Genomic DNA, 55,861 nt, shown 5'->3' on the forward strand with positions numbered 1-55,861 from the left:
GATGACGCCCTTGATGTCCTCGTATGAGACGCCCGCTCCGGAGCCCTCCACCTGCTGCTCAAAGGTCTGACGGAACACCGGGTCGTCCAGCTGCGTGAGTCCGGTGAGCATGGAGATGACGAAGATCGCGGCGGAGGCGATCAGCAGCCAGAAAGAGATGTTGACCAGTTGCGGCACTCCGTTGCTGCCCGTGGGCTGCGGCTGCTCCGACGGGTACTGGGCGTAGGGGGACTGGCCGTATGGCTGCTGCCCGTACGGCTGCTGGCCAAAGCCCGGAGCCTGCGGCGGGTTCTGGCCATACTGCGGAGTGTTTTCCCCATACTGTGGTGCGCCGGACTGGCCGTACTGCGGCGGGTTCTGCCCGTATTGCGGCGGGTTTTGCCCGTACTGCGGAGCGTTCTGGCCGTACTGCGGCGGATTCTGCCCGTAACGCGGCTGCTGGTTTCCCTGCTCCGGATCGTTGGGCACGGGAGGCGGGACGGGAGGGTTACTCATGGGCTGTCCTTTGGCGTGTCGGGTTCTGGTAGGCTGCCGGGTTTCGGTCCTCTGCCCTACCCCCAGCATGGCTTAAGTCCACCGTACCCCCGCACGGGCAGCAGATGAGTCATTCCAGGGCGGTATTCACCCCGTTAGCGGCTGCGTTCCCGGCCTTCGTTTCCCACCGCGGCAAACCAGGCCTGCGGGTTGGGCAGCCAGAGCAGGACCGTTGCCGTCAGGCTGATCAGGAAGCCGGCCCAGTTGCCGCCCTGGCCAACGCCCATCGCCACATTGGTAAGGGCCAAAAGCAGGGTGACGCCCGTCAACACCGTGAGGGCCAGCCGGGCCCACTGCTTTCCCTCTTTCATCTTGAGCGCAAAGACGATCTGCGCGGCCCCGACGGCGGCCGCCAGCAGCATGAGCAGGAGAACCCCAACCGCCGCACCGGGTGCTGCGGCAAAAAGCACCAGCGAGGCAAGCATGCCCAGCATTCCGCCAAGAAGGCCCAGCAGTCCGCCGACGAACCAGATCCAGAACGAGACTTTGAGCTCGGTGGGGAGCCCGGCCACCGAGAACATGCCGGCGAAACCGTTGCGGGGCCTGGTGCTGTCAAAGTTGCTCATGGCCATCACTGTAGCCCTGGGCCTGCAAGGGCGGGCTTAAAAGGTAGCGCCCCGGTGCCGGCTGAAGCCGGTGCCGGGGCGCCGTCAGTAAGGTGCGCAGGAACTACGCTGCGGGAGCGATGAAGGCGAGTTCGAGATTGATGGCAACCTTGTCGCTCACCAGGACACCGCCGGTTTCGAGGACGGCGTTCCAGGTCAGGCCGAAGTCCTTGCGGCTGATGGTGGTCTCAGCGGAGACACCGGCGCGGGTGTTGCCGAACGGGTCCACGGCCACACCGTTGAACTCGGTCTCCAGGGTGACGGGGCGGGTGACACCCTTGATGGTGAGGTCGCCGGTCAGTTCGTAGCTGTTGCCCTTGGCGACGAGTCCGTTGGAGACGAAGGACATCTCGGGGAACGTCTCGACATCGAAGAAGTCTTCACCGCGGACGTGGCCGTCGCGGTTGGCGTCACCGGAGTCGAAGCTTGCCGTCTGGATGGTGGCGTTGATCCGGGTGTCTGCCACGTCCTGGCCGAGTTCCAGGGTTGCTGCTGCTTCCTTGAACTGGCCGCGGACCTTGCTGATTCCGGCGTGGCGGACGGTGAAGCCGATTTCGCTGTGGGAATTGTCCAGGGTCCAGGTGCCGGTGGTGACGTCTGCGGGAAGTGCCATGATGTTGCTCCTTGAGGTGTTCGCTTGTTCCATGGTGTTGAAACTTCATCTATTGAAGTATCAACTAACTGCTGCATCCAGTATAAACATGCATTTGCATCTTTTGTTCCCCGCTTCGGAACATTTCTTCAAGAACTTTGGTTCTACTCTTTGTAGAAAGCATGCGCAGAAGATTTCGGATCGCACGCCATCTTTGAGAAACTGGTAAACATGCCCCAAGCCACTGTCCACCTGCTCCGCCACGGCGAGGTCCATAATCCCGACGGCGTTTTGTACGGAAGGCTGCCCGAATTCCACCTCTCGGAACTGGGGCAGGAGATGGCACGCACCCTCGCTGAGCACTTCCGGCAGCGCGCCGACAACGGTGCCCGCATCACTTACCTTGCCGCCTCGCCGCTGGACCGTGCGCAGGAAACTGCCCGGCCGACGTCGGACGCCCTGCACCTGCAAATCCATACGGAGGAGCGGATCATCGAGGCAGAGAATTACTTCGAGGGCATGAAGGTCTCCAAGGCCGAACTGCGCAGGCCCAAGCACTGGCCGCGGCTGGTCAACCCCCTCCGGCCATCATGGGGCGAGCCCTACAAGCAGCAGGCGGCAAGAGTCATGGAAGCGGCGCAGGAAGCGCGCCTGCGTGCTATCGAACTGGCTGCCGGCGACTTCGGGGCAGAAGGCCCGGAAGCAATTATGGTCAGCCACCAGCTTCCCATCTGGGCTACCCGGCTCAGCGCGGAAGGCAAGCCGCTGTGGCACGATCCGCGCAAGCGCGAGTGCACGCTCACCTCCATCACGTCACTGGTGTTCGATGACGACGGCACCCTTGTGCGCGTCAAATACAGCGAACCCGCGGCGTCCCTTCTTCCTGGTGCGGCGAGCACCCCTGGAGCCTAGAAGTGACTGACAGTTCCACCACCAGGGGCAGGCCCGGCCTGCCCGTCACCTCCCGCCGCAGCGTACTCGCTGCCGGTGGCCTCGCCCTGACCGCGCTCACCCTGGGCCTTTCGGCCTGTGCCCAGGAGGACGCCCTCGCAGAGCAGGCAAGGGCCGGGGACAACAAGAACTACGTGGCCGGCGACGGCTCCGTCACGGAGTTCGCTGGCAGCGACCGGAAGTCCGCCGTCCAGATCAACGGCACGCTGTTCAACGGCACGGCGGTTGCGCCTGCCGACTTCCAGGGCAAGGTCACCGTCCTGAATTTCTGGTTCGCCGCCTGCGCACCGTGCAGGGTGGAGGCGCCCATCCTTGAGGAACTTCACCAGGAATTCAAACCCCAGGGCGTGCAGTTCTTTGGGGTCAATCTCCGGGACGAAAAGGCCACCGCGGAAGCTTTCGACAAGTCCTTCAACCTGACCTACCCCAGCTTTGACGACAAGGACGGCGGCGTCCTGCTGGCCGTCAGCGGACTGGTTCCCCCCGGAGCCGTCCCCACCACCCTGGTGCTGGATAAGCAGGGGCGTGTTGCTTCCCGCGTCCTGGGCGAAATCCAAAAGGGCACCCTGAAAGCCCTCATGGCTGCCGCCGTGGCAGAGTAGCGGCGGACCCGTGAACAGCCCCTTCGCCGAAGCCATCCTCAACGGCTCGCTCCTCCTTGCCATTCCGGTGGCGCTGCTGGCCGGGTTGGTCTCCTTCCTGTCCCCCTGCGTCCTGCCCTTGGTTCCGGGCTACCTCGGCTATGTCACCGGCCTGAGCGGTGTGGACCTGGAGAAGCAAAAGCGCGGCCGGATGCTGGCTGGGATCGGGCTGTTCGTGCTGGGCTTCTCCGTGATCTTCGTCCTGCTCGGCGGGGCGTTCGGGCAGTTGGGCACCCTGATTACCGGCTCGCAGAATGCCTGGATCACACAGGTGCTGGGCATCCTGGTGATCGTTATGGGTGTGGTGTTCATGGGCGGCTTCAGCTGGCTGCAGCGCGACGCTAAAATCCACGCCAAGCCGCCGGCCGGACTGTGGGGAGCGCCCCTTCTGGGCCTGACGTTCGGACTCGGTTGGGCACCGTGCATCGGACCCACCTATTCAGCGGTCCAGCTCCTGAGCCTCTCCGGCGGGTCCTCCGCTGCCAAGGGCGCGTTCCTTGCTTTCGTCTACAGCCTCGGGCTGGGAATTCCCTTCCTGCTCATTGCCCTGGCGCTCCGCCGGGGGATGGGTGTCATGGCGTTCTTCCGCAGGCACCGCCTCGCCATCCAGCGCATTGGCGGCGGCATCCTGGTGGTCCTTGGGCTCCTGATGGCCAGCGGCGTCTGGGGGACCTGGGTGACCGGCCTGCAGTACTGGTTCCAAACCGATGTGAAGTTGCCAATCTGATGAGCGAGCGCGTGAACATAGAGAAGAAGACTTCGGATCCGGTGGGTGGCGCCAAGCTGTCAGAGGCCAAGGCTGGGGCAGCACTGCCGGTATTGGGGCCGATGGGCATGCTCCGGTGGGCCTGGACCCAGCTCACCAGCATGCGCACAGCACTGTTCCTCCTGCTGCTCCTCGCCGTCGCCGCAGTCCCGGGCTCGCTTTTCCCGCAGCGGCCGGCCAATCCGTCCGTCGTCACCCAGTACATCAAGGACAACCCGGACTACGGCAAGCTGCTGGACACCCTCCAGCTGTACGACGTCTACTCCTCGGCCTGGTTCTCAGCCATCTACCTGCTGCTGTTCATCTCCCTCATCGGTTGCGTGGTGCCCCGGGCCATCGCCCACTACAAGGCAATGCGCTCCCAGCCGCCGCGGACCCCCAAACGGCTGTCCCGCCTCCCGGAGTACGGCACCCTGGTCATTCCGTCCGACGCCGGGATCCCGGCGTCGGACGCCATCAACAGCGCCGCCGGGGTGCTGAAGAACCGCGGCTACCGCGTGGAGGTCCGGGACAGCGGCGGCGAGCGTCCTTCGCTGGGCGCCGAGCGCGGTTTCGCGAAGGAAGTGGGGAACCTGGTGTTCCACACGTCCCTGATCGGGGTCCTGGTTTCCGTGGCCGTCGGCGGCCTGTTCGGCTACAGCGGCCAGCGGATCCTGGTGGAGGGCGACACGTTTGTGAACACCCTGGTGGGCTATGACCAGTTCACGCCGGGCACCAATTTCCAGTCGGGCCAGCTCGAGCCCTACTCAGTGCAGCTGGATAACTTCGACATCACGTTCGACCGCGAGTCCGAGGGCAAGGTGGGCCAGCCCATCGACTTCTCCGCCGCGGTAACCACGAAGGAGAACCCCGACGCGCCTGCCCGGAAAGAGATCCTGAAGGTTAACGATCCCGTCACCCTGGGCGGCACCAGCATCTACCTGACCGGCAATGGGTACGCTCCCGTAGTGACCATCCGGGACGGTGAAGGCAACGTGGCCATGCAGGGTCCGGTGGTGGCTAAGTTGCAGGGGGACAACTACTACTCCTCAGTGGTGATCAAGGTGCCGGACGCCAAGCCGGAGCAGCTGGGCTTTGCCGGGTTCTTCCTGCCTACGGCCTTCATTTCGGATCAGGGGGTGTCCTTCAGCGGCGACCCCGAACTCTTCAACCCGCAGCTGACGCTGAACTCCTACTACGGCGACCTTGGCCTGGACGACGGCTCCCCGCAGAACGTCTTCGAGCTGGATGTGCAGGACCTGACCCCCCTTAACGCAAGGAACCTCGACGCCGGCGGCATCACCCTTGCCCCGGGGAGCAGCTACACGCTGCCCGACGGCAAAGGCAGCATCAGCTTTGACGGCGTGAAACGCTACATCGGCGTGGACATCCACCACAACCCCGGCCAGCTCTACGCCCTGATTTTCGCGCTCCTCGCCGTCGCAGGCCTGATTCTTTCGCTCTACGTCAACCGCCGCCGCGTCTGGGTCCGCACAGGCACCAACGCAGACGGCTCCACCATGGTGGAGTACGGGCTCCTGGCCCGCGGTGAGGACCACCGGCTTGCCGCCGAGGCCGAAGCAGTGCGGAAACTGCTGTCAGGTGAATGGCATATCGACCCCGCCGCGGCCCGACCGGGACCCGCACAACAAACTCCCAGCAGCGCGCGCGATAATAGCGACGGCCCTGCCACGACTGCAGGCCGAGCCACCACCACAGCAGGCCCCGCCGGGCCCGAAAAGGACCAGTAATGCCGTACGGAATCAACGAGACCATGGGCCAGTACAGCGAGCTCTTTATGCTGCTGGCTGCCGGCACCTACACGGTGGCCTTCATCGCTTTCGCCTGGGACCTGGCCAAGAGCAGCAAGGCACTGCGCGCTGTTGACCTGAAGGCGGCACAGGCAGAAGAGCCGGCAAGGGTGCCGGCCGGCGCCCTTGCCGGGGACCGCACGGAGTCCCAGCTCGCCGGGCCTGCGGGCAGGGCTGAACGCCCGACGTCGTCCGCAGCCCGCTCAGGCGGCAGCGGGGCCGGAGGAGTGGTTACCGCCGACGCGGATATGCGGTACGCCGGCGAGCGTCGTGCTCCCGCGCGGGTGGCCGTGGCCCTCACCGTCCTGGGCGCGCTGATCCACGGCGCCGGCGTGCTGACCCGCGCGCTGGGAGCGGGCCGGGTGCCCTGGGGCAACATGTATGAATTCCTCACCACCGGCGCCTTCGTGGCCGTGGCCGTGTTCCTGCTGGTGCTGATTCGCCGCGACCTGCGCTTCCTCGGCACGTTCGTGGTGGGGCTGGTCATCATCATGCTGGTGGCCGCCTCCGTTGCGTACTGGACGCCTGTAGGCCACCTGGTTCCCGCCCTGCAGAGCTACTGGCTCATCATCCACGTGTCCATCGCGGTGCTCTCCTCCGCCTTGTTCACCCTGACGTTTGCGATGTCCGCGCTGCAGCTCGTGCAGGCACGCCGGCTGAGGACCGTTGCCGCCGGCGGTGCGGACAAACTGGGCTTCATGCGCCTGGTGCCGTCCGCCCTGAGCCTGGAAAACCTCTCGTACCGGATCAACGCCATCGCGTTCATCGGCTGGACCTTCACCCTGATGTTCGGGGCCATCTGGGCCGAAAAAGCCTGGGGCCGGTTCTGGGGCTGGGACACCAAGGAAGTGTGGACGTTTGTCATCTGGGTTGTCTATGCAGGTTACCTGCACGCCCGGGCAACGCGGGGCTGGACAGGCACCAGGGCAGCCTGGCTGTCAATCGTTGGCTACCTCTGCGTCATCTTCAATTTCACCATTGTCAACCAGTTCTTCAACGGGCTGCATTCGTACTCCGGGCTCTGAACAGGGCTTTAACACCAGCGGCAAGGACACTTTCCGTAAATAACAATTCGGTGTAGCAATAGGACTGTTCGGGGTCCTGCCGTGATGCTACCTTGGTGAAGTCCGCCCGTGATGAAGCTTGCAGGCGAAACACCAGTTTCACCGAGGTACCCATGAGCTACGTGCTCGCCATTGATGTCGGCACCAGTTTCACTGCTGCCGCGATTGCCCGGTTTGACCAGGGATCTTCCCCTGCCCCTGAGGGCCTGCCGTTGGGCCTCCGCGGGGCAGCGGTGCCCTCAGTTATCTACTACCCCGAGGACGGGCCCATCCTGGTGGGGGAGGCGGCAGAACGCCGCGGCCTCGATTCACCCGCGCGGGTGGTCCGCGAATTCAAGCGCAGGGTGGGCGACTCCGTACCAATCTCCGTAGGGGAGCTGTCACTTCCCCCTGAGGATGTTTTCGCCACCATGGCCCGCTGGGTGGCAGACCTGGCCGAGGAGCGCGAGGGCGCGCCGCCGTCGGCGGTGGTGCTCACACATCCTGCCGCCTGGGGCAGCCACCGCACCTCGGTCATCCTCGCTGCCATGGCCGCCAGGGGCCTGAAGAACGTCACCCTCGTTACCGAACCGGAAGCCGCGGCACTTTATTACGCCTCCCAGGTCCGGGTGGAGGACGGCAGTACCATCGCGGTGTACGACCTCGGCGGAGGTACCTTTGACACCGCCGTACTGAGGAAGGCCGGCAGCAGCCGATTTGAGCTGGTGGGGCGCCCCGAGGGCATTGAGAACCTGGGCGGCGCCGACTTCGACGCCGAAGTGTTCCGCTACGTCGCCGCGCACACCGGAGATGCCCTATCAAAGCTCAGCCCTGAGGACGCGGGCGTCCGCGGGGCGCTGGCCAGGCTGCGGCGGGAGTGCGTTGAAGCCAAGGAGGCGCTTTCGGCGGACAGCGAGGCAAACATCTCCGTCCTTCTTCCCGGCGTCCAGCAGCAGGTCCGCCTGGTACGGTCCGAGTTCGAAGCCCTGATCGAGGAACCCATCCGCGACACCGTGGACGCGCTGGAACAATCACTGGCCCAGATGGAACTGAAGCCTGCGGACCTGACCGCCGTGCTGCTCATCGGTGGATCATCGCGGATTCCCCTCGTGGCGCAGCTGATATCGGAACAGCTGGACCGGCCCATCGCCGTCGACGCCGATCCGAAGTCGTCCATCTGCCTTGGCGCCGCAGTTTCAGCAGTTCTGGCTCGTGCGGAAGTTCCCGAAGCCAAGGAACCGACGCCGGAAGCGGCGCCCGGCAAGGACCCTGCGGAAGCCGGCCTTACCGCCGTCGGGATTCTTGCCGTGGCCGATCACAAGCCGGGACGCCGGGCCAGTTGGTCGCGCAAAGGCGCGACGGCCGCCGGTGCGGTTGCCGGACCGGCCCATGGGCATGCCCACGGCGGTGCGCATGCTCCAAAGCCAACCGTCCGGCTGACAGCCATAGCAGCCGCGGCTGCCCTGGTGTCTGTCCTCACGGCCACCGCCGCCCAGAGCCCGGGAGGCTTGAGCAGCCTCACATCAATCCTCGGCCAGCAAGCGGAAGCCGCGCCGGGGACCGATTCCGCCCCTGGTGGTATGGGTGGGGGAAGCGGGCCGGGTCAGGGAGCCGCAGCAGCCGGCGGGGCACCGGTGGCAGGCATTGAAGCAGGCGTGGACAGGAAAGCCGCGTCCGCAGGCGGGGCAGGCCTCGACGTGGAGGCCTCGCCCACCAGCCGCCCGTCGTCCAGCGCCGGCGCAGGCTCCGGCCAAGCCGGTGGGGGGTCCACAGGCGGTGCAACTGCCGGTTCGGGCACGGGTACCCCTGCTGCAGGTGGCGGTACAACCGGATCAGCCGGCGGCGGAGCAGCTGCCGGGACTCAGGATCCCGCCGGGACGCCCGTAACGAACCCTGGAACCGGGGAGCCGGCACCTGCAGGTCCTGGCACTCCTGACCCCGGCACGCCGGTGACTACTCCGGATCCGGTGACGACCCCGAATCCGCCGGTGGTGACCGACCCTCCGGTGGTGACAGAACCGCCGGTGGTCACTGAACCGCCGGTGGTGACCGACCCTCCGGTGGTGACAGAACCTCCGGCAACGACTCCGATTCCTCCTGCGGACCCGACACCGGTGGACCCGCCTCCTGCGGACCCTGTAACTCCGGCGGAAACGGTTCCCGCTTCTGCGCCGATCACCAACTCCGAGCCGGCGGTTTAGGATGGCTGGTCATCAAACGCGCGAGGAAGTGCATGGTCTGTTCCACCCGGAGCTGAACCATCAAAGCCCCCAGGCTGCCGAGCAGATGGCCCGGCAGCTCAAGGGCGAGAACGCAGCAGTGCGCGAGCTTCTGCTGGCCCTGTCGGTTGGGTTTGTGCTGCCCGGACCCTTGCCTGCAGATTTGCAGCGGAAAATCGACGGCGGCGAGGTGGAAAGCGTCGATGCCCTGGCCGCACGGGCAGAGTCTGCCGGGCTGCTTTCTCCGGACGGAAGCGTCGTGGGACCGGCACAGCACGCCCTGCTGAACGTAGCGCCCACTACCAGGGTGCACGCACTGCAGCGTGAACTTGTATCCCTGTATGTGGCAGACCGCCAGCCACTGGGGGACCTGGCCCGCGAGCTGGCCCGCGGTGGGTTGGCGGACCCCCACGTTGCCGCTGAGCTGGAGCACGGGGGTGACAAGGCTCTGGAGCATGATCCTGCTCTGGCCGCACAGCTTTACGGAGAGGCACTCCTGGCCGGAGCTGACGAGATAGCAACCGCTGCCCGCCGTGCCCAGGCGGCCGCGGCCGACGGCGACCTCGACACTGCCACCCGCATCATTGACAGCCTCCTGGTCTGTCCGGAACCGCCGGACGTTCGCCGCGGAGTGGACGTCGCGTCAGCAGTCTGGGCGCAGCGGGGAATGCTGGCACGCAGTGCCGACGCCTACAGCTGGTTGGGAGCCTCCAGGTTGGGACCCTCGGCGCCGCTGGCCGCCGTCGCCATGATTGGCTGCGGCAACCGGCCCGGAGCGGAGTCGCTGTTCCAAAGCGATGCGCCGGCATCCCCGACACTGCTGGCCGCCGCGCTGACCCAGACGGGAAAGGGCATCCTCGAGTCGCTGGGGCAGGATCCGCAGCAGGCGCTCCCGCTGCTGATCCATGCCTCTGACATGCTCAATGCCACCGGCACAGCCCTTCCTCTTCCGGATACTCCTGCCGCCCTCGCAGCGCTGATGGCCCTGCACAGCGGCGAGCCGCACCTGGCAGAAACCGTATGCCGCTCGGCAGCCGCTGCAGGGCAGGGCGGTAACGCCGCAAAGCCGCGGCTCTTCCTGCTTCAGGCGTGGTCGGCCATGCAGCAGGACAAACTCGAGGACGCCAGGTTGGCCATCAATGAGGCGTCAAAAGCCAACCACTGGCCTTTGGTGCCGAGGGATGAGTTCCTGCGGGCAGCGCTGGAAGTGGGCCTTGCCCGGCGCAACGGCGAGATAGCTGAACTGGTTGTGGCCTGGGAACGGGCACGTGAGGCTATGCTGCACACGTCCGTAGACCTGTACAGCCTGCTGCCGTGGGGTGAGCTGATGATCACTGCTGCGCGGCTGCGCGAGACCCGCCGTGTGGCGCACTACCTCGACGAGGCCAAGCGGCTGCTGGGGCGCCTTGGTGATCCACCGCTGTGGGCGGTGCCCTTCCACTGGGCCGGCGTGCAGGCTGCACTGCTGGGTGAAAGCCCGGCGGAGCTGGCCCCGCATGCGTCGGCACTCGCGCGGGCCGCCCAGCACAGCCACCTGGCTGTTGTGCTTGCTGCCGCCGGCAAGGCGTGGGTTTCGGTGCTGGCGCGCAGGTTCCAGCCCGCCGACGTCGAAATGGCTGCGCGGGGCCTCGGCAGGGTGGGAATGCCTTGGGAAGGTGCAAGGCTGGCCGGACACGCTGCTGCCCGTGCGGAGGAGCGCAAGGACATGGTGCGCCTGTTGTCCTGCGCCAGGGACCTTCACCCGCAGGGAAGTTCGGCGGGAAACGGAACCTCCGGCGTGCAGGACTCCCAGACTGCTTCCGGCAACGAACCGGCCACCGGCATGCAGCCGGACGGTTCCGGGCTGAGCGAGCGTGAAAAGGAAGTGGCTCGGCTGGTGCTTGAGGGCAAAACGTATCGGGAGATCGGGGAGACGATTTACATCTCTCCCCGGACTGCCGAACACCACATTGCCCGGATGCGCCGGCGGCTCGGTGCAGAGAACCGGTCGGATCTCCTGGCCAGGCTGCGCCTGGCCCTGGGTGCCGAGAATCCCCAACAGGACTAAACCCCTAATACCCCTAATCGGACGGCCGGCGGTTCCCCGGCAGGGGATCCGCCGGCAGGGGGAAACGGCCCGATGCCCGGTCCCGGAGGGGAACCGTACGTTTGATTCATGCCCGGCAACGAAGTCGGGCCAAGGGCAACTCAAAGAAATTAGGGGACATTCCAATGACACTCGCAAACGATCTCGTCCAGTTCCTGATGCACCTCTTCGGCGACCGTCAGGCCGCACAGGACTTCCTGGATGATCCGGAAAAGGTTCTGGAAGACCACGGCCTGGGCAAGGTTTGCTCAGCCGACGTGGACGCCGCAATGCCGGTTGTTCTGGATTACGCTCCGGTCACCGTGAACGCTTCCTCGTTCGACCGTGAGTACAACACCGGTGGCAACACGGCCTGGACCGGACCCAACGCCGGCGGCGGAAGCACAGGTGGCGGCAACCACGGCGGCGGACACCACGGCGGGGGAAACACCGGCGGCGGAAACACCGGTGGCGACGATCACGCTCACGCCGTCCAGCAGCTCCATCACGTAGTGAACAACTACTCCTACACCACTACGGTTGATGACCGCGACACCATCACCGACCAGTCCGTCAACCAGAACATCTGGGCCGACGGTGACGTCAACCAGTGGTTCGACAACGATTCCGTCGTTGCCTCCGGTGACCGCGCAATCGCTGCCGGCGACGACGCCGACGTAGAAGACTCCAACAACATCGAGGACTCCTACAACACGGACAACTCGACCAAGACTGATAACTCGACGGACAACTCCGTCAACGCCGGCGGCGACGTCAACATCGGCAACACGGAGATTGACGACTCCTTCAACACCGATGTGGATGTTGATGCCGACATCGATGACTCGTTCAACGACAACTCGGACAACTCCACCGAGACCGATGTCGAGATTGAGGACTCCTTCAACGACAACTCGGTTGAGCTGACGGACAACTCGGACAACTCCATCAACACCGACGTCGAGATCGAGGACTCGTTCAACGAGACCGAGACCAACGTGGAGCTGAACGACTCGTTCAACGACAACTCCGTCGACACCGACGTGGACGTTGACATCCAGGATTCGTTCCAGGACAACTCCACTGTGACCAACACCAACATCGAGGACAACGTGGTGGTTGCCGACAACACCGTCGACTACACCAACGTCGAGGACAACGTTGTTGTGGCTGACAACGAACTCACCTTCACAGAGGACAACTCCACCAACACCGAGGTGGACGTGAACGTTGAGGACAACGAGATCGCAGTCGCCGGCGACGACGCCTTCGCAGGCTAGCAATTCCGAGGTACAGTAAGCGCCCGGCAGGAGGCATCCACCTCCTGCCGGGCTCTCCTCGGTTTACCTCTCGTTTCCGATCATGACCTGACGTAAAGGACACGCTGTGGCAGAAGCAGGACAGGCAAGACCGTCGGCACCGATGACGGCGGCTCAACTCGTACGGCTGGTGCAGCAAGGCCTTGAGCTCGTGGGTACGGGGGACCGAACCGATCTCCGCAAACGCCTTGACCAGGCAATGGGAAGGCTGAAGGACCCCAGTGTCCGGGTCATCGTCGTCGGTGAATTCAAACAAGGCAAGAGCAAGCTCATCAACGCGCTGGTGAATGCCCCGGTCTGTCCTGTCGATGACGACATTGCCACCTCCGTCCCCACGGTTGTCCGATACGGAGACCCTGCCTCGGCCGCCATCCTGGTCCCCAAAGGTGACGCGGACGCCGGCGACGAGGCCGGCGTCGAACGCCAACCTGTTCCCATTGCGGATCTCGCCAACTATGTTTCCGAGCGGGGCAACCCCGGAAACAGCAAGAAACTCGTTGCAGGTGAGGTCTACCTGCCCCGGAAGCTGCTAACGGGCGGCCTCACAATCATTGACTCCCCGGGCGTGGGGGGACTTAATTCGTCCCACACGCTGACAACCCTTACTGCCCTTCCCACTGCAGACGCCATGCTGCTGGTTTCCGATGCCTCGCAGGAGTACACGGAACCGGAACTGCGCTTCCTTCGCCAGGCCATGCGGATCACCCCCAGCGTTGTGGGTGTCCTGTCCAAGACTGACCTCTACCCGGACTGGCGGCGCGTCGAAGAGATTGACCGGGGGCACTTGGCACAGGTTGCCCAGGACATCCCCCTGTATTCGGTTTCCTCCGACCTCCGGCTCGAGGCGGCACGCCTCCAGGACGGTGAACTGAACGCGGAGTCCGGCTTCCCTGGGCTGATAACCCACATCCGCAACGAGATTGTGGGCAAGGCGGAGCGCCTTCAGCGGCGCTCAGTCAGCCAGGACCTGCTCTCTGTGTGCGAGAACCTCCGCCTGTCGCTGCAGTCCGAGCTGGAAGCATTGGAAAACCCGGAGCGGACACCGCAAATGATCGCCGGCCTCGAGGCGGCCCGGGCCGAAGCCGACGACCTCCGCAAGCGCTCCGCACGGTGGCAGATCACGCTCAACGACGGCATCAGCGACCTCATTGCCGACATGGAGTACGACCTTCGGGACCGCCTGCGCCGCATCCAGCGCGAAGCTGAAACCGCCATCGACCAGGGCGACCCCGGCCCCGCGTGGCCCCAGTTCTCGAAGTGGCTGGAGGAGTGCGCCGCGGCCGCCATCTCGGACACGTTTGTGTGGACCAACGAGCGCGCCCAATGGCTGGCCACCCAGGTTGCCGAACACTTCGCCGCAGAGGAAGTGACCCTGCCCGTCCTTCATGTCTCCGACACCGGAGACGCCCTGGACCCCGTGGACGACATGCCCGTCCTCGATGACGGCCGCATCAACTCCGCGCAGAAGGTGCTGATCGGCATGCGCGGCTCCTACGGCGGCGTGCTCATGTTTGGCCTTCTGACGGGCATCTTCGGAATGGCCCTGATCAACCCGCTCTCCGTGGGCGCCGGCCTGTTGCTGGGCCGCAAGGCCTACCGGGAGGACAAGGAAGCACGGCTTAAGCGCCGGCAGGGCGAGGCAAAGGCGCTGGTCCGGCGGCAACTGGATGACGTCACGTTCCAGGTGGGCAAGCAGTTGAAGGACCGGCTGCGGCTGGTCCAGCGCTCCACGCGGGACCACTTCACCGAGATCGCGGACGAGCACCACCGCTCATTGCAGGATTCCGTGGCTGCGGCCCAAAAGGCTGCCACGACGTACGCTTTGAAGAAGGACGTACGCATCCGCGAGATCAAGGCAGAACTTAAGAATGTGGATGCCCTGTCGCGGGCGGCCGAAGCAGTGGCTGCCGAGGTCGCCTCGAGCGCAGCGAAAGCCCTCCGGCCTGCCGGCCCGGCCACTGGAAGCCCGGACACTGCCAGCCCGGACACTGCCGGCCCGGACACTGCCGGCGCTGACAGTGCCGGTCCCGGCGGTGCAGGATCAACAACCGGTGCAGCCCGCATCCCGGCGCCCTCGGCCGTGGCGGCGGTGGGATGACCGAGTCAACCATCACGGGGGCGGCGGACCTGGTCCAGGAGGCGCTGGAGGTTTACCGTGAGGATCCTGCAGCTGCGGCCGCCCTGGAGGGTTATGCCCGGCGGCTGGCCGAACCCCTTCGGATCGCCGTTGCCGGGATGGTAAAAGCCGGAAAGTCCACCCTGTTGAACGCCATCCTCGGTGAAGAGATAGCTCCCACGGACACGGGGGAGTGCACGCGCATCGTTACGTGGTACCGCTACGGCCACACCCCCAGGATCACGCTGTACCCATTGGAAGGCGAACCGCGCAGCCTCCCGGTGAAGCGCGTGGACGGCCGCCTGGTGTTTGTGCTGGGCAACGTCCTGGCCGAGGAGGTGGACAGGCTGGATGTCGAGTGGCCCTCCCCGGGCCTGCGGGACATGACCTTGATAGATACCCCTGGCATAGCTTCGCTCTCCGGGGACGTGTCTGCCCGGTCCACTAATTTCCTGACTCCGGAAGACACCCCGTCAGAGGCGGACGCCATCATCTACCTGATGCGCCACATGCACGCCTCCGACCTCCGCTTCCTCGAATCCTTCAAGGACACCGAGGCAGGGCGGTCCGGGACAGTCAACGCCCTGGCGGTTCTCTCCCGGGCCGATGAAGTGGGAGCAGGGCGTATTGACTCCCTTCTCTCCGCCGGGGAGATCGCCGACAGGTACCGCCAGGACCACAGCCTGCGGAAGCTGGCGCTGGGGGTGGTCCCCGTGGCCGGGCTCCTGGCGCAAAGCGCACGGAGCCTGCGGCAGTCCGACTTCGAGGCTCTGCAGCTGCTGGCCGGGATGGAACGGGTGGACCGGGAAAAGCTGCTGCTCTCGGCGGACCGGTTTGTGCGGTCCGCCGCCTGCCCGGAAGGGCTGACGACGGCGGCCCGCGCCTCGCTGCTGGAAAGGTTTGGCCTGTTCGGCATCCGCTTGGCCGTGGTCCTCATCCGCAATGGATTTGCCGAGCCCACGCCCCTGGCGCACGAGCTGGCCCGGCGCAGCGGACTGAATCCACTGCTTGAGATGCTGAACCGGCAGTTCCAGGCCCGCGCCGAGGCACTGAAGGCCAGGACCGCTTTGGTGGGGGTGGAAACCCTGCTGCGCACATCCCCGCGTGAGGGGACAGGGCATCTGGCCGCTGCCCTCGAACGGCTGCAGGTGAACGCCCATGAGTTCCGGGAACTGCGGCTGCTGGCAACCCTTCGGACCACTGGTGTAGCGCTCGACTCGGAGCTGGCGAACGAAGCCGAGGGCCTCATTGGAGGCTGGGGCGCAGCACCCCACATCCGCCTTGGCCTCGACCCGGATGCGGGTCCGGAACAACTGGCGGCGGAGGCGCGGCACTACTTGGGGCGGTGGCGGGCTCTGGCCGAAAACCCGTTGACTGACCGTTCAGCCCTTGACACGTGCCGGGTGGTTATCCGCAGCTGCGAGGGCATTGTTGCCCAGTCTGCCTTGCCGTTGGCCCGCCAGCCCGCATAACGGGACGGCGGGCCGCGCCGGGCTTAGTCCCGGCCCGATTTCAACCAGGCGTTGGCGGAAGGCATGAAGAACAGCACCAGCCCAACGAGCGCCAGCAGGAGCTGGAGTCCCCACAGCAGAACCACATAACTGCCGGCGTCGCCTTCAGGAACAAGGAAGGCGGAGGCCAGTACCAGGACGATGACGTGCCCGGCGAGGAGCGGCAGCAGAGCCCAGCGGGCCCAGCCTTGCCGTCCCATGACGACGCCGAGCATGGCGGCTTCCAGCAGGATCACCAGGAGGACAGCTGCCAGGCTGCCCCAAAAGACGATGCCGGTGGCCGTAGTGACCGCTTCGGCGTCGCCGCCGGGGGCCATCTGCTCCACCACCGTCCGCAGGCGTTCAAGATGCGAATCGCGGGTGAGGAAGGATCCCACCAGGACGGCCAGCCCGGCTGCGAAGCTGAGGAGCCAGAGGGTGCGTGCATTCTTGATGCTGCGGGGAGCTGCCGGGACAACGGCGATGGGCGCCGGTGCGGAATAGGACAGCCCTGGCCTTGGCGGCGGCGCCGGCGGGCCTGCGGGTGAAGGCGGGGCTGCGGCCCCTTGGGTTGCGGTCCGCAGCCGGTCTTCTCCCTCAGGTTCCTGGGCCATACGCTCCTACTTCAGTCCGTCGGTATCGTGTTCGTCGGTCTCGTGCTTGTCCTTGCCGCTGCCTTTGCCGTCGTGGTCCTTCGCCTTGGCGTCCAGTTCGTCCTTGAGCTTCTTGAGCCGCTCCGCCTCTGCCTGCTGGCGGCGCCGGGCCTCAAGGTTGCGGAGGAAGTCCGGGTCGTCGTCCGGGGCGGTGGGATGGGGCCCGCTCTGCTGCTGGCCGGAAGTTCCCCGCGGGCGGCCAATCAGAAGCCAAAGAATGGCGCCAAGTACCGGCAGGACAATCATGACCACAATCCAGGCCGGCTTGGAGATCCCCCGGGTGAGGCGTCCATCAGTGCGGATCACATCCACAAGGCCATACACAAAGATGACGAGGACTGCGACGGCCAAAGCCACACGGAGGAGCATGCAAATAAGTCTATCGTCAGCAGGCGCGGGGGCCCCGGGCGGGAGGCGGCTAAACTGGAATAGTGGCCTTTTTGAAATATTCCCTGATCCGCCTTGCTCTGTTCGTGCCCCTGTTCGTGGTTTTTATGCTGTTGCAGCTGGGCGCGCTGATGTCCGTCATTTGCGCAGCACTGATCGCATTCGCCGTCAGCTACCTGTTTTTCCAGAAGCAGCGTGACGAGGCAGCCGCAGCCATCCACCATCGTTTCTCCGGCAAGGCCAAGCCGATCCGTTCAGCCAGCGAGGTCCAGGACGCCCACGCGGAGGACGCGCTCCTGGACGCCAATCCGGACATCGCCATCAGCAACGATGCCAAGGACCCGAAACGCTCCTAGCGCGACGGACCCCAAACGCCTGCAGCGGCAGGCCGGCAACCTAAAAGCCGTGGCTCAGTACCAGGCCCAGTGAGAACAGCAGGCTGTATCCGAGGTTGATCAGGCCGGTCTGTTTCAGGACCGGGATGAGGCTCTTGCGCTTGCGGCCGTTGATCATCAGCCACGCGGGCATCAGGCACGCCGGAATCAGCAGCAGGACGATCAGCATCCACGGCCGCCCCGGGGCCAGGATCACCACAAGCATGATGGCCACGGCAAGCATCAGCACATAGCTCTCCCGGGCGTGCTTGTCACCCAGCCGAACGGCGAGGGTCTTCTTGCCGGCCTGGGTGTCCGTGGGGATGTCCCTGACGTTGTTGGCCATCAGCAGCGCGGTGGCGATAAGCCCTGTGCCGATAGCACCGATGATGGCCGGCAGGTTGATCTGCCCGGCCTGCGTGTACGTGGTGCCCAGCGTCGCCACCAGGCCGAAGAACACAAACACAAAAACGTCGCCCAGGCCCATGTAGCCGTACGGGTTCTTTCCGCCGGTGTAGCCCCAGGCGGCCATCACGCAGCCAAGCCCGACCAGGATCAGCCACCAGCTCTGGGTGATTACCACCAGGATCAGCCCGAAGACCATGGCGGCAGCAAACGCGCCGAACGCCGCCCGCTTCACGTGTTCCGGGCTTGCGGCTCCTGAACCCACCAGCCGGAGCGGGCCAACGCGGTCGTCGTCCGTGCCTCGGATGCCGTCAGAGTAATCGTTGGCGAAGTTGACACCCACCTGGAGCAGCAGGGCCACCAAAGCCGCGAGGATGGCGTTGAAAAGCAGGAACGAATCCATTTCATACGCAGCGGCGGAACCGATCAGTACCGGCGCGATCGCGGCCGGCAGTGTTCGGAGTCGGGCGCCTTGGATCCAGTGTGCGGCTGTAGCCACGGTCAGTACCTCGCGTTACTTTGGGAAGGTGGCAGGAGAGGGGTCCTGCCACGTGGTGCAGGTCTACTTTACTTTCCCTGGTGCAGGGCGTTGAGTTCAGCGGCCATGGCCAGCCGGTCCGGTTTGCCGTTGGGCAGCATCAGCAGCGAGGGCGCGGCCAGGACGGTTTTGGGCGCCAGAATGCCGAGTGTCCGGTGCCATTCCTGTTCAAGGACGACGGCGTGTTCCCGGCCCGCCGCGGGTTCAGCGCGCTCCCCAGTGCCTGCCCGCGGGTTGGCCAGTGCAACGTAGGCCGCCACGGCCTGGCCCCATTCCGCGGACGGGACGCCGGCCACAAAGACCGCGGCGACGGCGTCGGACTTTTCCAGCTCCTCCTGCACATGCGCCGCGGAAACCTTGACCCCGCCGGTGATAATGACGTCGTCGGCGCGGCCCAGGACGGTGAGCCGGCCGTCGTCGTCAATGCTGCCAAGATCGCTGGTTCGGTACCAGCGCACGCCGTCCTCCTCGAAGAAGGTGCTGCCCGCCTCGTCCGGCGCTTCCAGGTAGCCGGCCGCGATGGTGTCGCCGCCGAGCAGGATGCGGCCGTCCTGCTCAACGCGCACCGACACCCCTTCAAGCGGGAAGCCGTCGTAAATGCAGCCGCCGCAGGACTCGGCCGAACCGTAGGTGGTGATCACCCTGACGCCGGCGTCCCTGGCCGCGGACAGCAGCGCGGCCGGGGCAGGCGCGCCGCCCAACAGGACGGCGTTGAAGCGGCGGAGCACTGCGAGGGTCTCCGCGGATGGCGCGTCGAGGAGGCGCTGAAGCTGCGTGGGAACCAGGGAGGTGAAGCGGATCTTGTCCGTCAGTTCCTGCGCAGCGGCGGTGAACGCCTCGGGCGTGAAGCCGCCTGACATGTCCATTACCCAGGGGCGGGTGCCTGCGAACAGCGAACGCACCAGCACCTGGATGCCCGCAACGTACTGGACGGGCAGCGCCAGGAGCCACTGGCCCTCACCCTTGAGCGCCAGGGCAGTTGCCATCGAGGCCGCGGCCAGGGATTCCACCGTCAACACAGTGGCTTTGGGCGTTCCCGTGGAACCGGAGGTGCGCACCACGGCAACGGCGTCATCACAGCCTGGAGTTTCGACATGGCCCACAACCAGGGCGCCGTTCTCACCAACGGACAGTTCGACGGCGGGGCCCTCGCCGTGGAGGGCGGCGGCAAGTGCCTTCAGGGCAGGGTCGATATCAAGGACGGCGCTGTTGGGTGCGCCTGTTCGAAGCGGTTCGTTGTTTTGGGCTTCCGTGTTTTGTTGCCTGGTGGTCATCGCCGGTCCTGCCTTAGAAGTAGTGCGGGAAGCTGGACCAGTCGGGATCGCGTTTCTCCAGGAACGCTTCCTTGCCCTCCACCGCTTCGTCCGTCATATAAGCCAACCGGGTGGCTTCGCCTGCGAATACCTGCTGGCCCGCCAGGCCGTCGTCGGCAAGATTGAAGGCGAATTTGAGCATCCGGATTGCCTGCGGAGACTGCCGGGCGATATCGGCGGCATATTCCAGGGCCACGTCTTCAAGGCGTTCGTGGTCCACGGCCTCATTGACGGCGCCCATCCGGACCATGTCCTCCGCCGAGTATTCGCGGGCCAGGAAGAAGATCTCCCTGGCGGCCTTTTGCCCGATCTGGCGGGCCAGCAGGGCGGAGCCGTAGCCTGCATCGAAGCTGCCGACGGTGGCGTCCGTCTGTTTGAACTTGCCGTGCTGGCGGGAGGCGATGGTGAGATCGGAGACGACGTGCAGGGAGTGCCCGCCCCCGGCCGCCCAGCCGTTGACGACGGCGATGACCACCTTGGGCATGGTGCGCATCAGCCGCTGGACCTCCAGGATGTGAAGCCTGCCGGCCCGCGCGGGGTCGATGCTTTCCCGGGCCTCGCCGTTGGCTTCATCCTGCACTACGTACCGGTAGCCGTCCCGGCCCCGGATCCGCTGGTCCCCGCCCGAACAAAAGGAGTGGCCGCCGTCCTTGGGGGAGGGGCCGTTCCCGGTGAGCAGCACCGTGGCGACGTCAGGGGACATCCGTGCGTGGTCCATGGCCCGATAGAGCTCATCCACTGTTCCCGGCCGGAAAGCATTGCGGACCTCGGGGCGGTTGAAAGCAATCCGCACCGTGGGCAGGTCACGCACCCATCCGCCGTCGGCGTCCCGCTCCACCTGCCGGTGGTAGGTCATGTCCTGGAAGTCGCCGAAGCCGGACACAACGCGCCAGCGGGTTGGATCGAAGACGTCGGACACCGAGGCGGGAATTTGGTTGCTCACCGTCCAAGTCTAGTAATCGGGGTCAGCTGATGCAGAACTCGTTGCCCTCGGGGTCCGCCATCGTGTGCCAGACATGTCGGCCCTCGTTGGCTGTCCAGAGGAACGTGGCGCCCCGGGCCTCTAGTTCCCGGCGCACCTTGTCCTTGTCCCGGCCCGCCAGGTTGATGTCCCAGTGCACCCTGTTCTTGACCGTCTTATCCTCGGGCGCCGTCTGGAAAAGGAGCCGCCGTTCCGGGGCTTCTGCTTCAAGTTCCTCGGGCGGCCGGATCGCGCAGCCGGTGCGCCACACCAGCTTGCCGTTGTGGACGGTTGTCTGGTCCTCCGTGGCGAAACCCTGGTCGATCATGGAGCGGATGAAGCCCTCATCCTGCGGTTCCACCGCCCACCCGAGCGACTCCGCCCACCACTCGGCGAGGTAGTGCGGATCCCTGCAGTCAACGACAATCTGGATGTTCAGTCCCATCCCACCACGGTACGGTGGCAGGTGCTCCTGCGGTAGGTGGCAATCAGGCCGGAACCTGCTGGAGCTGTTCGTAGAACTCCGGTGGGATGGCGTAGATAAACAGCACCGCCAGCAAATTTTTCGCGGCATGGACAAAGTAGGCAAACATGAGGTTTCTGCCCGTCCAGACATACACAAACACCAGTGTTGCGCCCATGGCCAGATAGGGCATCAGGACGGTGAGCGTCAGCTCTTCCTGTCCCACGATGTGCAGGGCAGCGAACAGGACCACGGACAAAACACAGCACACCCAGATATTCACGCGCCGGCTCAGCTTGCCGATCAGCAGGTGCCGGAAGATGAACTCCTCCACGAACGGGCCTACCACCACCAGCAGCGGGACCATCAGCCACGCGGGCACCTGTTGCATCAACGCCTGGAGCCCGGCCTGGTTTTCTGAGGTCTGGACGTTGCCGGACACCGCAACCGCTACAGCGGAAAGGATCATCATGGCGATAATTGCGGCCGGAATCATCAGCAGCGTGAACCACGGACGGGTCGCCAGCACACGCAGGTCCCGCCACACCACCCGGCGGGCCGCCACGAATGCCAACAGGCCCACCGAGGCATAGAAGAGCAGGTTGGTTGCGTAGGAGGCCGCTGCGGGTGTCGGGGCTACCTGCCGCAGGAAGGGGGCGAGCACTTCACCGGCAAGGGTGAAGAACCCGGCAAGAGCCACGTAAAGGACGATAGCCACCACATCCAGGGCTGAAAACCGGTAGAGCTGCGGCTGTGGCGGGGGTGGTATCCGGTGTGCGATGGCCATGGTTTCAGCCTATCCGGCGTTGCCGGGGGAATCGCGCCTCGCCTAGAATGTTCGGTATGCCTAAACTTCCGTTTCGGTGCGCCAAAGTAGCCGCCCGAAGAAGCCGCTCTCCCCAGGTGCGCCTATGTGCCGCTGCGGCAGCCGCCGTCGTTCTTTCCCTTCTGCTCACTGCCTGCGGGGAGGGCGCCGCAGGTAGCGGAAACGACAGCAAGCCGGTGGTCCTCACCACTTTCACGGTGCTGGCCGACGTCGCGCGGAACGTGGCCGGGGACAAGCTAACGGTTGAGTCCATCACCAAGGCCGGCGCGGAAATCCACGGCTACGAACCCACCCCGGGGGACATCCGGAAGGCCTCCAAAGCGGACCTCATTTTGGACAACGGGCTTAACCTGGAAGCGTGGTTCGGGCAGTTCGTCGAAGGCCTCGACGTGCCGCACGCCGTGGTGAGCGAGGGCGTGCAGGTGATGCCCATTAGTGAGGACTCCTACCAGGGCAAGCCCAACCCCCATGCGTGGATGTCGCCGGTGAACGTGCAGATTTACGTGGACAACATGGTGAAGGCCTTCACGGAACTGGACCCGGAGAACGCCGACGCCTTCAAAGCCAACGGGGACGCCTACAAAGCGGAACTGCAGGCCGTGCAGGACCAAATGACGTCCAGTCTTGCCGCAGTACCCGAAACCCAGCGCGCCCTCGTCACCTGTGAAGGCGCGTTCTCCTACCTTGCCCGCGACGCCGGGTTGAGGGAGGTGTACATCTGGGCGGTCAACGCGGAGCAGCAGGCAACACCGCAGCAGATCACCCGCGCCATCGAATACGTCAGGGCCAACAACGTCCCGGCCGTCTTCTGCGAATCGACGGTTTCGGACGCGCCCATGCAGCAGGTAGTGGGCGCCACCGGGGCCAAATTCGGCGGCACCCTCTACGTGGATTCACTCTCCGAGGCGGACGGGCCGGTACCCACCTACCTGGACCTCATCCGGCACGACGCCGAAGTCATCACCGGAGCGCTCGCCGGGGCAACCGCCGGAGCAGGATCATGACCACCCCGGCAATCCTGGTGGAGAAGGTGACAGTCCACTACGGGGAGGTCCGGGCGCTGGATGCCGCCACCCTGGCCGTGGACCCCGCCCGGATCTGCGGGCTGGTGGGCATGAACGGCTCCGGTAAGTCCACGCTGTTCAAGGTGATCATGGGAATGATCAGGCCCGACGCCGGCACGGTCCGGATCAACGGACACTCACCGTCCAGGGCGCGCAAGCAGGGCGGCATCGGCTACGTGCCGCAGAGCGAGGACGTTGACTGGCAGTTTCCGCTGTCCGTGCGGGACGTAGTCATGATGGGCCGGTACGGCCACCAGGGGTTCACCCGCCGTGCGTCCAGGGCGGACCGCGCCGCCGTCGACGAAGCGCTGGACCGGGTGGAACTGGGACCGTACGCCGGCCGCCAGATCGGGCAGCTCTCCGGCGGCCAGAAAAAGCGCGCCTTCGTGGCCCGCGGCATTGCCCAAGGTGCCACCATCATGCTCCTTGATGAACCCTTCGCCGGCGTGGACAAGCGGTCCGAGGCCACCATCACCCGGCTCCTGCGGGAACTCGCCTCGGACGGCTGCACCATCCTGGTGTCCACGCACGATCTGCACGCCCTGCCGCAGCTGTGCGACGAGGCCGTCCTGCTGATGCACAAAGTACTGATGCACGGCCCGCCCGAGGTGGTGCTGCAGCCTGAAAACCTTGCGATGGCCTTCGGCCTGGACGTGCTGGAACGCGACCTGCCGGAGGGCAAAGTTCCTGCGCAGCTTCCGGACGGCAAGCGGGTGAACCAATAATGGAGATACTTCTCGAACCGCTCAGCTATGACTTCATGGTCCGTGCCCTGGTGACCACCGCCCTGGCCGCGGTGGTCTGTGCTGTGCTGAGCTGCTGGCTGGTGCTGATCGGGTGGTCCCTGATGGGCGACGCCGTGTCCCACGCCGTGCTGCCGGGAGTAGTGCTCGCCTACATCGTGGGCGCACCGTTTGCGCTGGGCGCGCTGGTATTCGCCCTCGTCGCCGTGACATTGATCGGGGTGGTCCGCAACACGAGCCGGGTGAAGGAAGACGCCGCGATCGGCATCGTATTTTCCTCACTGTTCGCCCTGGGCCTGGTGCTGATCTCGGTCACGCCCAGCCAGACAGACCTCAACCACATCATCTTCGGCAACCTGCTCGGCGTCAGCGTGCCGGACCTGGTCCAGGTCCTGGTGCTGGGGGTGGTGGCGTTTGTCATCCTTATCCTCAAGCGGCGGGACCTCACCCTTTACGCCTTCGACCCCACCCACGCGCACGCCATCGGGCTTTCGCCGCAACGGCTCGGTGCGCTGCTCCTGGGCCTGCTCGCGCTGACCTCCGTGGTGGCGCTGCAGACGGTGGGCGTGGTCCTGGTGGTTGCCATGCTGATCATTCCCGGGTCCACCGCGTACCTGCTGACCGACCGCTTCTCGCGCATGCTGGTCATCGCCCCCGTGGTCTCGGCGGCCTGTTCCCTTGCGGGCATCTACCTCAGCTACTACCTGGACACGGCCTCCGGCGCCATGGTGGTCCTCACCCAGGGAGTGGTGTTCGCCGCCGTCTATCTCTTCAGCCCACGGCAGGGGCTGATCGGCACCCGGCTTGCGAAGGCCCGCCGCAGGAAGGCTGTTGCGGCCGCTGCTTAGCGTTCACCCTGTGCTGCAGACCCAGGTGTAGCTTGCGTCACGTAGCACCCCTCTGAGTCTTGTAGGATAGATGAGCCGCTCGAAGCTTCGGCGCCACGAGAGATTCCGGTCACATTCGGCTGCTCAGCAGAGCAAAACACCGAATTTGTGAGTGGAATCATGTGTGGCCCGGATGCGGCCAACCCCCAACCCACAAGGAATCGTTGTGCCTCAAAGTACCCCCACAGATCTTCAGAACCACGCGGCACCATCCACCGCCGTCGATCCCACTCTCAGCGCCGAGGGTTACAGCAAGACCCTGGGCAGGCGCCACGTCACCATGATCGCGATGGGCGGCGCCATTGGCGTCGGCCTGTTCATGGGAGCCGGCGGACGCCTTGCCTCCACCGGGCCGGCCCTGATTTTCTCCTACGCCATCGCCGGCGTCATTGCGTACCTGCTGATGCGGGCCCTGGGCGAGCTCATCATGTACCGCCAGACGTCCGGGTCGTTTGTCAGCTATGCCGGTGAGATGTTCGGCAAGAAGGGCGCGTTCCTGTCCGGCTGGATGTATTTCATCAACTGGGGCATGACCGGCATTGCCGAGCTGATCGCCATCGGACTTTACTTCCAGTTCTTCTTCCCCAACGTCCCGGTGGAAGCCTCGGCCATCGCCGCGCTGGCGCTCCTGGTGGCCGTGAACCTGCTGAGCGTCAAAGCGTTCGGTGAATTCGAGTTCTGGGCCTCCTGCCTCAAGGTTGGCGCCATCCTGATCTTCCTCGTGGTGGGCACGTTCATGGTGGTCACCAACGCCCAGGTGGGTGACGGCAACGCATCGGTCGCCAACCTCTTCGCGGCCGACGGCGGAATGTTCCCCAAGGGCGCACTGGTCATGGTCCTGGTCCTCAACGCCGTGATCTTCGCTTACAACGGCATCGAACTCGTGGGCATCACCGCCGGCGAAATGCAGAACCCGGAACGTGAAGTGCCCAAGGCCATCCGCGCCGTCGTGCTCCGCATTGTGGTGTTCTACGTCGGTTCCGTCACCCTGCTGGCCATGCTCCTGCCGTCCGACCAGTACGTGGCAGGCACATCCCCGTTTGTCACCGTCTTCGGCCAGATGGGCCTCGCCTGGGTGGGCGACGTGATGAACATGATTGTGATCACCGCAGCTCTGTCCTCCTGCAACTCGGGTCTGTACTCGATCGGCCGCGTGTTCCGCACCATGGCCAACAACGGACACGCCCCGCAGTGGCTTACCAAGATGTCCCGCCGCCACGTCCCGTACGCGGCCATCCTTGCCATCGCGGCGTTCTACCTGGTGGGCATCATGCTGAACATCTGGCTGGGCGGCTCACACGCATTCGACCTGGCCCTGAACACCGCCTCCATCGGCGTGATCTTCACCTGGGGCGCCATCTTCGCCAGCCAGATCGCGCTGCGCCACAAGAAGGGCGTCACCTCGAGCCTGCCGATGCCCGGTTCGCCGTGGACCAGCTGGGCCGGCCTGATCGCCCTGCTCGCCATCATGGTCTTGATCGGGTTCGACACCATGACCAGCAAGAGCGGCGAGGTGTTCTACCTGGGCCTCTGGACCCTGGCCACCATCCCGTTCTTCGCGGTACTCCTGTGGCTTGGCTGGCAGAAGGTCAAGAACAACGAGCCCAAGAACGCGCTCTACAGCTAATTACCGGCAGTACGACGACGGCGGGATCCCTTAGGAGGGGACCCGCCGTCGGCGTTTCCCGGCCCGGGAGGTGGTGCGGAACGCGCGGCGGGGGCAGACTGGGGCGTGTGAGCGAACCATGGGTGCTGCATGTGGACCTGGATCAGTTCATTGCCGCCGTCGAAGTGCTGCGCCGGCCGGAGCTCGCGGGCAAGGCGGTGATTATTGGCGGCCGCGGTGATCCCACCGAGCGGGCAGTGGTATCGACGGCGTCCTACGAAGCCAGGGCGTACGGGGTTGGTTCGGGAATGCCGCTGCGCATCGCCGCACGGAAGGTGCCTGACGCCGTTATCCTCCCCGTAGACCAGGATGCCTACCTCGCTGCGTCCGAGGAAGTCATGGCGGTGCTGCACTCGCAGCCGGGTGCCACGGTGCAGGTGCTCGGGTGGGATGAAGCGTTCGTCGGTGTGCAGACGGAGGACCCGGAGGCCTACGCCCGGCAGCTGCAGCGCGCCGTCCTGGAGCAGACCCGCCTGCACTGCAGCGTCGGTGTGGGCGACACCCTGGTCCGGGCCAAGGTGGCGACGTCGTTCGGCAAGCCCGCCGGCGTCTTCCGGCTCACGGAAGGCAACTGGCTCGACGTCATGGGCAGCCGCCCCACCATCGAGCTGTGGGGCGTGGGAACGAAGATTTCCCGCCGCCTGGCCAAGCTCGGCATCGAGTCAGTCGCCGGCCTCGCAGCAACCAACCCTGATGATCTGGTTTCCGAGTTTGGACCGAAAATGGGCCCCTGGTACGCGCAGCTCGGGCGCGGCGACGGTGCGCGGACTGTTGACGACACCCCGTGGGTGGCCCGCGGCCACAGCCGGGAAACCACCTTCCAGCAGGACCTCACCGAACCCGGGCAGATTAACGACGCCGTCAGGGAGCTGGCGGCACGCGTCCTGGACGATGTCACGGCCGAGGGGCGCCCGGTGATCGGACTGACGCTCAAGGTCCGCTACGCCCCGTTCCTTACCAAGACCTATGCCCGGAAGATTCCCGAGACGTCTGACGCATCTGAAGTGCTCGCCCGCGCGCTGGACCTGGTGGCGAAGATCGAGGCGGGCCGCCCCATCCGGCTCCTGGGGCTGCGGGCTGAGATGCCCATGCCCGAGGACTCACGGAAGGGCCACACTCCCACCCGCAGCGGCTGGTGACCCTGGCTTTGGCTCTGATGATGTGACCGGACAGCTTTCGGTGCCCAACAGAACGGCGGCGGTTCCCTGAGGAACCGCCGCCGTTGTGCTCTGTTACAGCCGGCCTGGTGGGCCGGGCTGCCGCAGGAAGAGGCTAGTCGCGCTTGAACTCGTCCTTGACGCTTTCGCCGACCTTCTTGGCGTCAGCCTTGACCTGGTCGGTCTGGCCTTCAGCCTTCAGCCGGTCGTTACCGGTGGCATTGCCCGTGGCTTCCTTGGCCTTGCCGCCGAATTCTTCTGCTGCGTTACTGATCTTGTCTCCGAGGCCCATGGTGGTGGCCTCCTTTCGTTTCCGCTGATCAACAGTGCATTTTCACACTAACACGAAGCTTGCTTACTATTTCAAGTCGGCTCATCCCGCCCGGGAGGGGTGCCTGTTGATTGTCCGGATGCGCGGCTAGGCTCACAACATGGACCACAGCATCAGCCTCACCCAGCACATCAACGCGTCCCCGGAAAAGGTCTGGTCCGTCATCACGGACATCCCCGGCTCGGCGGCGACGTTGTCCGGAGTGGATTCCGTGCAGCTTCTCACCGACGGCCCCTACGGGGAAGGGACGCGCTGGAAGGAGACCCGGAAGATGCTGGGCAAAGCAGAGACGGTGGAGATGTGGGTGGCCGAGGCCGAACCTCAGCGCAATACCACCGTGAAGGCTGTCCAGGGCGGGGCGGACTACACCACCCGCTTCGGCCTTGCCGCCCGAGACGGCGGCACGGACCTGACCCTCACCTTCGGCGCCGAGGTCATCAAGCCGACGTTCGCAAGCCGCCTCATGATGCTGCTGTTCGGCAGGATGGGCATGGCCGCCACCCGCAAGGCCCTGGCGAAGGACCTGGCGGAGATCGCGGCCAAAGCAGAGTCGCTTCCGTAGTGGCCGGGCGTTCCGCAAAAGCGGCTGCCTTCAAGGTGGCCGCGCCCAGGCTTACCCCGGTCCGGCTGGAAAACCTCACGGAGCAACCGGCGTCAGACTTCCGCCGCGGCGGTCGGTACGACGGGGGCCGGTACAGCCGTGCGGAGGCTAACGGTTTGGAATTGAGCGGCACGGACTTCGCGGAGTGCGGGTTCCAAGGGGTTTCATTCAACGACACCCAGCTGCGCGGCTCCTCGTTCCGCGACTGCATCCTGGGTGAGCTGTATGCGCCGGTGTTCAAAGCCGCCCGCTCCACGTGGCGTGATGTTGAATTGCGGAACCCGCGGCTGGGCTCGGGGGAGTTGTATGAAAGCGGCTGGCAGTCGGTTCGGATCGACGGCGGCAAGCTGGACTTCCTCAACCTGCGCGGCGCCAGGCTTACGGACGTGCTCATCACCGACTGCATCATCAACGAACTGGACCTGGGCTCTGCCACGGGCACACGCGTGGCACTGAAGAACTGCACCATCGGGTCCCTCGACCTCACCGGGGCGAAGCTCAAGGACTTCGACCTGCGCGGGACGGAGTTCCGCAGCATCAGCGGGCTCGGCAGCATGGCGGGCGTGGTGGTGGATGAGTACCAGTTGGGCCTTCTGGCGCCCCTGCTTGCCGCCCACCTCGGCCTCTCGGTCCTCTAAGCCCCGGTACCCATAGGACAACCGCCCGTGTACTATTTACAGAACGAACGGTCGGTAAGTGCTTTGCTCTGCCTGCCGCCGATGACAGTGCTGTTTATCGCGTGAAGGGTGTTTCCATGGCTGCAACCGCAGGTCCGCAGGCTTTCCTTGTAGGCGGGGTCCGAACGCCGGTAGGCAAGTACGGTGGCGAGCTTTCGTCCGTCCGCCCTGACGATATGGCGGCCCTGGTCATCCGGGAGGCGGTGAACCGTGCCGGGCTGGACCCGGACAGCATCGACGAGGTCATTCTTGGAAACGCCAACGGGGCCGGTGAGGAAAACCGGAATGTGGCGCGGATGGCCACCATACTTGCCGGGCTGCCGCTCCACATTCCGGGCATCACGGTCAACCGGCTTTGCGCCTCCGGCCTCAGCGCCATTATCCAGGCCAGTCAAATGATCAAAGCGGGCGCCGCGGACATCGTCATTGCCGGCGGCGTGGAATCGATGAGCCGCGCGCCCTGGGTGCAGGAGAAGCCCACTTCCGCTTTTGCCAAGCCGGGCCAGATCTTTGACACGTCCATTGGCTGGCGCTTCACCAATCCGCACTTCCATAAGGGCGAGCTGTCCCGTGACGGCAAGATGACCTACTCCATGCCGGAAACGGCAGAGGAAGTGGCCCGCGTAGACGGCATCCTCCGGGAGGACGCCGACGCCTTCGCCGTCCGCTCGCACCAGCGGGCATTGGACGCCACGGCTGCCGGCCGGTTCAAAGACGAGATTGTCGGGGTTACCGTCAAGACCCGGAAGTCGGAGCATGTGGTGGATACGGATGAGGGCCCCCGGGCGGACACCACCATGGAGGTCCTGTCCGGGCTGAGGCCGGTGGCGAACGGCGGAACGGTGGTCACGGCCGGCAACTCGTCGTCCTTGAATGACGGCGCCTCTGCAATCATCGTCGCCTCGGAAGCGGCCATTGAGCGGCTGGGCCTCACGCCCCGTGCGCGGATCATTGATGGTGCCTCGGCGGGCTGCGAGCCCGAGATCATGGGCATTGGTCCGGTGCCTGCCACCCAGAAAGTCCTCAAGCGGAGCGGCCTCAGCGTAGGCGACCTTGGCGCCGTCGAACTTAATGAAGCGTTTGCCACGCAGTCCCTCGCCTGCATCCGCCGCCTGGGACTGGAGCCGGAGATCGTCAATAACGACGGCGGCGCCATCGCCTTGGGGCACCCGCTGGGTTCCAGCGGGGCCCGGATCGCCATCACCCTGCTGGGACGGATGGAGCGGGAGGATGCCCGCGTGGGGCTGGCCACCATGTGTATTGGTGTGGGCCAGGGCACCGCGATGCTGCTGGAGAAGGTTTGATGCCGGGCGCCGTGGACCTGGCGTCCGAAAAGTTCCATGCGCTGCTGGTGGAGGAGCGCACCGACCGCGTAGTGGTGCTCCTCAACCGTCCTGAGGTCCGGAACGCCATCGACCAGCAGATGGTGGACGAACTCCACCTTGTCTGCACAGCCCTTGAACAGAATCCGAAGGTGCTGATCATCGCGGGTGTGGGCGGGGTGTTCGCCTCAGGGGCAGACATCGGGCAGCTGCGCCAGCGGCGCCGGGACGATGCCCTGCAGGGGATCAACTCCACCATCTTTGTCCGGATCGCCAAACTGCCCATGCCGGTGATCGCTGCCGTGGACGGGTACTGCCTCGGCGGTGGAGCGGAACTGGCCTACGCCGCCGATTTCCGCATCGGCACCCCCGGCGTGCGCATCGGCAATCCGGAAACCGGGCTGGGCATCCTCGCCGCGGCCGGCGCCAGCTGGCGGCTTAAGGAACTGGTGGGGGAGCCGGTAGCAAAGCAGATTCTGCTGGCAGGCCAGGTCCTTGGAGCCGAAGAGGCACTGGCCGTCAACCTCATCACCGAAGTCCACGAGCCGGCGGAGCTCCTGGAGGCGGCGCAGAACCTGGCGGACCGGATCGCCCGGCAGGATCCTCTGGCGGTCCGGATCACCAAGTCCGTGTTCCACGCCCCGGCGGAAGCCCACCCCCTGATCGACCAATTGGCCCAGGGCATCCTTTTTGAATCAGAGGCCAAGTTCGACCGGATGCAAAGGTTCCTCGACAAGAACGCCGCAAAGAAGGCCGACAGGAGTGCCGGTGCGAAGGCCGGCAATAAGACCGGAGAGACGAATTGACGAACACGCTGCAATCCGCCCCGAAGCTCCCGTCCCGCGTTGGCGTCCTTGGCGGGGGCCGGATGGGTGCGGGCATCGCCCATGCGTTCCTGGTCAAGGGTGCGGACGTACTGGTGATCGAGCGTGACGAGCAGTCCGCCCAGGGTGCCCGGGAACGGGTCGAGTCCGCCGCGGCAAAAAGCATCGAGCGCGGAGCCGTCGACGCCAACCTGGACGAGCTTGTCTCCCGGCTTGCCGTGGGCGTCGATTACGACGCCTTCAAAGACCGGCAGTTGGTGATTGAAGCCGTCCCGGAGGACTGGGACCTGAAAGTGACCGCGCTGCGCGGAATTGAGGAGCGGCTCGCCGATGACGCGTACTTGGCGTCCAACACCTCGTCGCTGTCCGTCAGCGGCCTGGCCAGCGAACTCGAGCGGCCAGGGAACTTCCTGGGACTGCACTTTTTCAATCCGGTTCCGGCATCCACCCTGATCGAGGTGGTGCTCGGAACGCGCACGTCTCCTGAACTCGCTGCCGCGGCGAAAGGGTGGGTGGAAGCACTCGGCAAGACCGCCGTCGTCGTCAATGACGCTCCAGGCTTTGCCTCCTCAAGGCTGGGCGTTGCCATCGCATTGGAGGCCATGCGCATGGTGGAGGAGGGGGTGGCCTCGGCCGAAGACATCGACGCCGCCATGGTCCTTGGCTACAAGCATCCCACCGGGCCGCTGAAAACCACCGACATTGTGGGGCTGGATGTCCGGCTCGGCATTGCCGAATACCTGCATTCCACCCTTGGCGACCGTTTCGCCCCGCCGCAGATCCTCAAGGACAAGGTGGCAAGGGGCGAATTGGGACGCAAGACCGGCAAGGGCTTTTTTGACTGGCCCAGCTAGGATAGCGGGCTAATCGAAGAAGCCCACGATGTAGCCGACGAAGTACAGGAGTGACAGCAGGACCACCACTGCGATGGCTGCTATCACGAAGAACTGCGTGCCCCGACTCGTACCGTGCTCGTCATGGCCCTGGGTGGTGGTGGTGGAGGCCTCGCCCGGCGGCGTTTCCCCTGGCGGCACTCCGCCTCCAGGCTCCAGGCCAGTGAGCTTGTCTTCTTCCGGGTCCGGATTCTGTCCTGACACGATTTTCTCCCTCGTTTGCGTCCTGGTGCTCTCCAGCCTAACCCCGGCACAGGCGGTTGGACCTAGGCTGGTGCGGTGACCTTCCTTGAACCCCTTACCCTGACCGGGCGGTATGTAACCCTCGAACCGCTGGATCCGGACCATCATGACGGCCTGGTGGACGCGGCACGGGACGGTGAGCTGTGGCGTCTCTGGTACACGTCGGTGCCGGCCCCTGGCGAGATGGCTGCTGAAATCCAGCGGCGGCTCGCGCTGCAGGAGCAGGGCTCCATGCTGCCCTTCACCACCCGGCTGGTGGATCCCACCACCGGGGGCGCCGGCAGGATCATAGGAATGACCACCTACATGAATGTCGACGCCGGCACTCCCCGCGTGGAAATCGGCTCCACCTGGAATGCCGCGTCTGTGCAGGGAACCGGTACGAATCCCGACTCAAAGCTGCTGCTCCTGCGCCACGCCTTTGAGGTTCTGGGCTGCCCGGCTGTGGAGTTCCGGACGCACTGGCTCAACCACCAGTCCCGGGAGGCCATCGCGAGGCTGGGTGCCAAGCAGGACGGCGTGCTCCGCAACCACTCAAGGACGCGTGACGGGATCCTGCGTGACACCGTGGTGTTTTCAATCCTTGAGCACGAGTGGCCCATGGTCCGTGCCGGACTCGAATACCGGCTGGCGCGGCGGGGCTAGGGGACTGCAGGTTACGGCCGTGCGAGCTGTTGCAGATTGACTGCGGAAAGCAGCGCTGCAGCATACTGTTGGTGCCCGGCTTTATTGGGGTGGAAGCTCCGGGGATCAAACACGAGGACGCCGTTCGCATCAGGTGCCGCGTCAAAGAAGATCCAGGGCTCCGGGGTGTTGACTTCATGGCCTGCGAAGCGGGCCGTCACGTCGACGTACTGCACGTTTGCGCCGTAGAGGGCCCTGGCGGTGGCAGCAGCGGCGGCGATCGTCGCATTAAGCAGAGACGTGCCCTGGTTCACCAGTCGCTGCTGTTCGGCAGGGATGGCCGGGGCTCCTGCAGGGTTGAAAAGGCGTGGATAGCCCAGCACCACAATCCTGGCATCAGGTGCCTGCCTGTGGATGGTTCCGAGGGCGCGCACCAGACTTGCCCCAACGGCCGGCATGGCAGCCGCTGCGGACCCGACCGCCTGCCGGCACACGGCGGCCGTGGATGTGGCGCACTTGTAGAGCACGACGTTGACTCCCACGTCGTTGGCGCCAGCCGTGAGGCTTACCAGTTCAGTACTCCGGGACAGTTTTCCTGCTGCCGTCAGCTCAGCAATCTGCTCCAGGACGCTGTGGACTCCATCCCATGTCCTTGCCTTTATAAGAGCGCCATGACAGGCTGCGTTGGCTTTCAAGTCCACGGGTTCCACCGCGTTCACAACGTCTACATAACCACCCTCGGTTTGGGTGCAAGGCAGGGTTGGCACAAAGGGCGGAAAGACGTTGTCGATCCGGGAAACGGCCCCGGTGCCGGCTGTGTAGGAGTCCCCGAGGGCCACATAGTCCACGTCGGCAGGGGCTCCAGCCGCTGCGGGCATGACCCCCAGCCCCAGTGCCACAGCCACCGTGGCCAGGCCCGCCGCAAGAGCGGAGTGACGCCGTCGTGCTTTTGTGCTCCCCATCGTGGCTCTCCTTTGGTGCTGGGCAGAGGACAGGTATGTGTACCGTACGCCGCGCGGCAACGGACGTAACCCTCAGCGGCTACCCCAATTTCACCAGCGCTTCCCCCAATGTGACGTGCACCTACCTAACGCTTGTGGTTAGCTGTGCGGATGAGCAAAGCGGACGGGTCCATGGACTGGGATGGTGCTGTCAATGCGTGGCATGTGGCCGGCGGTGTTTACCGGATGGGCAGGCGAGAATGGCTGACGGAAGCGGGCTGGCGGCAGGCGTACGACGACGGGGTCCGCACTGTCATTGACCTCCGTAACGCTGCCGAGGTGCAGCGCCGGGACAGCGACCCGATGGTGGCTGATACCGCCTGGGCGGGAATCGCTGTTGTGTCCGCACCCACCGAGGAACCGGGCCATCCGCGCTTCACCGAGCTGTCCGGGCCCTACCTCAACGATCCCGCCTACTACCCGGACAACGCCCGGATTTTTCCGGAAAAGCTGGCGGGCGTCTTTCGTGAACTCGCTGCGGCAGCGGTGCGCGGGGATGTAGTGCTCCACTGCGCAGCCGGCAGGGACCGCAGCGGGATGGTTGCGGCCATGGTGCAGGACCTGGCGGGTGCGTCCGACCAAGAGATCGCCGACGGCTATCGGCGCGCAGCCCGCGGCATCAATGAGCGCTACCGCACCCACGGCCCGCCGCATGCCCGGGAACGCTATGTTGAGGAAGCCGAGCTAGTTCCTTTGCTGGAGCAGCGCGGCGCCGCAGTGGTGGACTTTGTACGGAGCCTTGACACGCGTGCTTTCCTCCTGCGGCACGGACTCACCCCTGAAGAGCTGGACGCGGTGCTGACGCTCTGCGGAGCCGCGGTGCCCCGATGAGGGCCGGTAGAGCCAGGCGTTCCCTCGCTGCCGGCGCCGCTGCGGGAGTTCTGGCGTCTTCTGCGTACGCCGCCGGACCGGCGTGGGCGGCGGACGAACCTGTGCCAGCACCTTCTGCCACCGTGTCCGGGTCGCAGCATTCGGGCCTGTCCGACGCCGCCCTCGAGGAGGCCGTCGCGCGGGACCTCGGCATGACCCCGGCGGAGTTTGCCGCAGCGGGGGAGCTGGGTACCCAGGCGGGCCAAATTATAGCCCGGTTGCGGAACGTCCCGGGCTATACGGGGACACGGCTCCAGGACGGGCAGATCGTTGTTACAGGTTCCGGGGCGGAACTGCTGGCGGAAGTGGCAGCACTCTCCGTCAGCGTCCCGCTGGCTGTCGAAGATCCGGCCCAGCTGCCCGAAGCTGAAACTCCTCAAGCTCCTGATGAGGAACCCCAAGGCACGGAAGTGGCTGTCAGCACGGAGCAGCTGTTTCAGGCGTACCTCCGCGAAGTGGGCGCGAGTGGCCTGCAGGCCGTGGTGTCGTCAGGTGGGAAGTTCGTCATCCGGACCGGAGACATCAACTTCCCGGAGTCGGTGCCGGATACGGCTGGTGCGCAGGCCCGATTGGACGGCGCCGAAGACGCGACGCCGGCAGGGGGTGCGGGCAAGAAATCGCCGGCTGAGTTTGTCTCCCGCTACGCCAACGTGGAGCTCGACGGCGGAGGTCCACTGGCGCCTGAAGCGGACGTTCCCGGCGGGGTTGGCTACATCGCCGACACCGGCTGGGTCTGTTCAACGGGTTTCTCTGCCTTCGACCCCGCAGGGCTGCCTGCAGTCCTCACGGCAGGGCATTGTGCTTCCGATGGTGCTGCAGAAACAGCCGAATTGGAATCGCAGTTCAACCGGATCGGGTTCTTGGGCAGGTTTGGATTCAGCCAGTTTGGCGGTCCGGGCAACTCACGGGTGCTGGACGCCAACACCGCCACGGGTTCGGACCACACGGCCCTGTCGGACCCCGGGAACGTGGGAACGGACATCGCGGTGGTTGAGTCACTCGGCCCCGATGTGGAACCGCTTCCGGCAGCCAGCACTTGGGGCGACCCCTCCCAGCCGGCACATGATGTCAAAATTATCGGCACGGTAGAACCTGTAGCGGGGATGGCTGTCTGCCGTTCGGGCAGAACCTCGGCCTGGTCCTGCGGCACCATAGATGCCGTGGGTATTTTCCTGGTGGGAGGACCTGCCGTCACTTCGGACCCCAAGGACGTCCGTGCCTTCAACGGCTTCCTGTCCTATGATGTCCAGTCCAGCGGAGGCGATTCCGGCGGACCCTATGTCAGCGGCAACTACGCCGTGGGGACACATGCCGCCGGGGAACCTGCACCAAAACCCGGTCAACCACCACTTCCGAATCAGGCCGTCGCCGCCACCCTAAGCGGAAGCCTCGCCGTCCTGCCCGGGTACCAGCTGGAGCTGTTCCTTAACAAGCCGGTGGTAGCCGCCCCCGCCGCGGGAGCAACCTACGAGCCAAGCCAGGTGATCAGCGGGAACGTCCCGGCAGCCCCTGCTACCGGGATTGCAGCCGGGTCGGAAGTCCGGATCACCATTCAGGGGCAGGAACCGTTCGAAGTTCCCGTTGGCAGTGACGGCACCTGGAGCTTTGCCGCCCCTGACGGCGCACAAGCGTTGAAGTTCACGGCGGAGACGATCAATGGGTACAGCACATCCGGAACCAGCAGCTTCGAGTTCGTGCCGGCCGCACCAGCAGGCACCGGCCCTACAGGCACCCCGGTAGCAGATTCTGCTTCGGCACCTATGCCGGCCCCGGCGAGCCCTGCCCCATCCGCAACGCCAATCCCGGCGCCCACGCCCAGCGCCGTCGTCGAGAACCCGCCCGTGAACAGTCCGGCCGCTCCACTCGCCGGCACCGGAGGCGGCGATAACCGAAGGGATAACAGCACTCTTGCCTACACCGGAGCGTCAGCGTTGGCGCCCGCGGCAGGCGCGGCCGCGGCGGCTATCGCCGTCGGCGGCCTGCTGATGGTGCTCGTCCGCGTCCGCAGGAAACGCACCACCACGAAATAAGCTCTAGGGGACGGCCGGGGAGTGACTGACGCTATGCGCCAGGGCGACGGGTTTATTTGTGGCGCCGCATCAGCAGGTTGGTGATGCGCATGGTGCAGAGCCGCTGGCCGGCCTCGTTGGTAATGACCACCTCGTGCGTGGTCAGGGTGCCGCCCAGATGGATGGGCGTGGCGGTGATGGTCACCTGGCCATCGCGCGCCGAGCGGTGGTGGGTGGCCGAAACGTCCACGCCGACGGCCGTCTTGCCCATGGTGCTCGCGTGGATCACGGCCGCCCATGACCCTACCGCTTCACCCACGGCCAGCGACGCTCCGCCATGCAGAAGCCCGAAGGACTGCCGGTTTCCCTCCACGGGCATGGTGGCTACCACCCGCTCCACCGATTCCTCGAGGATCTTCACGCCCATCTTCTCGTCGAGCTCGCCAAGGGTGATTTTCCACAGCTGGTGCGCGTCGGGATGGTTCTCGACGGGTGCATCCTTCGGTGACGGGGCGCTCATTAGTTCTCCTTTGGGGTGACCATTTCCAGCCCGGCCTTCTAGTCTGCACCAGCGGCCTTCATGTATGGTGACTATATTACCGAACGGACGGTCAGTAATCACTGGCCGCCTTTGTATGTCCCTTGTTGGAAGGACCCGTCACCGATGACCACCACCGCCACAGCTCCCCAGGCCACGGTCGACACCGTGGAGACAGTACCCAGCTTCATCATGGACGCGTGGTGGACCCCTGACGGTTCCACAGGTTCCGCCGTCCCTGTTCGTGATGCGAGCACCGGGGAGATCCTGGCCAAGGTGAGCACCGAGGGGCTGGACCTCGCCGCCGTCGTCAATTACGGCCGCACCACCGGGCAGGCGGAACTTGGCCAGCTGACCTTCCATCAGCGCGCCCTCAAGCTCAAGGAGTTGGCACAGTACCTCCACGCCCGGCGCGAGCACTTCTACTCGTTCTCCGCCCAGACCGGCGCCACCAAGGTGGACTCGACGATCGATATTGACGGCGGCATCGGCGTCCTCTTCACGTTCGGCTCCAAGGGCCGCCGCGAACTGCCCAACTCCCAGGTGGTGGTGGACGGTCCGATGGAGGTGCTGTCCAAGGACGGGTCCTTCGCCGGTGAACACATCTACACCCGCATCCCAGGCGTTGCCGTGCAGATCAATGCCTTCAACTTTCCGGTATGGGGCATGCTGGAAAAGTTGGCCCCGGCATTCATCGCCGGTGTCCCAACCATCGTCAAGCCCGCAACACCCACGGGGTACGTGGCGGCCGCCGTGGTTAAGGCGATTGTCGAATCCAACATCCTGCCCAAGGGTTCGCTGCAGCTGATTTCCGGCTCCGTCCGCGGACTGCTGGATGTGCTCGACTACCGCGACCTGGTGGCGTTTACCGGTTCCGCCTCCACCGCGCTGTCGCTGAAGTCCCACCCCAATGTGGTTCAGGGCGGAATCCGTTTCAGCTCCGAAACCGACTCCCTGAACGCCGCCATCCTCGGACCTGACGCGGTGGAGGGAACGCCGGAATTTGACGCTTTCGTCCGGTCCGTCGTCACTGAGATGACGGCTAAAGCCGGGCAGAAGTGCACCGCCATCCGGCGTGCCATCGTGCCGCAGGAACTGGTGCCCGCCGTGTCGGCGGCCATCGGCAGGCGCATCTCGGAGCGGGTTGTCCTTGGGGACCCCCGGGCGGACGGCGTCACCATGGGTGCGCTCGCCTCCGTGGAGCAGCTTGAGGGCGTCCGCGCGGCCGTGCAGTCCATGCTCGACGCCGGGGGCGAGCTCGCGTACGGAACTCTCGAGGCGCCGTCGGTCACCTCCGCTGACGGATCCACGGGTGTGGCGGACGGCGGGGCTTTTATGGCTCCCCTTTTGCTCAACTGGCAGGACCCGGAGGCCGAGGAGGTCCACTCGCTGGAGGCCTTCGGCCCGGTTTCTTCCGTGATCGGGTACACCGACATTCCCGACGCCGTCCGCCTCGCCGCCCGGGGCAGCGGCTCGCTGGTGGCCTCGGTGTGTACTAATGATCCTGCCATTGCCAGCGAACTTGTCACGGGTATCGCCGCCCACCACGGCCGTGTCCTGATGCTCAACCGCGAGGACGCCCGCAGCTCCACCGGCCACGGCTCGCCCGTGCCGCACCTGGTCCACGGCGGGCCGGGCCGGGCCGGCGGCGGCGAGGAACTGGGCGGCATCCGCTCGGTAATGCACCACATGCAGCGCACGGCCATCCAGGGTTCGCCGAACATGCTGACCGCTGTCACCGGGGTCTGGCATCCGGGCGCCGACCGCAACTTCACAGTGGAAACCGAGGGGACGCATCCGTTCCGGAAACCGCTTGAAACACTGCGTATCGGTGACGCCGTGAGGTCCGACCTCCGCCAAGTGACGCTGGAGGACATTACAGCGTTCGCCAACACCACCGGCGACACCTTTTACGCCCACACCAACCAGGAAGCGGCGGAAGCCAATCCGTTCTTCCCCGGCATCGTGGCGCACGGTTACCTCCTGCTGGCCTGGGGTGCAGGGTTGTTCGTGGAGCCTGCCCCCGGGCCGGTGCTGGCAAATTACGGTCTGGAGAACCTGCGGTTCATCACTCCGGTGGCCGCGGGCGACTCCATCCGGGTGACCCTCACCGCGAAGAAGATCACTCCGCGCGAGACGGACGAGTACGGCGAGGTCGCCTGGGACGCTGTGCTGACCAACCAGAACGACGAGATCGTGGCCACCTACGACGTCCTCACCCTCGTAGCCAAGTAGCGCCTCGAAAACGACAGGGGCGCCCCGGATCAACCGGGGCGCCCCTTCCGCCGCGTTATGCCGGGGTCAGGATTCGGCGCCGCTGTGCAGTCCGTCGTCGCTGCTGTCGTCCGACGGCGCTGCTCCGGTCTGGTCTGAAAGGTCCATGTTTCCCCGGGCCTCGTCCATGGTGGGGCCACCGGAGGGGACGCTGTAGGTGTCGGGACGGATGCCCTTGGCCTGTTCCTCGATCAGCGCCTGCTCCTCGCTGAAGCGGATGGCATTGGCTTCGTCTCCGGCGTCGCCGGGAATGTCCTCGCGGACTTTGGACGGGTCCGGAGTGATGTATCCGGCGTCCGGTTCTTCCCTGTGGTTGCTCATGTGTCTAACCTTTCTCTCGGGTGTACTACTCTGTGGGCCGGTCGATGAGGTCCGCTTTCAGGTCCAGCGTCTGGCTGTCCCGGCGGACTTTGAAGCCGACGGTATCGCCGGGGTTGCGGTTCCGGAGTTCAGCCAGGAGTTTCTCAGGCGCAGTCAACTCCACGCCCTCCATGGACTCCAGGACATCGCCGGGGCGGATTCCGGCACGTCCGGCGGGGCCGTCCTCGTCAACGGACAGAACCACCACGCCGGTGGTGGTGTCGATGCCCAGCTGGTCGGCAATCTGCGGGGTCAGTTGGGACGGGGTGAGGCCCAGGTAGGCGTGCTCGGCGGTGCCGTCTGCGAGCAGTTCCTCGGCCACCTCCACCGCGGTGGCGGCAGGTATGGCGAAGCCCAGTGAGACGGCTCCGGCCGATGGCGGGATATAGGCTTCGCTGATGCCGATGATTTCACCGCGCATGTTGATCACCGCGCCGCCGGAGTTGCCGGGGCTGATGGGCGCGTCGGTCTGGATCAGGTCCACCAGCGAAAGGCTGTTGGAGGCGGACCCGGGGATGGAACGGTGGAGCCCGGAGATGATGCCGGCCGTGGCTGTGTTCTCGAAGCCCAGAGGTGAGCCCAACACCAATGCACCCTCACCCACGCGGGGGAGGTCGTTCTGGTAGACGGGCTTCGGCAGGCCGGTGCGGTCGGCCTGGACCAGGGCCAAATCGGTGACGGGATCAGTGGCCCGCACGGTCCCGGCCACGCGCTGGCCGTCCGCGAATCCGACTTCCACCCTGGTGTTGCCCCGAATAACGTGCTCGTTGGTGAGGATGAGGCCGTCCTCTGAATAGACCACGCCGCTGCCCAGCCCGCCGCCCTCGGTGAAGATGGTCACCACAGACGGGGAAAGGTTGGCTACCAGGTCAGGAATACCGCCGGCTGCGTCAGGTGCCGGCGCGGTGCTGCCGGCAGAACCCGTGGGGCCGGGCTGCGTCGCACCCGGGGACACGGTGCCGCCGGTTGTCGAAGCGGACGTTTCGCTTGGGGCCGGGGGAGTGGGCGAGCCAGTGCACGCCGTAAGGGCCAGGGCGAGCAGCACTCCGCCGGCCGCTGCGCGCGCACGCGCCGGGCGGGATGAACCCTGGCTGGTGGTGGTGCTCATGAACGGCCTCCTGCGGATGCTGACTGGTTCTACCACCGTAGCCGGGGACCAACAAAAATACCAAGCACGCTTAGTATTTGGGATCGGCGCAAGGATCCTACGGTTGGGAGTGGAGCCCGTCGAACGCCATGGTTATGACGTCGTCGGCGAGCCTTTCCGGCGAGAGGGAGCCGCCGGGTTTGTACCATTCCACGATGGAGTTGATCATGCCGAACAGGAGCCGGGTGACGGTGCGGGGATCGATGTCCTGGCGCAGCGAGCCCTCGTCCCGTGCAGCGGAAATCAGCCCGGCCACTTTGTGGTCGAACGTGCGGCGGCGTTCCAGGGCGTCGCGTTCAATCTCGGTGTTGCCGCGAAGGCGCAGGAGCAGCGTGACGAACGGCAGCCGGTCCACCAGCACCGCGACCGTTTGCCGGAGCACGAATTCGAGGCGGGAATCGGCTGCACCGGAGGTAGCTTCGGGTTCTTCCAGGATGGCTTCGAGGCCACCGAGCGCGTGATCCAGGGCAAGCTTGAGGAGGTCGCCTTTGGACGGTACGTGGTGGTAGATGGCGGACTTTGAGATGCCCAGGTTGTCCGCGAGGATGCCCATGGACGTGGCGTCGTAACCATGCCGGTTGAACACGTCCACGGCGATGCGCAGCACCGACTGCTGGTCGTATCCCGGCCGGCCGCGCTTGGCGCCGGCGGCGGAACTGGTGGTGTCAGTGGTGCTGGGCATGGAGCCTAGTTTCTCATGAACGGTCGGTCGGTCGGCGCCGGCTGATGCCCCTAGCCCTTGGGCCGGAGGTCGTAGATGCGCTTCAGCTTGCCGTTGGACCGCTCCAGCGAGCCCGGCTCCACGACGTCCACTGAGCACGAAGAACCCACGTGGATCTTGATCTGCTCCTGCAGGGTTCGCGCCGCCGTCGCGCTCTGCTCGGAGGTCACGGCATCCCGGCGTTCAATCCGGACCGTCAGCTGGTCCATCCGCTGGCCCTCGGGCCGGGCGAGTTCGAGCTGGAAGTGCGGGCTGAGCTCGGGGATGCGGAGGGCGATTTCCTCGATCTGGGACGGGAAGAGGTTCACGCCGCGCAGGATGATCATGTCATCGCTGCGGCCGGTGATGCGTCCCATCCTCCGGTGCGCGGGGCGGGCGGTGCCGGGCAGGAGCCGGGTGAGGTCCTTGGTGCGGTACCGGATGATGGGCAGTGCTTCCTTGGTGAGCGAGGTGAAGACGAGTTCGCCGTGCTCGCCGTCGCGCAGGACGTTCTCCTTGCCCACCACGGGGTTGAAGGCGTCGATGATTTCGGGGCGGAAGTGGTCCTCCCAGATGTGGCTGCCGTCCTGGGTTTCCACCGCCTCGCCGGCGACGCCCGGGCCCATCACTTCGGAAAGGCCGTAGATGTCGCAGGCCTTGATGTTCATGGTGACTTCGAGTTCGTGCCGCATCTCTTGGGTCCAGGGTTCGGCGCCGAGGACGGCGAACTTCAGGGACGTGGAGGCGGGGTCGATGCCCATGTGCGCCATGGCGTCGGCGATGGTCAGGAGGTAGGTGGGGGTGGCCAGGATGGCATCCGGCTGGAAGTCCTGGATGAGCTGGATCTGGCGTTCGGTCTGCCCGCCGGACATCGGGATGACGGTGCAGCCCAAAGCCTCTGCTCCGGCGTGCGCGCCGAGCCCGCCGGTGAACAGCCCGTAGCCGTAGGCGTTGTGGACCTTCATCCCGGGGCGGATGCCGGAGGCGCGGAAGCTGCGGGCCACGAGCTTGGCCCAGTCCGCCAGGTCCTGTTTGGTGTAGCCGACGACGGTGGGCCGGCCCGTGGTGCCCGAGCTGGCGTGGACGCGGGCTACTTCGCTCTGCGGCACGGCGAACATCCCGAACGGGTATTCGGCGCGCAGGTCGTCCTTGGTGGTGAAGGGAAAATTGCCGAGGTCGCTGAGTTCGCGCAGGTCCCCGGGGTGGATGCCGGCGTCGTCGAATTTGCGCTTGTACAGGGGCACGCGCTCGTAGGCGTAGACCACAGTGTGCTGCAGGCGGCTGAGCTGCAGGGCTTCGAGCTCGTCGCGGGAGATCGTTTCTTCGCGGTCAAGTTCCGCGCCGGAGGCAGTGGGCGTGGGTGTTTCGGGGGCGTGGAGGGTCATGGTGTCCTACTTTTTGGGGATGGTCCGGCTGCGTCCGCGGAACTCGGCGATGAGTTCACCCGGAGCCTGGGCGCCCGGGTCGGCGGCAAAAACCTGGATGTCGTACAGGCCGCTGCGGCCGGCGCTGGAACGGCGGTCCGCGACGGCGGTAATAACCTGTCCGCGGTAGGCCGGCTTAAGGAAGTTGATGTCGACGCCGGCGGCTACAGTGATGTTGTTTTCCTCGCCGGGCGCCGGGTGGACCGGGTTGCAGGCCATGGCGAAGGCGGAGTCCGCGAAGGCGAAGATCATTCCGCCGTGCGCCATGCCGAAGCCGTTGAGCATTTCCTGGCGGAGTGTCATCCGGATGGTGGCATGGCCCTCGCTGACGGCAAGGACTTCGATTCCCATCCAGATGGAGGCGTAGTCGTTTTGCAGGATGGGGTGGATGGCCCCGGAAACTGTTGTTTCAGCCATGCGTCATTGCCTCCAGCTTTATTTACCGAATGTTCATTAGGTAATCCCATGAGGCGGTCCGGTGTCAAGGGCGTGCCCGCCGGACCGGGTCAGCGCCGCGTCCCGGTCCGAGTGGTGGAAAAGGCACGGCGGCGCCACTTATGTGGGCCACGAATCCGGACTGCCCGAAGCCATTCCGGCGAGAAGTGCAAGGATGGGAGGACCGGAACCAGCAGAACAGCAAAAGGGCGGACCATGGCCAAAAGCATCTACGTCAGCGCAACCACTCCCGGATCGGGCAAGTCCCTTGTGGCCCTGGGCCTGGCGGACACCCTGCACCGTCATGCGGACAGGATCGGTTTCTTCAAGCCCGTGGTCCACGGCCCGGACGCGGCGGACGATCCCATGGTGGCCCTGATGAAATCGCGGTTCGCCCTGGAAGATGAGCGATGCCGCGGCGGCCTGACCCACGAGGAGGTCAGGTCCCTGCTTGCAGATGGCAGACGCGAGGACATTGATTCCCGCTGCGTGGAGATCTTCGCGGAAATCTCCCGCCACTGCGACGTGGTAATAGTGGAGGGCACCGACCTCACCGGCCAGGACGCCGCCGTTGAGTTCGACCTCAACGCCCGCCTGGCCAACAACCTCGCCGCCCCCGTGGTTGCGGTGGTGGGCGCCAAGGGGCGGACCGTGGCGGAGGCGGCGGCCGCCGTCGAGGTGGCCCGCAAGGAGCTCGCCGCCGAGAAGTGCGCCTTGCTGGCCATTATGGTGAACCGCGCTGATCCGGACGACGTCGAGGCTATCGCCGCCGCCGTGAAGCCCGGCGCCTCCAAACGGCCGGTGTACGTCCTGCCCGAGCTCGAGGAGATCGCGCGTCCCACCACGGGTGAAGTTGCCGCGGCCCTGGGTGTCCGGCAGATCGCCGGCCGTGCGGACATGGAGCGGGACGTGAGGGACATCAAGGTGGCGGCCATGAACGTGGGCAACTTCCTGAACGTCCTTGACGAGGGCGCCCTGGTGATCGTCCCCGGAGACCGCGCGGACGTGATGGTCGCGTGCCTGGCGTCGTCCTTCTCGCCCGAATTCCCGGTGGCCTCGGCGCTGATCCTCACCGGCGGCCTGGCACCGGACGCCAACATCTACCCGCTCCTGGCACAGGCACCATTCCCGGTGTTCGCCGCCGCAGAGGACACCTACACCACCGCGCGCCGCGTCTCTGAGGTCCGCAGCGAGATCTGGTCCGGCCACCGCCGCAAGGTTGCCTCCGCCCTGGGGCTCTGGTCCCGCACAGTGGATGAGGCCGAGCTGATGGAGCGGCTGCACCTGCCGCGGGCCGAACGCATGACCCCGCTTCGCTTCCTCCACGACCTCATCGAGCGGGCCCGCGGCCAGCGACGGCACGTGGTCCTCCCCGAGGGGACGGATGTACGGATTCTGCGAGCTGCGGAGATCCTGCACCGCCGCGACGTCTGTGACCTCACTGTCCTGGGGCCGGAGTCGGATGTCCGCGAGCTGGCCGCCGCCCGCGGCATCGACCTGTCCGGAATCAACATCGTGGACCCTGCCACCTCGGACCTGCGGCAAAAATTCGCCGAGCAGTACGCGGAGCTGCGGGCACACAAGGGCGTTGACCTCCCCAAGGCCCTGGAAATCATGCAGGACGTCAGCTACTTCGGCACCATGATGGTCCAGCTCGGTGTGGTGGACGGAATGGTGTCCGGCGCGGCCCACACCACCGCGCACACCATCCGGCCGGCGCTGGAGTTTGTGAAGACCCGCGAGGGCGTGAAGATCGTCTCCTCGGTGTTCCTGATGCTGATGCCGGACCGGGTGCTGGTCTACGGCGACTGCGCAGTGAACCCGGACCCTAACGTTGAGCAGCTGGCGGACATCGCGCTCGCCTCAGCTGAAACGGCTGCGCAGTTCGGCGTGGAGCCGCGGGTGGCCATGCTGTCCTACTCCACCGGCGGCTCCGGCTCAGGTGAGGCGGTGGACGAGGTGCGGCAGGCCACCGAACTGGTGCGCCGGCGCCGCCCGGATCTCGCCGTCGAAGGCCCCATCCAGTACGACGCCGCAGTGGATGCCTCGATCGCGGAGTCCAAAATGCCGGGGTCCTCGGTGGCCGGCCAGGCCACCGTGTTTATCTTCCCGGACCTTAACACCGGCAACAACACCTACAAGGCGGTGCAGCAGAGCTCCGGTGCCGTCGCCGTCGGGCCAGTCCTGCAGGGCCTGCGGAAGCCGGTCAACGATCTCTCCCGCGGCTGCACGGTGGAGGACATCGTGAACACGGTGGCCATCACAGCCATCCAGGCGCAGGCGCCGGCTTCGTAAGCACGGCAAAGGACGACGCCGGCACCCGGGTGGGGCCGGCGTCGTCCTTTCGCGTGGGTCAGCTGTTGTCCGGCTTCGCCAGGCTCTCGGAGTCCTCCTGCTTGGCCGGCTCATCGGACAGGCCCTGCGGGGTGAGGTCGAGGTCCTCAAGGTTCTCCGGCACCTGCGGGGACTCGCCCGTTTCACCGGCCTTGCTGGCGCCGGTGTCATCCAGGGCGGGGTTGGCGCCCTCGACGCCGGCAGGGTCCTTGGTGCCGGCGCCCCCAGCGTTCAGCGGCGCGGTGCTGCTGGATCCGGTGTTGGTGGGGTCGTTCTCGTCGATCGAAGTGGGCTCGTTCGTCATGGAAGTGTCCTCTCGGGCGTGGTCCAGCCTGTCCGCCGACTCTAGGCACAGCCGGCTTCCATCCGCAAGGAAACAGCGCCGCTGCCGGGGCAACCTATAGTGTGGTTTGAACCGCAGACGCCAGGCTCAGGAGGCCCGCATGCTCGTCCTCGTCATCAATTCCGGCTCGTCCTCGCTCAAGTACCAGGTGCGTGATGTCGCCGCCGGGAGCGTACTCACGGAGGGGCTGATCGAAAAGATCGGGATGGGCAACGGCGGTGACGGGGACGGTGAGATCGTGGGCCCCCGGGACCATGCCGAGGCGCTGGAACAGGTGGACGCCGCCATCCACCAGGAGCTCGGCGACCTGGAGCTGGCCGCGGTGGGGCACCGGGTGGTGCACGGCGGCGAGCGGTTCGCCGAACCCGTGCTGGTAGACAATGAAATCACCCGCGCCATTGAACGGCTCAACCCGCTGGCTCCCCTGCACAACCCCGCCAACGTGCTGGGTATCCGCGCCATCACCAAAAAGTGGCCGGACATGCCCCAGGTGGCCGTCTTTGACACCGCGTTCCACCGGACCCTTCCGGAGCAGGCGTGGCGCTACGCCGTCCCGGATGAGCTTTACACAAACCACGGCATCCGCCGCTACGGCTTCCACGGCACGTCCCACGAGTACGTGACGCGCCAGGCCGCGGCACTGCTGGACCTTCCGGTTGAAGAGTTCGACGGCGTCATTGCCCATCTGGGCAACGGCGCCTCCGCCACCGCGATCCGGGGTGGCCGCTCGGTGGATACGTCCATGGGCTTTACCCCGCTGGAGGGCCTGGTGATGGGAACCCGCTCTGGCGATCTCGACCCCTCCATCCTGGTCTTCCTCGGCAGGGCGGGCTGGACCCCGGAAGACCTCGACACCATGCTGAACCGGGAATCCGGACTGAAGGGCCTGGCCGGCAACAACGACATGCGCTCGGTGGTGGAGGCCGCCGAATCCGGCGACGCCAGGGCGGACACAGCGCTCGCGGTCACCTCGTACCGGCTGGCCAAGTACATCGGCGGGTACCACGTGGCCGTGGGCGGAGCCAAGGCACTCGTGTTCACCGCCGGAATCGGCGAGAACTCCCACCAGTTCCGGGCGCTCGTGGCGGAGAAGCTGGGCGCCCTGGGCATACAGCTCGACGCCGGCCCGAACGCAGAGCGGTCCAAGGAGCCGCGCGTTATTTCCACGCCGCAGTCCGCCATCCCTGTCCTGGTGGTTCCCACCGATGAGGAGCGGGCCATCGCGGAGGCGACAGCCGCCGTCGTTTCCGCCTCAGTGGCGCGGTAACCGCCCTCCTGAACCAAGGAGCATCCTCTCCCCATGCCTGACATCACCCTGCCCATCCGCACTGAACGGCTCATCCTGCGCCGCTTCGAAGGCGGCGATCTTGATGCGTTCCACGCCTACCATTCACTGGCTGAGACCGCCAGGTTCCTGCCTGGGCCGGCCAAAACCTACACGCAGTCAATGGAGCGGGTGGGCCGGTACGCGAACTTTGTTTTCGCAAAGGAGGGTGACTGGGTGGCGCTCGCCGTCGAGGCAGCGGACGACGGCGGGCTGCAGGGTGAGGTGGTCCTCAAATGGCTGCCGGGATACGGCCAGGGCGAAGTGGGCTGGAGCCTGGCGCCCGGGGCCAGGGGCAAGGGCTACGCCACGGAAGCGGCGGCGGCCATGCTCCGCCTCGGCTTCGAGGAGCTGGGCATGCACCGGATCGAGGCGCGCCTTGACGAACTGAACACAGCATCTGCTGCGCTTTGCTGCCGCCTGGGCATGCGGCATGAAGCGCGGCACGTGGACAAATGGCACTACAAAGGCCAGTGGGCCACCGAGCTGATCTATGCAGTCCTGGCTGACGAGTGGCGCGTGGACCAGGCGCTTAGGCGGCAGGCCCGGCAGGGCGGCTGACTGCGGCTACGCACGCCCCTTGAGGATCAGGTTCCAGTACACCTGCGGGAAGATGTCCCGGTCCACCACCCAGGACAGCTTGCTCTCGTTCCATGTGGGGATGCGCGGAATGGTGGGCATGGGACGGTACCGGTCATCAAACTCGGCAAACACCACCGTATTGCGGGACACCGTGAACGGGCAGACGGAGTAGCCGTTGTACTTGGCCGGCAGCGGTTTCCCCTTCCGGGCGGCCACCAGGTTCTTGGCCAGGACCATCGTCTGTTTACGGAGGGCTCCGCCGGCTTTCGAGTTGGTGGTAGCCGCGGCGTCGCCCAGGGACCAGACATTGGGGATCCGGATGTGCCGAAGCGTCTGCCGGTCCACCTCAACAAAGCCGCCGTCGTCCCCGGCTGCCGGCAGGTTTGACGCTTTGAGCCAGTCAGGCGCGGACTGGGGCGGGACGGCGTTGAGGACGTCGTAGTGCAGGTTCTCCTCAGCGCCGGACTCGGTGTTCCGGATGGTGGCCTTCTGACTGGCGGCATCCACGGCTACGAGTTCGCTGTTGGTCCACAACTCGATGCCGTACTCCGCAATCTTGCGGTCAAGCTCCCGGTCAACCTCCGGCACCCCGAAAACAGTGGGATAGGGCTGGACCATCACAACCCGTATCTTGTCCAGGACGCCCTGTTCCTTCCAGTAGTCGCAGGCAAGGTACATGGGTTTCTGGCTCGCGCCGGCGCACGTGGCCGGACCTGCCGGCATGGTGAACACTGCCGTGCCCGATGTCAGTCCGCTGAGGAGAGTCCAGGTCTTGGGTGCCAGCTCAAACTCGTAGTGCGAAGTGCCGTGCGGTGAGTGCACTGCCTCGGCCAGGCCGGGCACCGCGGCCCAGTCGAACTGGATTCCCGGGCAGACCACCAGCTGGCCGTAGGAAACAGCTGATCCTGACGCCAGGCTTACGGTGTTGGCGTCGGTGTCCACGGCAACTGCGCTGTCCCGGATCCACCTGACGCCTTTGGGGATCACTGACTCCTGGGTCCGGACCGCTTCTTTGGCCGATGCCCTGCCCCCGGCGATGTGGGAGAACAGCGGCTGGTAGAGGTGGTGGTCCTTCGGCTCAACCACCGCCACGTCCTTCACGCCGTAGCGCTCCAGCCGGGCCGCCAGCGCGATTCCGGCGTTCCCACCACCGATGATGACCACTTCGTGCTGTGCTGCCACCGGGTTACTTCTTTTCCGTCAGGGCGGAGGCTTTATGTGCTGCCCGTGCGCCGGTCTTCGCGGATTCCACGATGTACTGCGGTTCGTCCTCGCTGGCCCGGTGCGTGTGTCCGTCCAGCTCGAAGTCGCTGGTTTTCTTCTCCACAATCTTGCCGTGCGTCTTGCCCTGCGAGGTGTTCCACTCCACGGACGTTCCCTTGCTTAACGACATTCTGTTCTCCTAGCTGGGGTTTGCGGTGGGTAGGGGCTCAGCGGCGGGCGCCGTGCCCCCAGTATCCGCCGTTGGCACCGGCGGCTCAATGGGCGCGTACGACGCCGGCGGGTCAACGGGGGCGGGCTGCGTCGCTGGGGCGGTGGCGGCCCCGGTTCCTGCCGGAGCAGGTGCCGGCGCGGTTGCGGGTGTTTCGCCAGTAGCAGGGGTTTCGGTGGGCGCGGTGCCCGCTGCCGGCGCAGTTGGGGGCGCGGCGGTGTCCGTAGCAACCGGCGCCAGCGTCTCGTTAGACTGGGCGGCGCTTGGATCAGCCTTGATGATGGCCCGGATCTGCTCCTTGTAGGCGGCAAGCCGGGCTTGGATTTCCGAGAGCGGAACGTTGTGGATGTTCCGGCCGTACTCGGCGATTTCGGCCCACAGCGCCATGAGCTGCTCCATGCCGGCATCGCTTAGTGGACCGTCCAAAGTGAGGACGAGCTGGCTGGCGAGGGCGTAGGTGAGGCATTCGACGCAGTTGTAGTTGGCGGCCGCGGACAGGTTTTCCGGTACCACCACGTCCGCCTGGCCTACGATAAGGACCACCTGGAAGCCCACCGCAACGGCGGCGCAGCCGGTGCAGCTGGCAAAGGCATAGGCCTCGTTCCGGGTATCGACGGGTCCGCCGTCCTCGGCCCACACCAGCGCGAAAGCCACGCCGTAGGTGACTGATCCGTCGGTGGTGTTCACGGCAAGCGCCTGGTTGCCGTCCTCCTTCGAGGCGGCCGGCCGGTCAAACGGGAACACCCAGGACGGGGCGGCGGAGCCGGGAGAAGAAGACGGGGTCCTGGTAGGGCCGGACCCCGGCGAAGCCTCTACCGGAACCAGCACCATGCTCAGCTGCGGGTTCTCCCGGGTGGGCAGGGGCGCAGCATCAGGCCACAGCGCCAGTGTCATTCCGCTGCCGCCCTCCCGCAGGACGGTGCTTGCTGCCGGGAGGACGGACGCTGTTGCGTCAGCCAGCGTGCCGCGTTCGTATGGCTGCACCGGACGGTACGTCCCGCCGTCGGGCAACCAGGCCCAGGCCAGCCCGGCCAGCAGTACCGTCACCGCGCCCATGGCGGCGGTGCGCTGCAGGACCTTGCCGCGGGTTTTCTGCCAGAGCCCGGTGACCAGCTGCCTCAGCAGCCGCAGCAGGATGTAGAGCATGCCCAGCATGGGAAGGGCGACGGCCACGATAGCCAGGACGCGTACTGCGGCGCCGGCGGGATCCCCGGCGGAGAGGCTTTCGGCCAGCAGTTCCTGCTGCCTGGCGGCGCTGCTCCATGCCGTGGCCAACAGCCGCGGCAGGGCGAGCACCATCATGGCCAGGCTGAACAGCAGCAGCGGCACGGTGACCAGCACCCACGCCGTGACCACTGCCCGGGCCCATGGCTTGAGGACTTTGTTCTCCGGCCTTCCCCAGCGCCAGGGGAGCAGGCCCAGCAGTACGGGTTTGATGCGTTGGAAGAGGTCGGGCACCCCGGTGGCGTCGGCCAGGATGTGGTAACCGTCGAACCGGACCAGGGGGAGCAGTTGCCGGACCATCTGCAGGATCTGGGTTACCACCACCAGCAGCAGCGCATCAAAGCCGGTGGCCCACCACAGGCCCATGATGGCCACCGCAATTATCGCGTTGAAGTACAGGCCACCGAGGTCTGTCCGCAGCCTGCCGCTGCGGCCCAGCCGGTACGAGTCGGTGACATCCGTGAAAAAGGCCGGCCAGACCAGGTACAGCCCGGCGCCCATGGCCCCTGGCGTGGCTCCGCCCCTGCGCGCGGCGGCGGCGTGCCCGAACTCGTGGAAGCCCGCGGAGACGATGGTGATGGCAAAGATCAGCAGAAGCAGAACAGGGTTTTCGAACGCTTCATGGGTGGCCGATCCGAGCCCCTTCACCATGAGCACCCACCAGCACGCTGCCAGGAATGCCGCGGTCACCGCTGCCACGATCAACGGATTGAACAGGGTTGCGAAGGGCGCGGTGATCCTGCGGGTGCGCTCCGGATCCGTCACCGTGTAGCGGAAGCGCATCCCCAGCAGCGGGTCAGCTTTCCGGACCTCCGGCTGGGACCCGTCCGCGAGGCGGAGCAGGCCCAACGGCAGGAGCTGGGAGTCCATCAGCGTGCGGACGTTGTCCGCGCTGACCAGCCTTCCGGAAGCGGCGCTGGCGTGCTGGGCGATTTCCTCGAGGCCGCGCTGGCCGTCCACCGCCTCGAGCACCAGAAACAGCAGTGGTGTGAGCTGGAGGGTCTGGCCGTCCGCGCGGCGGACCAGCGAGGGCGCCTCCCGGTAGCCCGATCCCTCGGTCCTGCCGATCAGCTGGACGCCGTCGGCCAGGGCGGGAACCAGCAGCGGGTGCCCGGCAACGGGGGCAGCGGACGGTGGCGGGCTGCCCTGGGAGCGCGGCCCGCCGGTAGTGCGGCTCATCTGTGCTTACTGCTCGAGGTCGGACTGCTGGTCAGCAGAGGCGTTGGCCTCGCCCTCGATGTGCTGGGAGATGATGGCGTCCTGTTCGGCCACGGCATAGGCCTGGCTGTCGATGGAACCGATGTTCGCGGCGACGGCCGCGTCGATCGGAGCGGCGACGTTCGCGTTGGCGGCTACTGCGCCGTTGATCGGCGCGGCGATGTCCGCATCGGCGGCGAGGTCCACGTTGACGTTGAGCAGGTCACCGTCCAGCGCGGCTGCTGGATCCACCGGCAGGGCGCCGACGTCGGGCAGTTCTCCGCCCAGGCCGTCTTCGGGCACGATGCCATCGGTGGACGTACCGTCGGGAAGGGGGCTGCCGGCGTCGGGAGTGGTGCCGGTGCCAGCAGCGTCGGTGCCGCCCGCCTCGGTGGTGGCACCGCCGTCCTCTACGGTGTCGTTGCCCTGGTCGATGATGCTGTCCTGGGTGGATTGGGCGTTCGCATCCGCCACAATGCCCTGTTCGATCATGACCCCCTGATCGGCGAGTGCCTGTGCGTCCGATCCGTAGGAAAGGATGTTTGCAGAGGCCGCGGCGTCAATCGGCGCAGCCACGTTGGCGTTCGCCGCCACAGCAAGGTCGATCGGTGCGGCGGCGTCGATGCCAAGGTCCAGATCCGCATTCAGGTCAAGGACAGAAGCAACTTCCTTGTCCGGCAGCGCTGTTGCCTGCTCCGACAGCAGTTCGTCGTCGGTCAGGGGACGCATTTCCTTTTCCATGCTCACGCAAACCTCCACATCCGGCACCGGTTGGCCTGCCCCCAGCGGGCAGCCAGTGCCAGACAATAGTAAGCATGGTTAGCTTTTTTGGATACTGGGAGCAGGTCCTACTGCGGGGGTATTACCGCAGGCCAGCGCCGGGGAGCAGCTCAGTGGCGCCGAGTGAATCGGCGATAAACGCGTAGTCCCAGGCCCTTTCGCGCCACTGGACGTAGCGGCCGGACGCGCCGCCGTGGCCGCCGTCCATCTCGATCTTCATCACCACGGGCTCGGACCCAGTGGTCCTGCTCCGCAGCTCCTGCACCCACTTTGCCGGCTCCACATACAGCACCCGGGTGTCGTTGAAGGACGTCACTGCGGCGATCTTCGGGTAGGCCGCCGCGCGGACGTTCTCGTAGGGGGAGTACGACTTCATGTAGGCGTAAACCTCCGGGTCCGTGATGGGGTTGCCCCATTCCTCCCACTCAAGGGCGGACAGCGGCAGCTCCGGGTCCAGGATGGTGGTGAGGGCGTCCACGAACGGCACCTGGGCCACAATCGCGGCGTACTTCTCCGGAGCCATGTTGGCCACGGCCCCCATCAGCAGTCCGCCGGCCGAGCCACCCATGGCCGCGATCCGCGCCGGGTCCACCCAGCCCGAGTGCGCCAGCCAGTCCGTGGCAGCGACGAAATCGGTAAAGGTGTTTTTCTTGGCGAGCTTCTTTCCGTCCTCATACCAGTGCCGGCCCAGCTCGCCGCCGCCGCGGATGTGGGCGATCACAAACACCACACCGCGGTCCAGCAGGGAGAGCCGGGCGATGCCGAAGCCGGGATCCATGCTCAATTCATAGGAGCCGTATCCGTACACCAGGCCGGCCGCCGTCGAATCCTGCTTGACCGCCTTGTGGCGCAGCACGGAGAGAGGGATCCGCGTGCCGTCTGCCGCCGTTGCCCATTCGCGGGTGGCCACGTAGTCCTTGCCGTCGTAGCCGCCCAGGACCGGGCTTTCCTTCCTTAGCAGCAGCTCACCCGCGGGCTGCCCGGGAGTGGGCAGCACAAAATCATAAACGCGCGAGGGCGTGAAGTAGGAGGTGTAGCCGAGGCGGATTACCGGCGCCTCGTAGTCCGAGCCCCCGACTCCAGCGGTGTACAGCTCCTCATCAAAGGCGGGCTCAACGGCCGCTTCCTGGGCAGCCGTGCCCAGGCCGTCAAGCCCGATCACCTGCACGCGCTCGATGGTGTCTTTGCGGATGGATACGACCAGGTGCGTGGAAGTAACGCCTGCGCCGTTGACGCGGACGTCCCCGGAGTGTTCGACGACGGTGTCCCACCGCTGATCGGCGAGCGGCTTGTGAAGCTCTGCCCAGTCCGTCAGGGAGACCATGGAGTTGATGGCACCGCGGTTGTGGGTGAGCAGGATGCGTTCGGTCTTTAGGCCGTCCGGGCCCGGCAGCAGGAAGGGTTCGGCCTCGTACAGCACGCGCTCATCGCGGGAAATCACGGTGGTGAGTTCCTGGCTGGGATCATCGAAACGGAGCAGGCGCGTTTCGCTGTACTCGGAGCAGCCGATGCCCAGCACGAGGTAGCGCCGGTCCGCGGAGAGTTCGAAGCCCAGCCACATGGCGACGTCGTCCTCCTGGTAAACCACCACGTCCTCGCTGACGGGCGTTCCCAGCGTGTGGGCCTTGACCTGGTACGGGCGCCAGGAATCGTCAACCACTGTGTAGAAGATGCGGGTGCCGTCGGGGGAGAAGGAGACGCCGTAGAACACGTTCTCGATGACGTCAGGCAGGAGTTCGCCGGTCCGGAGGTCCTTAATGTGCACGGTGAAGCGTTCGTCGCCGGCATTGTCCACGGCATAGGCGTAGAGGTTGCCGTCGACGGTGACAGCTGTGCCACCGACGGAAAAGAACGGCTTTCCTTCCGCTTCGACGTTTCCGTCCAGCAGGATTTCCTCGCCTGGAATCTCCACGCCGGGTTCCACCGCCGGGGGCGTCCAGTCCTCCACCGGGTTGCCGCTGTTGCCGGCACGGACCCGGCACTGGATGCCGTATTCCTTGCCTTCCACCGAGCGGCTGAAGTACCACCAGCCGTCCTTCCGGTGCGGGACGGACAGGTCGGTCTCTTGCGTGCGGCCCTTGATTTCCTGGAAGATCGCTTCACGGAGCGGCTCCTGGTGCGCGGTGACCGCTTCCTGGTAGCTGTTCTCGGCCTTCAGGTGCTCCACTACCTCGGCAGAATCCTTATTCCGCAGCCACTCGTAGTTGTCCACGAACGTGTCCCCATGGTGACGCCGCTCGAACGGAATCTTCTTGGCAACCGGGGGATTCGGGGCGGTGGCGGCGGTGCGGGCGGAATCCTGCAGCGGAGTCTGGGTCATGAGTTCAAATATATCCACCCGCCCTGACAATGAACCGGCCGTTCGCTACCGGACGAGAACCCTGGCGATGCCATGCCAGGTTGGGTCGCTGAACCGAGCCACCCGGGACCATGGCCTGCCGGCGCACCCGGGAGGGGGCTGCCCTAGTAGGGCTCCGGAGGCAGGCGTATTCTGTTTCCGCTAAGGCAACATCCGCCCAGCGTGAGAGGGGAAGTTTATGACCATCCCGCCAGTGCACGAGCCCGAGCCGTTTCCGCCGGAGCCGGGCCCAAGCCCTGATCCTGCCCACCCCGGCCATCCTGGTCCGCCGCCGCCCAACCCATTCCCGGTGCCGGAGCCTCCCGGGCCGCTGCCGGTGCCGGATCCCGGGCCTGCACCGCTTCGCCCGGACCCCACCCGAAGCTGAACGGCAACCCGTCACGTGAAGGGGTCTTCGCACGCTGCGAAGGCCCCTTTTCGTGGCCGGGCGCCCGGTCAGGAGCAG

53 protein-coding genes (1 of these 53 cut by a window edge) are annotated in these 55,861 nt (G+C 65.8%); 28 read left to right on the forward strand and 25 right to left on the reverse strand.

Translation table 11 applies throughout. The annotated features are described in order from the left end of the window. From AC5RTE_RS11385 to AC5RTE_RS11395, 3 genes are all read right to left on the reverse strand, one after another. Positions 1–495, reverse strand: partial view of a hypothetical protein gene (locus tag AC5RTE_RS11385; RefSeq protein ID WP_494041502.1) — the 5' portion only. It extends 285 nt beyond the left edge of the window; only the first 495 of its 780 coding nucleotides appear in the window; its start codon is at positions 493–495; its stop codon lies off the left edge, out of view. A 134-nt stretch (positions 496–629) separates the two neighbouring features. Continuing rightward, positions 630–1,100 carry a hypothetical protein gene (locus AC5RTE_RS11390; RefSeq protein ID WP_494041503.1) on the reverse strand — a complete coding sequence of 157 codons (471 nt, stop codon included), beginning with the start codon at positions 1,098–1,100 and terminating at the stop codon, positions 630–632. A 103-nt stretch (positions 1,101–1,203) separates the two neighbouring features. Beyond that, positions 1,204–1,752 (reverse strand): YceI family protein, encoded by a 549-nt coding sequence (locus AC5RTE_RS11395; protein WP_494041504.1) that lies wholly within the window; start codon positions 1,750–1,752, stop codon positions 1,204–1,206. A gap of 210 nt (positions 1,753–1,962) precedes the next feature. Here AC5RTE_RS11395 and AC5RTE_RS11400 point away from each other — a divergent pair, with 210 nt between their 5' ends. The 10 genes from AC5RTE_RS11400 to AC5RTE_RS11445 all read left to right on the forward strand — a co-directional run bounded on the left by AC5RTE_RS11400 (position 1,963) and on the right by AC5RTE_RS11445 (position 16,113). Continuing rightward, complete coding sequence (locus AC5RTE_RS11400; protein ID WP_494041505.1) at positions 1,963–2,643, forward strand: histidine phosphatase family protein; 681 nt, start codon at positions 1,963–1,965, stop codon at positions 2,641–2,643. A gap of 2 nt (positions 2,644–2,645) precedes the next feature. Then, the gene (locus AC5RTE_RS11405; protein WP_494041506.1) at positions 2,646–3,284 is read left to right on the forward strand and encodes a TlpA family protein disulfide reductase; all 639 of its coding nucleotides are present in this window, start codon (positions 2,646–2,648) and stop codon (positions 3,282–3,284) included. A 10-nt stretch (positions 3,285–3,294) separates the two neighbouring features. After that, entirely contained in the window at positions 3,295–4,050 is a 756-nt protein-coding gene (locus AC5RTE_RS11410) for a cytochrome c biogenesis CcdA family protein (protein WP_494041507.1), read from the forward strand. Continuing rightward, entirely contained in the window at positions 4,050–5,819 is a 1,770-nt protein-coding gene (resB, locus tag AC5RTE_RS11415; protein WP_494041508.1) for a cytochrome c biogenesis protein ResB, read from the forward strand. The genes AC5RTE_RS11410 and resB overlap by 1 nt, the downstream gene beginning before the upstream one ends. Continuing rightward, positions 5,819–6,904: a c-type cytochrome biogenesis protein CcsB gene (ccsB, locus tag AC5RTE_RS11420; protein WP_494041509.1), complete on the forward strand. Its 1,086-nt coding sequence runs from the start codon at positions 5,819–5,821 to the stop codon at positions 6,902–6,904. The genes resB and ccsB overlap by 1 nt, the downstream gene beginning before the upstream one ends. 152 nt (positions 6,905–7,056) lie before the next feature. After that, positions 7,057–9,123, forward strand: coding sequence for an Hsp70 family protein (locus AC5RTE_RS11425; RefSeq protein ID WP_494041510.1), 2,067 nt, complete (start codon positions 7,057–7,059; stop codon positions 9,121–9,123). A gap of 1 nt (position 9,124) precedes the next feature. After that, positions 9,125–11,188, forward strand: a complete 2,064-nt coding sequence (locus AC5RTE_RS11430; RefSeq protein WP_494041511.1) for a LuxR C-terminal-related transcriptional regulator — start codon at positions 9,125–9,127, stop codon at positions 11,186–11,188. 164 nt (positions 11,189–11,352) lie between these two features. Beyond that, complete coding sequence (locus AC5RTE_RS11435) at positions 11,353–12,486, forward strand: IniB N-terminal domain-containing protein (protein ID WP_494041512.1); 1,134 nt, start codon at positions 11,353–11,355, stop codon at positions 12,484–12,486. Between the two features lie 142 nt (positions 12,487–12,628). After that, positions 12,629–14,623 carry a dynamin family protein gene (locus AC5RTE_RS11440; RefSeq protein ID WP_494041743.1) on the forward strand — a complete coding sequence of 665 codons (1,995 nt, stop codon included), beginning with the start codon at positions 12,629–12,631 and terminating at the stop codon, positions 14,621–14,623. Continuing rightward, on the forward strand, positions 14,620–16,113 hold the full coding sequence (locus tag AC5RTE_RS11445; protein ID WP_494041513.1) for a dynamin family protein: 1,494 nt from the start codon (positions 14,620–14,622) through the stop codon (positions 16,111–16,113). Before AC5RTE_RS11440 ends, AC5RTE_RS11445 begins: the two co-directional genes overlap by 4 nt. A gap of 23 nt (positions 16,114–16,136) precedes the next feature. On the opposite strand, the gene AC5RTE_RS11450 is transcribed toward AC5RTE_RS11445, so the two are convergent. After that, positions 16,137–16,745 (reverse strand): hypothetical protein, encoded by a 609-nt coding sequence (locus AC5RTE_RS11450; RefSeq protein ID WP_494041514.1) that lies wholly within the window; start codon positions 16,743–16,745, stop codon positions 16,137–16,139. A gap of 6 nt (positions 16,746–16,751) precedes the next feature. After that, a complete protein-coding gene (locus AC5RTE_RS11455) occupies positions 16,752–17,153 on the reverse strand; it encodes a PLD nuclease N-terminal domain-containing protein (RefSeq protein ID WP_494041515.1) in 402 nt (133 codons plus the stop codon). Positions 17,154–17,215: 62 nt separating this feature from the next. Here AC5RTE_RS11455 and AC5RTE_RS11460 point away from each other — a divergent pair, with 62 nt between their 5' ends. Further along, the gene (locus AC5RTE_RS11460; protein WP_494041516.1) at positions 17,216–17,527 is read left to right on the forward strand and encodes a DUF4229 domain-containing protein; all 312 of its coding nucleotides are present in this window, start codon (positions 17,216–17,218) and stop codon (positions 17,525–17,527) included. 40 nt (positions 17,528–17,567) lie between these two features. Here the strand turns inward: AC5RTE_RS11460 and AC5RTE_RS11465 are convergent, their stop codons facing one another. The 5 genes from AC5RTE_RS11465 to AC5RTE_RS11485 all read right to left on the reverse strand — a co-directional run bounded on the left by AC5RTE_RS11465 (position 17,568) and on the right by AC5RTE_RS11485 (position 22,012). After that, positions 17,568–18,449, reverse strand: a complete 882-nt coding sequence (locus tag AC5RTE_RS11465; protein WP_494041517.1) for a 1,4-dihydroxy-2-naphthoate polyprenyltransferase — start codon at positions 18,447–18,449, stop codon at positions 17,568–17,570. Between the two features lie 68 nt (positions 18,450–18,517). After that, positions 18,518–19,762 (reverse strand): AMP-binding protein, encoded by a 1,245-nt coding sequence (locus tag AC5RTE_RS11470; RefSeq protein ID WP_494041518.1) that lies wholly within the window; start codon positions 19,760–19,762, stop codon positions 18,518–18,520. A 13-nt stretch (positions 19,763–19,775) separates the two neighbouring features. Then, the gene (locus AC5RTE_RS11475) at positions 19,776–20,744 is read right to left on the reverse strand and encodes a 1,4-dihydroxy-2-naphthoyl-CoA synthase (RefSeq protein ID WP_494041519.1); all 969 of its coding nucleotides are present in this window, start codon (positions 20,742–20,744) and stop codon (positions 19,776–19,778) included. A gap of 22 nt (positions 20,745–20,766) precedes the next feature. Further along, on the reverse strand, positions 20,767–21,207 hold the full coding sequence (locus tag AC5RTE_RS11480) for a VOC family protein (RefSeq protein ID WP_494041520.1): 441 nt from the start codon (positions 21,205–21,207) through the stop codon (positions 20,767–20,769). A 43-nt stretch (positions 21,208–21,250) separates the two neighbouring features. Then, positions 21,251–22,012 carry a CPBP family intramembrane glutamic endopeptidase gene (locus tag AC5RTE_RS11485; protein ID WP_494041521.1) on the reverse strand — a complete coding sequence of 254 codons (762 nt, stop codon included), beginning with the start codon at positions 22,010–22,012 and terminating at the stop codon, positions 21,251–21,253. Between the two features lie 56 nt (positions 22,013–22,068). On the opposite strand from AC5RTE_RS11485, the gene AC5RTE_RS11490 reads away from it, so the two are divergent. The 5 genes from AC5RTE_RS11490 to AC5RTE_RS11510 all read left to right on the forward strand — a co-directional run bounded on the left by AC5RTE_RS11490 (position 22,069) and on the right by AC5RTE_RS11510 (position 27,550). Next, positions 22,069–23,055 (forward strand): metal ABC transporter substrate-binding protein, encoded by a 987-nt coding sequence (locus tag AC5RTE_RS11490; protein WP_494041522.1) that lies wholly within the window; start codon positions 22,069–22,071, stop codon positions 23,053–23,055. Then, entirely contained in the window at positions 23,052–23,840 is a 789-nt protein-coding gene (locus AC5RTE_RS11495; protein WP_494041523.1) for a metal ABC transporter ATP-binding protein, read from the forward strand. The genes AC5RTE_RS11490 and AC5RTE_RS11495 overlap by 4 nt, the downstream gene beginning before the upstream one ends. Beyond that, on the forward strand, positions 23,840–24,706 hold the full coding sequence (locus AC5RTE_RS11500; protein ID WP_494041524.1) for a metal ABC transporter permease: 867 nt from the start codon (positions 23,840–23,842) through the stop codon (positions 24,704–24,706). Before AC5RTE_RS11495 ends, AC5RTE_RS11500 begins: the two co-directional genes overlap by 1 nt. Positions 24,707–24,911: 205 nt before the next feature. Next, entirely contained in the window at positions 24,912–26,372 is a 1,461-nt protein-coding gene (locus tag AC5RTE_RS11505; RefSeq protein ID WP_494041525.1) for an amino acid permease, read from the forward strand. A gap of 107 nt (positions 26,373–26,479) precedes the next feature. Beyond that, positions 26,480–27,550, forward strand: a complete 1,071-nt coding sequence (locus tag AC5RTE_RS11510) for a DNA polymerase IV (protein ID WP_494041526.1) — start codon at positions 26,480–26,482, stop codon at positions 27,548–27,550. A gap of 133 nt (positions 27,551–27,683) precedes the next feature. Here AC5RTE_RS11510 and AC5RTE_RS11515 read toward each other — a convergent pair whose 3' ends face one another. Beyond that, positions 27,684–27,860, reverse strand: a complete 177-nt coding sequence (locus tag AC5RTE_RS11515; RefSeq protein WP_494041527.1) for a CsbD family protein — start codon at positions 27,858–27,860, stop codon at positions 27,684–27,686. A 139-nt stretch (positions 27,861–27,999) separates the two neighbouring features. Between AC5RTE_RS11515 and AC5RTE_RS11520 the strand changes: the two genes are divergently transcribed. From AC5RTE_RS11520 to AC5RTE_RS11540, 5 genes are all read left to right on the forward strand, one after another. Beyond that, entirely contained in the window at positions 28,000–28,461 is a 462-nt protein-coding gene (locus AC5RTE_RS11520; RefSeq protein ID WP_494041528.1) for an SRPBCC family protein, read from the forward strand. After that, on the forward strand, positions 28,461–29,138 hold the full coding sequence (locus AC5RTE_RS11525; protein ID WP_494041529.1) for a pentapeptide repeat-containing protein: 678 nt from the start codon (positions 28,461–28,463) through the stop codon (positions 29,136–29,138). The genes AC5RTE_RS11520 and AC5RTE_RS11525 overlap by 1 nt, the downstream gene beginning before the upstream one ends. A gap of 116 nt (positions 29,139–29,254) precedes the next feature. Beyond that, the gene (locus AC5RTE_RS11530; RefSeq protein WP_494041530.1) at positions 29,255–30,481 is read left to right on the forward strand and encodes a thiolase family protein; all 1,227 of its coding nucleotides are present in this window, start codon (positions 29,255–29,257) and stop codon (positions 30,479–30,481) included. Next, complete coding sequence (locus AC5RTE_RS11535; RefSeq protein ID WP_494041531.1) at positions 30,481–31,305, forward strand: enoyl-CoA hydratase/isomerase family protein; 825 nt, start codon at positions 30,481–30,483, stop codon at positions 31,303–31,305. Before AC5RTE_RS11530 ends, AC5RTE_RS11535 begins: the two co-directional genes overlap by 1 nt. 62 nt (positions 31,306–31,367) lie before the next feature. Then, on the forward strand, positions 31,368–32,177 hold the full coding sequence (locus AC5RTE_RS11540) for a 3-hydroxyacyl-CoA dehydrogenase family protein (RefSeq protein WP_494041744.1): 810 nt from the start codon (positions 31,368–31,370) through the stop codon (positions 32,175–32,177). Positions 32,178–32,186: 9 nt separating this feature from the next. On the opposite strand, the gene AC5RTE_RS11545 is transcribed toward AC5RTE_RS11540, so the two are convergent. Continuing rightward, positions 32,187–32,420 carry a DUF6480 family protein gene (locus AC5RTE_RS11545; RefSeq protein WP_494041532.1) on the reverse strand — a complete coding sequence of 78 codons (234 nt, stop codon included), beginning with the start codon at positions 32,418–32,420 and terminating at the stop codon, positions 32,187–32,189. A gap of 75 nt (positions 32,421–32,495) precedes the next feature. Here AC5RTE_RS11545 and AC5RTE_RS11550 point away from each other — a divergent pair, with 75 nt between their 5' ends. After that, entirely contained in the window at positions 32,496–33,104 is a 609-nt protein-coding gene (locus tag AC5RTE_RS11550; protein ID WP_494041533.1) for a GNAT family N-acetyltransferase, read from the forward strand. 11 nt (positions 33,105–33,115) lie between these two features. Here AC5RTE_RS11550 and AC5RTE_RS11555 read toward each other — a convergent pair whose 3' ends face one another. Then, entirely contained in the window at positions 33,116–34,045 is a 930-nt protein-coding gene (locus AC5RTE_RS11555; RefSeq protein WP_494041534.1) for an SGNH/GDSL hydrolase family protein, read from the reverse strand. A 150-nt stretch (positions 34,046–34,195) separates the two neighbouring features. On the opposite strand from AC5RTE_RS11555, the gene AC5RTE_RS11560 reads away from it, so the two are divergent. Then, on the forward strand, positions 34,196–34,915 hold the full coding sequence (locus tag AC5RTE_RS11560) for a tyrosine-protein phosphatase (RefSeq protein WP_494041535.1): 720 nt from the start codon (positions 34,196–34,198) through the stop codon (positions 34,913–34,915). Next, on the forward strand, positions 34,912–36,984 hold the full coding sequence (locus AC5RTE_RS11565) for a S1 family peptidase (protein ID WP_494041536.1): 2,073 nt from the start codon (positions 34,912–34,914) through the stop codon (positions 36,982–36,984). The genes AC5RTE_RS11560 and AC5RTE_RS11565 overlap by 4 nt, the downstream gene beginning before the upstream one ends. Before the next feature lie 52 nt (positions 36,985–37,036). Here the strand turns inward: AC5RTE_RS11565 and AC5RTE_RS11570 are convergent, their stop codons facing one another. Next, positions 37,037–37,483, reverse strand: a complete 447-nt coding sequence (locus AC5RTE_RS11570) for a PaaI family thioesterase (RefSeq protein ID WP_494041537.1) — start codon at positions 37,481–37,483, stop codon at positions 37,037–37,039. 144 nt (positions 37,484–37,627) lie between these two features. Between AC5RTE_RS11570 and paaZ the strand changes: the two genes are divergently transcribed. Then, complete coding sequence (paaZ, locus tag AC5RTE_RS11575) at positions 37,628–39,736, forward strand: phenylacetic acid degradation bifunctional protein PaaZ (RefSeq protein WP_494041538.1); 2,109 nt, start codon at positions 37,628–37,630, stop codon at positions 39,734–39,736. Between the two features lie 66 nt (positions 39,737–39,802). On the opposite strand, the gene AC5RTE_RS11580 is transcribed toward paaZ, so the two are convergent. The 5 genes from AC5RTE_RS11580 to AC5RTE_RS11600 form a co-directional block, all read right to left on the reverse strand. Continuing rightward, positions 39,803–40,096, reverse strand: coding sequence for a hypothetical protein (locus AC5RTE_RS11580; RefSeq protein ID WP_494041539.1), 294 nt, complete (start codon positions 40,094–40,096; stop codon positions 39,803–39,805). A gap of 25 nt (positions 40,097–40,121) precedes the next feature. Beyond that, positions 40,122–41,243: a S1C family serine protease gene (locus AC5RTE_RS11585; protein WP_494041540.1), complete on the reverse strand. Its 1,122-nt coding sequence runs from the start codon at positions 41,241–41,243 to the stop codon at positions 40,122–40,124. Between the two features lie 97 nt (positions 41,244–41,340). Continuing rightward, the gene (locus tag AC5RTE_RS11590) at positions 41,341–41,964 is read right to left on the reverse strand and encodes a TetR/AcrR family transcriptional regulator (RefSeq protein ID WP_494041541.1); all 624 of its coding nucleotides are present in this window, start codon (positions 41,962–41,964) and stop codon (positions 41,341–41,343) included. 50 nt (positions 41,965–42,014) lie between these two features. Next, positions 42,015–43,367, reverse strand: a complete 1,353-nt coding sequence (gene paaK, locus AC5RTE_RS11595; protein WP_494041542.1) for a phenylacetate--CoA ligase PaaK — start codon at positions 43,365–43,367, stop codon at positions 42,015–42,017. A gap of 6 nt (positions 43,368–43,373) precedes the next feature. Further along, a complete protein-coding gene (locus tag AC5RTE_RS11600) occupies positions 43,374–43,823 on the reverse strand; it encodes a hotdog fold thioesterase (RefSeq protein WP_494041543.1) in 450 nt (149 codons plus the stop codon). Between the two features lie 234 nt (positions 43,824–44,057). Here AC5RTE_RS11600 and pta point away from each other — a divergent pair, with 234 nt between their 5' ends. After that, on the forward strand, positions 44,058–46,136 hold the full coding sequence (gene pta / locus AC5RTE_RS11605; RefSeq protein WP_494041544.1) for a phosphate acetyltransferase: 2,079 nt from the start codon (positions 44,058–44,060) through the stop codon (positions 46,134–46,136). 58 nt (positions 46,137–46,194) lie between these two features. Here the strand turns inward: pta and AC5RTE_RS11610 are convergent, their stop codons facing one another. Next, positions 46,195–46,479: a hypothetical protein gene (locus AC5RTE_RS11610; RefSeq protein WP_494041545.1), complete on the reverse strand. Its 285-nt coding sequence runs from the start codon at positions 46,477–46,479 to the stop codon at positions 46,195–46,197. A gap of 139 nt (positions 46,480–46,618) precedes the next feature. Between AC5RTE_RS11610 and AC5RTE_RS11615 the strand changes: the two genes are divergently transcribed. Both AC5RTE_RS11615 and AC5RTE_RS11620 read left to right on the forward strand, forming a co-directional pair. Then, positions 46,619–47,785, forward strand: a complete 1,167-nt coding sequence (locus tag AC5RTE_RS11615) for an acetate kinase (RefSeq protein WP_494041546.1) — start codon at positions 46,619–46,621, stop codon at positions 47,783–47,785. A gap of 33 nt (positions 47,786–47,818) precedes the next feature. Beyond that, entirely contained in the window at positions 47,819–48,403 is a 585-nt protein-coding gene (locus AC5RTE_RS11620; protein WP_494041547.1) for a GNAT family N-acetyltransferase, read from the forward strand. A gap of 6 nt (positions 48,404–48,409) precedes the next feature. On the opposite strand, the gene AC5RTE_RS11625 is transcribed toward AC5RTE_RS11620, so the two are convergent. From AC5RTE_RS11625 to AC5RTE_RS11645, 5 genes are all read right to left on the reverse strand, one after another. Continuing rightward, a complete protein-coding gene (locus tag AC5RTE_RS11625; RefSeq protein ID WP_494041548.1) occupies positions 48,410–49,606 on the reverse strand; it encodes an NAD(P)/FAD-dependent oxidoreductase in 1,197 nt (398 codons plus the stop codon). Between the two features lie 4 nt (positions 49,607–49,610). Continuing rightward, positions 49,611–49,817 carry a hypervirulence associated TUDOR domain-containing protein gene (locus AC5RTE_RS11630; RefSeq protein WP_494041549.1) on the reverse strand — a complete coding sequence of 69 codons (207 nt, stop codon included), beginning with the start codon at positions 49,815–49,817 and terminating at the stop codon, positions 49,611–49,613. A 9-nt stretch (positions 49,818–49,826) separates the two neighbouring features. Next, the gene (locus AC5RTE_RS11635; protein ID WP_494041550.1) at positions 49,827–52,259 is read right to left on the reverse strand and encodes a hypothetical protein; all 2,433 of its coding nucleotides are present in this window, start codon (positions 52,257–52,259) and stop codon (positions 49,827–49,829) included. 6 nt (positions 52,260–52,265) lie between these two features. Continuing rightward, positions 52,266–53,018, reverse strand: a complete 753-nt coding sequence (locus AC5RTE_RS11640; protein ID WP_494041745.1) for a peptidoglycan-binding protein — start codon at positions 53,016–53,018, stop codon at positions 52,266–52,268. A 121-nt stretch (positions 53,019–53,139) separates the two neighbouring features. After that, positions 53,140–55,377, reverse strand: a complete 2,238-nt coding sequence (locus AC5RTE_RS11645) for a S9 family peptidase (protein WP_494041551.1) — start codon at positions 55,375–55,377, stop codon at positions 53,140–53,142. Positions 55,378–55,861: the final 484 nt, after the last annotated feature.

Source organism: Arthrobacter sp. K41 (assembly GCF_059089645.1).

Excerpts from the sequence above, each read along its gene's own strand:
- AC5RTE_RS11390 (WP_494041503.1), bottom strand. The coding sequence starts at position 1,100 with ATGAGCAACTTTGACAGCACCAGGCCCCGCAACGGTTTCGCCGGCATG.
- AC5RTE_RS11395 (WP_494041504.1), bottom strand. The coding sequence starts at position 1,752 with ATGGCACTTCCCGCAGACGTCACCACCGGCACCTGGACCCTGGACAAT.
- AC5RTE_RS11400 (WP_494041505.1), top strand. The coding sequence starts at position 1,963 with ATGCCCCAAGCCACTGTCCACCTGCTCCGCCACGGCGAGGTCCATAAT.
- resB (WP_494041508.1), top strand. The coding sequence starts at position 4,050 with ATGAGCGAGCGCGTGAACATAGAGAAGAAGACTTCGGATCCGGTGGGT.
- ccsB (WP_494041509.1), top strand. The coding sequence starts at position 5,819 with ATGCCGTACGGAATCAACGAGACCATGGGCCAGTACAGCGAGCTCTTT.
- AC5RTE_RS11425 (WP_494041510.1), top strand. The coding sequence starts at position 7,057 with ATGAGCTACGTGCTCGCCATTGATGTCGGCACCAGTTTCACTGCTGCC.
- AC5RTE_RS11430 (WP_494041511.1), top strand. The coding sequence starts at position 9,125 with ATGGCTGGTCATCAAACGCGCGAGGAAGTGCATGGTCTGTTCCACCCG.
- AC5RTE_RS11435 (WP_494041512.1), top strand. The coding sequence starts at position 11,353 with ATGACACTCGCAAACGATCTCGTCCAGTTCCTGATGCACCTCTTCGGC.
- AC5RTE_RS11440 (WP_494041743.1), top strand. The coding sequence starts at position 12,629 with ATGACGGCGGCTCAACTCGTACGGCTGGTGCAGCAAGGCCTTGAGCTC.
- AC5RTE_RS11445 (WP_494041513.1), top strand. The coding sequence starts at position 14,620 with ATGACCGAGTCAACCATCACGGGGGCGGCGGACCTGGTCCAGGAGGCG.
- AC5RTE_RS11450 (WP_494041514.1), bottom strand. The coding sequence starts at position 16,745 with ATGGCCCAGGAACCTGAGGGAGAAGACCGGCTGCGGACCGCAACCCAA.
- AC5RTE_RS11455 (WP_494041515.1), bottom strand. The coding sequence starts at position 17,153 with ATGCTCCTCCGTGTGGCTTTGGCCGTCGCAGTCCTCGTCATCTTTGTG.
- AC5RTE_RS11470 (WP_494041518.1), bottom strand. The coding sequence starts at position 19,762 with ATGACCACCAGGCAACAAAACACGGAAGCCCAAAACAACGAACCGCTT.
- AC5RTE_RS11480 (WP_494041520.1), bottom strand. The coding sequence starts at position 21,207 with ATGGGACTGAACATCCAGATTGTCGTTGACTGCAGGGATCCGCACTAC.
- AC5RTE_RS11485 (WP_494041521.1), bottom strand. The coding sequence starts at position 22,012 with ATGGCCATCGCACACCGGATACCACCCCCGCCACAGCCGCAGCTCTAC.
- AC5RTE_RS11490 (WP_494041522.1), top strand. The coding sequence starts at position 22,069 with ATGCCTAAACTTCCGTTTCGGTGCGCCAAAGTAGCCGCCCGAAGAAGC.
- AC5RTE_RS11495 (WP_494041523.1), top strand. The coding sequence starts at position 23,052 with ATGACCACCCCGGCAATCCTGGTGGAGAAGGTGACAGTCCACTACGGG.
- AC5RTE_RS11500 (WP_494041524.1), top strand. The coding sequence starts at position 23,840 with ATGGAGATACTTCTCGAACCGCTCAGCTATGACTTCATGGTCCGTGCC.
- AC5RTE_RS11515 (WP_494041527.1), bottom strand. The coding sequence starts at position 27,860 with ATGGGCCTCGGAGACAAGATCAGTAACGCAGCAGAAGAATTCGGCGGC.
- AC5RTE_RS11520 (WP_494041528.1), top strand. The coding sequence starts at position 28,000 with ATGGACCACAGCATCAGCCTCACCCAGCACATCAACGCGTCCCCGGAA.
- AC5RTE_RS11530 (WP_494041530.1), top strand. The coding sequence starts at position 29,255 with ATGGCTGCAACCGCAGGTCCGCAGGCTTTCCTTGTAGGCGGGGTCCGA.
- AC5RTE_RS11535 (WP_494041531.1), top strand. The coding sequence starts at position 30,481 with ATGCCGGGCGCCGTGGACCTGGCGTCCGAAAAGTTCCATGCGCTGCTG.
- AC5RTE_RS11540 (WP_494041744.1), top strand. The coding sequence starts at position 31,368 with ATGGGTGCGGGCATCGCCCATGCGTTCCTGGTCAAGGGTGCGGACGTA.
- AC5RTE_RS11555 (WP_494041534.1), bottom strand. The coding sequence starts at position 34,045 with ATGGGGAGCACAAAAGCACGACGGCGTCACTCCGCTCTTGCGGCGGGC.
- AC5RTE_RS11560 (WP_494041535.1), top strand. The coding sequence starts at position 34,196 with ATGAGCAAAGCGGACGGGTCCATGGACTGGGATGGTGCTGTCAATGCG.
- AC5RTE_RS11565 (WP_494041536.1), top strand. The coding sequence starts at position 34,912 with ATGAGGGCCGGTAGAGCCAGGCGTTCCCTCGCTGCCGGCGCCGCTGCG.
- AC5RTE_RS11570 (WP_494041537.1), bottom strand. The coding sequence starts at position 37,483 with ATGAGCGCCCCGTCACCGAAGGATGCACCCGTCGAGAACCATCCCGAC.
- paaZ (WP_494041538.1), top strand. The coding sequence starts at position 37,628 with ATGACCACCACCGCCACAGCTCCCCAGGCCACGGTCGACACCGTGGAG.
- AC5RTE_RS11580 (WP_494041539.1), bottom strand. The coding sequence starts at position 40,096 with ATGAGCAACCACAGGGAAGAACCGGACGCCGGATACATCACTCCGGAC.
- AC5RTE_RS11585 (WP_494041540.1), bottom strand. The coding sequence starts at position 41,243 with ATGAGCACCACCACCAGCCAGGGTTCATCCCGCCCGGCGCGTGCGCGC.
- AC5RTE_RS11590 (WP_494041541.1), bottom strand. The coding sequence starts at position 41,964 with ATGCCCAGCACCACTGACACCACCAGTTCCGCCGCCGGCGCCAAGCGC.
- paaK (WP_494041542.1), bottom strand. The coding sequence starts at position 43,367 with ATGACCCTCCACGCCCCCGAAACACCCACGCCCACTGCCTCCGGCGCG.
- AC5RTE_RS11600 (WP_494041543.1), bottom strand. The coding sequence starts at position 43,823 with ATGGCTGAAACAACAGTTTCCGGGGCCATCCACCCCATCCTGCAAAAC.
- pta (WP_494041544.1), top strand. The coding sequence starts at position 44,058 with ATGGCCAAAAGCATCTACGTCAGCGCAACCACTCCCGGATCGGGCAAG.
- AC5RTE_RS11610 (WP_494041545.1), bottom strand. The coding sequence starts at position 46,479 with ATGACGAACGAGCCCACTTCGATCGACGAGAACGACCCCACCAACACC.
- AC5RTE_RS11615 (WP_494041546.1), top strand. The coding sequence starts at position 46,619 with ATGCTCGTCCTCGTCATCAATTCCGGCTCGTCCTCGCTCAAGTACCAG.
- AC5RTE_RS11620 (WP_494041547.1), top strand. The coding sequence starts at position 47,819 with ATGCCTGACATCACCCTGCCCATCCGCACTGAACGGCTCATCCTGCGC.
- AC5RTE_RS11630 (WP_494041549.1), bottom strand. The coding sequence starts at position 49,817 with ATGTCGTTAAGCAAGGGAACGTCCGTGGAGTGGAACACCTCGCAGGGC.
- AC5RTE_RS11635 (WP_494041550.1), bottom strand. The coding sequence starts at position 52,259 with ATGAGCCGCACTACCGGCGGGCCGCGCTCCCAGGGCAGCCCGCCACCG.
- AC5RTE_RS11640 (WP_494041745.1), bottom strand. The coding sequence starts at position 53,018 with ATGGAAAAGGAAATGCGTCCCCTGACCGACGACGAACTGCTGTCGGAG.
- AC5RTE_RS11645 (WP_494041551.1), bottom strand. The coding sequence starts at position 55,377 with ATGACCCAGACTCCGCTGCAGGATTCCGCCCGCACCGCCGCCACCGCC.